General features: G+C 38.1%; 48 protein-coding genes, 1 riboswitch and 1 other annotated feature (2 of these 50 only partly in view). Of the genes, 33 read left to right on the top strand and 15 right to left on the bottom strand.

Annotation, left to right across the window (positions count from 1 at the left end; genetic code table 11):
• From Q0376_RS02060 to dnaA, 10 genes are all read right to left on the bottom strand, one after another.
• Positions 1 to 435, bottom strand: the 5' portion of a protein-coding gene (locus tag Q0376_RS02060) for a hypothetical protein (RefSeq protein WP_298703533.1). It extends 858 nt beyond the left edge of the window; the window shows 435 of its 1,293 coding nt (coding positions 1-435); its start codon is at positions 433 to 435; its stop codon lies off the left edge, out of view.
• Positions 436 to 467: 32 nt separating this feature from the next.
• Positions 468 to 2,219, bottom strand: coding sequence for a 1-deoxy-D-xylulose-5-phosphate synthase (locus Q0376_RS02055; protein WP_298703531.1), 1,752 nt, complete (start codon positions 2,217 to 2,219; stop codon positions 468 to 470).
• A gap of 214 nt (positions 2,220 to 2,433) precedes the next feature.
• Positions 2,434 to 3,834, bottom strand: a complete 1,401-nt coding sequence (locus Q0376_RS02050) for an amino acid permease (protein WP_298703566.1) — start codon at positions 3,832 to 3,834, stop codon at positions 2,434 to 2,436.
• A gap of 77 nt (positions 3,835 to 3,911) precedes the next feature.
• The gene (gene gyrB, locus Q0376_RS02045) at positions 3,912 to 5,813 is read right to left on the bottom strand and encodes a DNA topoisomerase (ATP-hydrolyzing) subunit B (RefSeq protein ID WP_298703529.1); all 1,902 of its coding nucleotides are present in this window, start codon (positions 5,811 to 5,813) and stop codon (positions 3,912 to 3,914) included.
• Between the two features lie 143 nt (positions 5,814 to 5,956).
• Positions 5,957 to 6,226 (bottom strand): hypothetical protein, encoded by a 270-nt coding sequence (locus tag Q0376_RS02040; protein ID WP_298703527.1) that lies wholly within the window; start codon positions 6,224 to 6,226, stop codon positions 5,957 to 5,959.
• A gap of 170 nt (positions 6,227 to 6,396) precedes the next feature.
• Complete coding sequence (locus tag Q0376_RS02035; RefSeq protein WP_298703525.1) at positions 6,397 to 7,329, bottom strand: DciA family protein; 933 nt, start codon at positions 7,327 to 7,329, stop codon at positions 6,397 to 6,399.
• On the bottom strand, positions 7,319 to 8,410 hold the full coding sequence (gene recF, locus Q0376_RS02030; RefSeq protein WP_298703523.1) for a DNA replication/repair protein RecF: 1,092 nt from the start codon (positions 8,408 to 8,410) through the stop codon (positions 7,319 to 7,321). Before recF ends, Q0376_RS02035 begins: the two co-directional genes overlap by 11 nt.
• Entirely contained in the window at positions 8,407 to 8,643 is a 237-nt protein-coding gene (locus Q0376_RS02025; protein ID WP_298703521.1) for an RNA-binding S4 domain-containing protein, read from the bottom strand. The genes recF and Q0376_RS02025 overlap by 4 nt, the downstream gene beginning before the upstream one ends.
• Positions 8,644 to 8,802: 159 nt before the next feature.
• Entirely contained in the window at positions 8,803 to 9,909 is a 1,107-nt protein-coding gene (dnaN, locus tag Q0376_RS02020) for a DNA polymerase III subunit beta (protein WP_298703519.1), read from the bottom strand.
• 395 nt (positions 9,910 to 10,304) lie between these two features.
• Positions 10,305 to 12,344 carry a chromosomal replication initiator protein DnaA gene (gene dnaA / locus Q0376_RS02015; RefSeq protein WP_298703517.1) on the bottom strand — a complete coding sequence of 680 codons (2,040 nt, stop codon included), beginning with the start codon at positions 12,342 to 12,344 and terminating at the stop codon, positions 10,305 to 10,307.
• Between the two features lie 592 nt (positions 12,345 to 12,936).
• Between dnaA and rpmH the strand changes: the two genes are divergently transcribed.
• From rpmH to Q0376_RS01910, 21 genes are all read left to right on the top strand, one after another.
• Positions 12,937 to 13,071 carry a 50S ribosomal protein L34 gene (gene rpmH / locus Q0376_RS02010; RefSeq protein WP_006555255.1) on the top strand — a complete coding sequence of 45 codons (135 nt, stop codon included), beginning with the start codon at positions 12,937 to 12,939 and terminating at the stop codon, positions 13,069 to 13,071.
• A gap of 90 nt (positions 13,072 to 13,161) precedes the next feature.
• The gene (gene rnpA / locus Q0376_RS02005; RefSeq protein WP_298703515.1) at positions 13,162 to 13,530 is read left to right on the top strand and encodes a ribonuclease P protein component; all 369 of its coding nucleotides are present in this window, start codon (positions 13,162 to 13,164) and stop codon (positions 13,528 to 13,530) included.
• 17 nt (positions 13,531 to 13,547) lie between these two features.
• A complete protein-coding gene (yidD, locus tag Q0376_RS02000; RefSeq protein ID WP_298703513.1) occupies positions 13,548 to 13,790 on the top strand; it encodes a membrane protein insertion efficiency factor YidD in 243 nt (80 codons plus the stop codon).
• Between the two features lie 261 nt (positions 13,791 to 14,051).
• Complete coding sequence (locus Q0376_RS01995) at positions 14,052 to 14,681, top strand: YidC/Oxa1 family membrane protein insertase (RefSeq protein ID WP_298703564.1); 630 nt, start codon at positions 14,052 to 14,054, stop codon at positions 14,679 to 14,681.
• 2 nt (positions 14,682 to 14,683) lie between these two features.
• On the top strand, positions 14,684 to 15,481 hold the full coding sequence (gene jag / locus Q0376_RS01990) for an RNA-binding cell elongation regulator Jag/EloR (protein ID WP_298703511.1): 798 nt from the start codon (positions 14,684 to 14,686) through the stop codon (positions 15,479 to 15,481).
• 106 nt (positions 15,482 to 15,587) lie between these two features.
• Positions 15,588 to 16,973, top strand: coding sequence for a tRNA uridine-5-carboxymethylaminomethyl(34) synthesis GTPase MnmE (gene mnmE / locus Q0376_RS01985; RefSeq protein WP_298703509.1), 1,386 nt, complete (start codon positions 15,588 to 15,590; stop codon positions 16,971 to 16,973).
• A 76-nt stretch (positions 16,974 to 17,049) separates the two neighbouring features.
• Positions 17,050 to 18,924 carry a tRNA uridine-5-carboxymethylaminomethyl(34) synthesis enzyme MnmG gene (gene mnmG, locus Q0376_RS01980; RefSeq protein ID WP_298703507.1) on the top strand — a complete coding sequence of 625 codons (1,875 nt, stop codon included), beginning with the start codon at positions 17,050 to 17,052 and terminating at the stop codon, positions 18,922 to 18,924.
• A gap of 5 nt (positions 18,925 to 18,929) precedes the next feature.
• Positions 18,930 to 19,793 (top strand): 16S rRNA (guanine(527)-N(7))-methyltransferase RsmG, encoded by an 864-nt coding sequence (gene rsmG / locus Q0376_RS01975; protein ID WP_298703505.1) that lies wholly within the window; start codon positions 18,930 to 18,932, stop codon positions 19,791 to 19,793.
• Positions 19,794 to 19,948: 155 nt separating this feature from the next.
• Positions 19,949 to 20,077, top strand: a riboswitch (SAM riboswitch).
• Positions 20,078 to 20,207: 130 nt separating this feature from the next.
• Positions 20,208 to 20,873 (top strand): methionine synthase, encoded by a 666-nt coding sequence (locus Q0376_RS01970; RefSeq protein WP_298703503.1) that lies wholly within the window; start codon positions 20,208 to 20,210, stop codon positions 20,871 to 20,873.
• A 58-nt stretch (positions 20,874 to 20,931) separates the two neighbouring features.
• Entirely contained in the window at positions 20,932 to 23,355 is a 2,424-nt protein-coding gene (locus tag Q0376_RS01965) for a homocysteine S-methyltransferase family protein (protein WP_298703501.1), read from the top strand.
• Between the two features lie 564 nt (positions 23,356 to 23,919).
• Positions 23,920 to 24,780, top strand: coding sequence for a methylenetetrahydrofolate reductase (locus tag Q0376_RS01960; protein WP_298703500.1), 861 nt, complete (start codon positions 23,920 to 23,922; stop codon positions 24,778 to 24,780).
• A gap of 896 nt (positions 24,781 to 25,676) precedes the next feature.
• Positions 25,677 to 26,447, top strand: coding sequence for a ParA family protein (locus tag Q0376_RS01955; protein WP_298703498.1), 771 nt, complete (start codon positions 25,677 to 25,679; stop codon positions 26,445 to 26,447).
• Positions 26,431 to 27,699, top strand: coding sequence for a ParB/RepB/Spo0J family partition protein (locus Q0376_RS01950; RefSeq protein WP_298703496.1), 1,269 nt, complete (start codon positions 26,431 to 26,433; stop codon positions 27,697 to 27,699). Before Q0376_RS01955 ends, Q0376_RS01950 begins: the two co-directional genes overlap by 17 nt.
• A 112-nt stretch (positions 27,700 to 27,811) precedes the next feature.
• Positions 27,812 to 29,032, top strand: a complete 1,221-nt coding sequence (gene hydF, locus Q0376_RS01945; RefSeq protein WP_298703562.1) for a [FeFe] hydrogenase H-cluster maturation GTPase HydF — start codon at positions 27,812 to 27,814, stop codon at positions 29,030 to 29,032.
• Between the two features lie 198 nt (positions 29,033 to 29,230).
• Entirely contained in the window at positions 29,231 to 29,752 is a 522-nt protein-coding gene (locus tag Q0376_RS01940) for a DUF4446 family protein (protein ID WP_298703494.1), read from the top strand.
• 141 nt (positions 29,753 to 29,893) lie between these two features.
• Positions 29,894 to 30,901: a M23 family metallopeptidase gene (locus Q0376_RS01935; RefSeq protein ID WP_298703492.1), complete on the top strand. Its 1,008-nt coding sequence runs from the start codon at positions 29,894 to 29,896 to the stop codon at positions 30,899 to 30,901.
• Between the two features lie 623 nt (positions 30,902 to 31,524).
• The gene (locus tag Q0376_RS01930; protein ID WP_298703490.1) at positions 31,525 to 32,535 is read left to right on the top strand and encodes a hypothetical protein; all 1,011 of its coding nucleotides are present in this window, start codon (positions 31,525 to 31,527) and stop codon (positions 32,533 to 32,535) included.
• 134 nt (positions 32,536 to 32,669) lie between these two features.
• Positions 32,670 to 33,044, top strand: a complete 375-nt coding sequence (locus Q0376_RS01925) for a GerW family sporulation protein (protein ID WP_298703488.1) — start codon at positions 32,670 to 32,672, stop codon at positions 33,042 to 33,044.
• 353 nt (positions 33,045 to 33,397) lie between these two features.
• Positions 33,398 to 33,859 carry an OmpH family outer membrane protein gene (locus tag Q0376_RS01920; RefSeq protein ID WP_298703486.1) on the top strand — a complete coding sequence of 154 codons (462 nt, stop codon included), beginning with the start codon at positions 33,398 to 33,400 and terminating at the stop codon, positions 33,857 to 33,859.
• A 226-nt stretch (positions 33,860 to 34,085) separates the two neighbouring features.
• Positions 34,086 to 35,219 carry a M20 family metallopeptidase gene (locus tag Q0376_RS01915; RefSeq protein ID WP_298703484.1) on the top strand — a complete coding sequence of 378 codons (1,134 nt, stop codon included), beginning with the start codon at positions 34,086 to 34,088 and terminating at the stop codon, positions 35,217 to 35,219.
• A gap of 372 nt (positions 35,220 to 35,591) precedes the next feature.
• On the top strand, positions 35,592 to 36,716 hold the full coding sequence (locus Q0376_RS01910) for an OmpA family protein (protein ID WP_298703482.1): 1,125 nt from the start codon (positions 35,592 to 35,594) through the stop codon (positions 36,714 to 36,716).
• 214 nt (positions 36,717 to 36,930) lie between these two features.
• Here the strand turns inward: Q0376_RS01910 and Q0376_RS01905 are convergent, their stop codons facing one another.
• The 3 genes from Q0376_RS01905 to Q0376_RS01895 all read right to left on the bottom strand — a co-directional run bounded on the left by Q0376_RS01905 (position 36,931) and on the right by Q0376_RS01895 (position 39,187).
• Positions 36,931 to 37,221 (bottom strand): cupin domain-containing protein, encoded by a 291-nt coding sequence (locus Q0376_RS01905; RefSeq protein WP_298703480.1) that lies wholly within the window; start codon positions 37,219 to 37,221, stop codon positions 36,931 to 36,933.
• A 206-nt stretch (positions 37,222 to 37,427) separates the two neighbouring features.
• Positions 37,428 to 38,084: a hypothetical protein gene (locus Q0376_RS01900; protein WP_298703478.1), complete on the bottom strand. Its 657-nt coding sequence runs from the start codon at positions 38,082 to 38,084 to the stop codon at positions 37,428 to 37,430.
• Between the two features lie 113 nt (positions 38,085 to 38,197).
• Positions 38,198 to 39,187, bottom strand: a complete 990-nt coding sequence (locus Q0376_RS01895; protein WP_298703476.1) for a DUF1858 domain-containing protein — start codon at positions 39,185 to 39,187, stop codon at positions 38,198 to 38,200.
• 391 nt (positions 39,188 to 39,578) lie between these two features.
• Here Q0376_RS01895 and sfsA point away from each other — a divergent pair, with 391 nt between their 5' ends.
• From sfsA to gyrA, 3 genes are all read left to right on the top strand, one after another.
• Positions 39,579 to 40,826: a DNA/RNA nuclease SfsA gene (gene sfsA, locus Q0376_RS01890; RefSeq protein ID WP_298703475.1), complete on the top strand. Its 1,248-nt coding sequence runs from the start codon at positions 39,579 to 39,581 to the stop codon at positions 40,824 to 40,826.
• 160 nt (positions 40,827 to 40,986) lie between these two features.
• The gene (locus tag Q0376_RS09305) at positions 40,987 to 41,055 is read left to right on the top strand and encodes a hypothetical protein (protein ID WP_363302976.1); all 69 of its coding nucleotides are present in this window, start codon (positions 40,987 to 40,989) and stop codon (positions 41,053 to 41,055) included.
• A 214-nt stretch (positions 41,056 to 41,269) separates the two neighbouring features.
• Positions 41,270 to 43,741 carry a DNA gyrase subunit A gene (gyrA, locus tag Q0376_RS01885; RefSeq protein WP_298703473.1) on the top strand — a complete coding sequence of 824 codons (2,472 nt, stop codon included), beginning with the start codon at positions 41,270 to 41,272 and terminating at the stop codon, positions 43,739 to 43,741.
• Between the two features lie 242 nt (positions 43,742 to 43,983).
• Here the strand turns inward: gyrA and Q0376_RS01880 are convergent, their stop codons facing one another.
• Together Q0376_RS01880 and Q0376_RS01875 are read right to left on the bottom strand one after the other, a co-directional pair.
• On the bottom strand, positions 43,984 to 44,565 hold the full coding sequence (locus Q0376_RS01880) for a LysE family transporter (RefSeq protein ID WP_298703469.1): 582 nt from the start codon (positions 44,563 to 44,565) through the stop codon (positions 43,984 to 43,986).
• Between the two features lie 352 nt (positions 44,566 to 44,917).
• Positions 44,918 to 45,829, bottom strand: coding sequence for a LysR family transcriptional regulator (locus tag Q0376_RS01875; protein ID WP_298703468.1), 912 nt, complete (start codon positions 45,827 to 45,829; stop codon positions 44,918 to 44,920).
• Between the two features lie 338 nt (positions 45,830 to 46,167).
• On the opposite strand from Q0376_RS01875, the gene Q0376_RS01870 reads away from it, so the two are divergent.
• The 9 genes from Q0376_RS01870 to Q0376_RS01830 form a co-directional block, all read left to right on the top strand.
• Positions 46,168 to 47,076, top strand: a complete 909-nt coding sequence (locus Q0376_RS01870; RefSeq protein ID WP_298703560.1) for a DUF2156 domain-containing protein — start codon at positions 46,168 to 46,170, stop codon at positions 47,074 to 47,076.
• Between the two features lie 214 nt (positions 47,077 to 47,290).
• Positions 47,291 to 48,661, top strand: coding sequence for an enhanced intracellular survival protein Eis (locus Q0376_RS01865; RefSeq protein ID WP_298703466.1), 1,371 nt, complete (start codon positions 47,291 to 47,293; stop codon positions 48,659 to 48,661).
• A gap of 118 nt (positions 48,662 to 48,779) precedes the next feature.
• Positions 48,780 to 50,021, top strand: a complete 1,242-nt coding sequence (locus Q0376_RS01860; protein WP_298703465.1) for a serine dehydratase subunit alpha family protein — start codon at positions 48,780 to 48,782, stop codon at positions 50,019 to 50,021.
• A 183-nt stretch (positions 50,022 to 50,204) separates the two neighbouring features.
• A complete protein-coding gene (locus Q0376_RS01855; protein WP_298703462.1) occupies positions 50,205 to 50,969 on the top strand; it encodes an SDR family NAD(P)-dependent oxidoreductase in 765 nt (254 codons plus the stop codon).
• 121 nt (positions 50,970 to 51,090) lie between these two features.
• Positions 51,091 to 51,289, top strand: a binding site (T-box leader).
• 446 nt (positions 51,290 to 51,735) lie between these two features.
• The gene (locus tag Q0376_RS01850; protein ID WP_298703459.1) at positions 51,736 to 53,376 is read left to right on the top strand and encodes a 2-isopropylmalate synthase; all 1,641 of its coding nucleotides are present in this window, start codon (positions 51,736 to 51,738) and stop codon (positions 53,374 to 53,376) included.
• Positions 53,377 to 53,583: 207 nt separating this feature from the next.
• Positions 53,584 to 54,852: a 3-isopropylmalate dehydratase large subunit gene (leuC, locus tag Q0376_RS01845; RefSeq protein WP_298703456.1), complete on the top strand. Its 1,269-nt coding sequence runs from the start codon at positions 53,584 to 53,586 to the stop codon at positions 54,850 to 54,852.
• Between the two features lie 200 nt (positions 54,853 to 55,052).
• Entirely contained in the window at positions 55,053 to 55,541 is a 489-nt protein-coding gene (locus Q0376_RS01840) for a 3-isopropylmalate dehydratase small subunit (RefSeq protein WP_298703454.1), read from the top strand.
• Between the two features lie 104 nt (positions 55,542 to 55,645).
• Positions 55,646 to 56,722 carry a 3-isopropylmalate dehydrogenase gene (gene leuB, locus Q0376_RS01835; RefSeq protein ID WP_298703451.1) on the top strand — a complete coding sequence of 359 codons (1,077 nt, stop codon included), beginning with the start codon at positions 55,646 to 55,648 and terminating at the stop codon, positions 56,720 to 56,722.
• 480 nt (positions 56,723 to 57,202) lie between these two features.
• On the top strand, positions 57,203 to 57,671 hold the 5' portion of the coding sequence (locus tag Q0376_RS01830) for a hypothetical protein (protein WP_298703449.1). 104 nt of this gene lie beyond the right edge of the window; only the first 469 of its 573 coding nucleotides appear in the window; its start codon is at positions 57,203 to 57,205; its stop codon lies off the right edge, out of view.

Genomic DNA, 57,671 nt, shown 5'->3' with positions numbered 1-57,671 from the left:
TATCCAATATGCTATGGGACGCTGTAAATAATCATGATGATCTTCGCCAATCTTTTGTTCTTTGTGATATTTAAAAATAAGTTCATCACTGCATATCTTGCCTAAATAATATTGGCTTCTATAAGTAATCCATACATAATCACCTATTTTTATTTTATTTACAAAAGCATTAACACTCGTTTTTCGCCCTTTTTGCCCTTCATATAAGGCATAATTTTGCACGATTTCTTCATAGGCCTCATACGTATTAATTTCAATAAATTGCTGTTCTAATTGCGCTCTACATATTGAGCCAAATCCATTAAGACTATTGGGATGATTAGAAACAATAGTATCGGGCACATAAGGAGGCCAACCGATGGCAATCATATGATTGTCCAAACAAAGCTTACTATTCGCGTCTTCAGTTGTTTTGATACGCCATATATTTGCCATTCGGTCCCCCTATTCCATAACTAACTTCAAACTCAATGCTCTAATAAAGCCTTAATATCTTCAACCATGGCTGCTGGTTCTAAACCATAGCGGGCATATAATTCCTCTTTAGGCACGCGATCATTTACTTCTTTTTCCATGCCATAATTAAGTACTTTCATTGGAGTAGCCCCATAAAATTGCGCCACTTTTTGACCATAACCGCCAGCTAATACACCATCTTCTAAGGTAACTACGATGCTATGATCTTTCTGTAAGGATGCCAAAGTGTCTTTATCTACATCAGAGGCTAAACGAGGATTAATCAATGTCGCTTCAATGCCTAATGTCTCTTGTAAGGCCTGACGCAACGCGTCTCCTAAACAATAAAATGGTCCAAGCCCTAAAATGGCCACTGTACGTCCTTCATGTGTTATTTCATTTTTTAATTCACCAGTGAACATACCACCACTTGGCTCATTGCGAACGGCACCAGTAACGCGAATTACTACAGGATGGTCCCTTTGCTCCATGGACCAATCAAGCATAGCTAATACTTCATCTTTAGAAGCAGGACATAAAATCACAAGATTAGGAATACTCCCCATCATGGCTAAGTCAAACGCCCCTGTATGAGTCGCATCAGTTCCTGCAATTCCACCACTTAATCCATAGGACATAATGGTAGCAGGATTACTATTTAAACAAAGGTCTTGACTTAATTGATCATAGGTGCGAGATAGAAACGTACTATTTTCTAATACAACTGGTTTCGCGCCATTTTTAGCAAGCCCCGCAGCCATAGCAATCATATGCTCTTCTGCAATGCCTACATCAAAAAATTGTTTGCCTGCCTTAGCCCGGCGCTCTGGATTAAATCCCGATGTTCCAGGAATAGCTGCTGTCATAGCAATAACAGTAGCATCAGTTTTCATTTTCTCTAGCAAATGATCTGCTACCACGCCAGCATATGTAAGGGTGGTGCCTTTTTTAGGCTTATGGGCTGCATTAATATAATGAAAGGATTCTTTATCCGCCTCAGCTTCAGCCCAGCCTTTGCCCTTAGTGGTTACAACATGAATTAAGCTTGGTCGTGGCACATCTTTAACAGTGTTGAAGGCCTTTACTAATTCCTCTATATTATGACCATCTTCAACAAAATAATAATCAAAGCCCATAATTTTAAAATAATTAGTTTCGCATTGCCCCTTAGTATCACGCAATTCTTTAAAATGCGAATACATACTGCCCACATTAGGCGAAATGCTCATATCATTATCATTGAAAACAACGATTAAATTACTCCCTAAGGTAGAACCAATATTGAGTCCTTCCATAGCTTCGCCGCCAGAAAGGGCCCCATCACCTAATACGGCAATAATATTTTCATTACTCCCTTTTAAATCCCTAGCTTTAGCTAATCCCGTAGCTAAACTAACTGATGTGGAAGTATGACCGACGGAGAACATATCATGTTCACTTTCTGATGGATTTGTATAACCAGAGTATATGCCATATTGTTCAGGATCAACAAAACCCGCTTTTCGACCTGTTAGTATTTTATGAGTATAGGATTGATGTGATACATCAAAAACAATCTTGTCCTTTGGCGAGTCAAATACATAATGTAAAGCTACAGTCGCTTCTAAAAAACCTAGATTAGGTCCTAAATGTCCGCCCACAGCCTTCATATTAGCGATTAAGGCCTCTCGAATTTCCTCACATAATAGCGGTAATTCTAAGAGAGATAATTGTTTTACATCACTTGGTGTATGAATCCTATTGAGTAAATTCAAAAAACTCATCCTTTCAATGGACTGGGTCCAATTTCGTCTCACATATTATATATACTTTCTATTATATATAATTTTACTTAAAAGCGCGAATGAAAACACCATTCAAAAATACTAAAAAGCCGTAACAGTCAAAGGCACCTAGGCTTAGGTGTTTCATAGACCATTACGGCTTTTATATTTGTATTTCATCCTAATATTGATTTAATAACTAGCAGTGATTTTATTATTTATCATAATCACGAGCTAAATCAACTTCTTCAAGAGGAATTACATGGGTTTTATTTTTTGTTTTATAACCAAAGTATACGAGTAAGAATACTGGAATACCAATATAAGCTACACTGACGCCATACCAATCAATGGTATCACCCATAAATGCTGTATAGTTCTGACCAGCCATAATAATAAGGCAAAGAACAATAGCAAAAATAGGACCAAATGGGAATAATAAAGCGCGATATGGAATGGATTTTATATCCTTTCCTTGTGCTTTAAAAGCACGGCGGAAACGATAATGTGCAATGGCAATCCCTAGCCAAGCAATAAAACCACTCATCCCACTAATATTGATGAGCCAAGTGTACGCGGCCCCTTCACCAATTAAGGATGTAGCAAAGGCAAAAATACCAAATGCAGCCGTTGCAAATAAGGCATTAGATGGTACGCCACGGGAATTTAATTTAGTAAAGATCTTTGGCGCTTCTCCATTTTTAGCCATAGCATAGAGCATGCGAGTTGACGCATATAGACCGGAGTTACCAGCAGATAGTACGGCCGTTAAAATAATGGCATTAATAAAGCTCGCTGCAAAGGCAAAGCCAAAGCGATCAAGTACTAAAGTAAACGGACTAATGGACACATTTTCTACACTAGATTTTAAAAGATTAGGATCATCATAAGGAATTAAGAAGCCAATGACGATAAACGCACCAATATAGAAAATCAAAATGCGCCAAAAAATTGAATGAATGGCTTTAGGAATATTCGTTTCTGGTTCTTCTGATTCCCCAGCGGCTACACCAATAAGCTCAGTGCCTTGGAAGGAGAAACCAGCTACCATGAAAATAGCTAAAATAGAACTAAATCCACCTACAAAAGGAGCTTCCCCACGTGTCCAGTTTTCAAATCCTGGTGAATTACCACCAACTCCAATAATGAGCATAGAGCCTACAAATAAGAAAACGAACACTGTAATAACCTTCATGCTGGAGAAAATATATTCACTTTCCCCGAAGGAACGCGTGGATAGATAATTCATCAAAAAGAGAGCAATTAGAAATAAGGCCGACCACATAATAGCAGGAATATCTGGAAACCAATACTTCATAATCAAGGCACCAGCTACGAGTTCTGCTGCCAAAGTAATGGCCCAGTTAAACCAATAATTCCAACCAAGGGCAAAACCAAAGGCTGGATCTACATAACGAGATGCATAAGTGCCAAAGGAACCTGGCACTGGTAAATAGGTGGCCATTTCCCCCAAGCTAGTCATTAAAAAGTATACCATAATACCTATAAAACCATAGGCTACTAAAGCACCACCAGGACCAGCTGTACTGATTACTTCCCCGCCGGCTACAAAAAGGCCTGTGCCGATAGAACCGCCGAGGGCAATCATATTCATATGACGTGATTTTAAACTTCGACGTAATTTATTATCCGAAGATAGTCCATCCACGTAAACATCATCCCTTTCTCAATTTACAAATCAAGGTTTCTCACCAAGTTCGCATTGTCTTCTATAAATTTACGACGAGGCTCAACCTTGTCACCCATAAGTACACTAAATATTTTATCCGCTTCAATGGAATCTTCTAAACTTACCTGTAAAATCGTACGATTTTCAGGATTCATAGTAGTTTCCCAAAGTTGTTCCGGATTCATTTCCCCAAGACCTTTGTATCGTTGAATGGTAATATTATCACGACCAATTTCATCTAATTTAGATGCCATTTCTGCATCGCTATACACATACCAATGGCCCTTACCTTTTTTAATTTGGTATAAAGGTGGCTGTGCAATATATACACGACCTTCTTCGATTAAAGGTTTCATATAACGATAAAAGAATGTAAGCAATAAGGTACGAATATGCGCGCCATCTACATCAGCATCTGTCATAATGATAATTTTATGGTAACGGCTCTTATTAAGATCAAAATCTTCCCCAATGCCTGTACCAAATGCTGTAATCATGGAGCGAATTTCATTATTTGCTAAAATCTTATCTAACCGTGCTTTTTCTACATTTAAAATCTTACCGCGAAGAGGTAAAATCGCTTGGTAACGACGATCGCGACCTTGCTTAGCACTACCGCCCGCAGAATCCCCTTCGACAAGATAAATCTCTGTCATAAGTGGATCTTTTTCTGAACAATCAGCCAATTTACCTGGTAAAGAGCTAATTTCAAGGGCATTTTTACGGCGTGTTAATTCGCGCGCCTTACGCGCTGCTTCACGAGCACGATTAGCTGTAGTCGCCTTATCAATGATACGTTTAGCTTCAGTTGGATGTTCTTCTAAGAAGACCTTCAATCCTTCTGATACTACCGTATCAGTAATTCCCTTCACCTCACTATTGCCAAGCTTTGCTTTCGTTTGGCCTTCAAACTGAGGATTTAACACTTTAACGCTTATAACAGCAGTGAGACCTTCACGCACATCTTCACCGGACAAATTGGCTTCATTTTCTTTAATAAGTCCAGCTTTGCGACCATAGTCATTAAGTGTGCGCGTTAAAGCACTGCGGAAGCCACTTAAGTGGGTACCACCATCAATGGTATTAATATTATTTACAAAGGATAAAATATTTTCACTATACCCATCATTGTATTGAAGCGCCACATCAACGACTACATCATCGCGTGTATTTTCCATATCAATGATCGTAGGATTTACAATATCCTTGTTTTCATTTAAAAATTGTACAAAGGATACAATCCCCCCTTCATACATAAAGCTTTCCACTTTATCTTCTTCTTCGCGCTTATCCGTTAATGTAATGCGAAGACCTTTATTTAAGAAAGCTAATTCTTGAAGGCGTGTGCGAAGTACATTGAAATCAAAAATCGTAGTTTCAAAAATTTCAGCATCTGGTTTAAAAATAACCGTTGTACCTGTGTCTTTAGCCTCTCCAATAACAGTTAAGGATTGCTTCAAATGGCCTCGTTCAAAACTAATTTCATGTTCCTTACCATTTTGACGCACTTTAACTATAGTCCATTCACTAAGGGCATTAACAACGGAAATACCTACGCCATGAAGACCACCGGATACTTTGTAGCCGCCGCCACCAAATTTGCCGCCTGCATGAAGTTTAGTTAATACGAGTTCTACAGCGGGAATCCCTGTTTCATGCATCCCTGTAGGAATACCACGACCATTATCGACTACAGTAATGCTATTATCTTTATTAATACTTACTTCAATATGAGTACAATAGCCAGCTAATGCTTCGTCCACACTATTGTCAACAACTTCATATACAAGATGATGTAAACCTTTAGCTGAAGTACTACCAATATACATACCTGGACGACAACGAACTGCTTCAAGACCTTCTAAAACCTGTATATCCTGAGCACCATAATGTTGTTCTGCCATACTTTCTCCTCCCTAACACTATATATTAGTTTTGACTTCATATGAGCCAAAACTCTTATTTCATTGTTATAAGCCAGCTTAGCTTATATTCCATAACTAAGCTGGCTTTTATTCTGTAAAATACATTTAATTATACTATGTTTTTATTTTTTTGTGTATAAAGACACCGGAATTCCCTTGGATGCTTTAGCTAATCGTTTACCTACGCCCGTAATAGACATACTAAGAGCATAGATCGTGTCCACTGTAACTAAATAACTCTCCACAGGTTCATCAGGGAATACATAAACTACCCGTGCATTATTCCATTGTTTATTACGGCGACGTTTTCCCTTAATAAGCGGAATCGTCTGTACCACGGCGATAATATCATCCATGGCCACACTATACGTGTCAGATATATGAACAAACATAAACTTCTCTTTCTTTGAAATAATACAGATGATATACATGATAAAATACTTTAAATTTTTTATATTTTATACTATTTTATCAAACATTTCTATAATTTTGTACCTATTTCTTTATTTTTATTATATTTTTCGTTAACTTTATAATTTTTATCAAAATTTTTTCTAAATAATCACTTTTTATTTGAAAAATTGGAACCAGAATTTGTTTTAAACTCTGGTTTTCGATATTTATTAGTTAAATTGACTACAAATTTAGGTTCTAATTGATCCGCTGGCTTAGCTGTAATTAACATAGCCGCCATATAAAGATCATAATTATCTTTTGAGCCTGCTCTAATTTGATTTAAAAAATGGTAAATCATATTGCGCTTGGCTTCATTAAATTCCTCCATAGAACAATGAGGAAACATAGTTAATATATTATCGTATTTCCAATAGGGATACTGGAATAACACTTCCTGAATATCGCTAATACGCACGCGCTGTGCTTTATTAATACAAGATTTACAAATAGTTTCTTCAGGACTAATCCATAAGCCACAGGATGGACAAGGATGATAGCCTTTGGCCTCCATGACATGACGATTTTTATATTGCTTAATTTGAGCCTCTCGAAAGACCTGACGCAGCTTTTCATTAGTAATTTGTGCGCAAGTGGCATCAATAGTCGCTAATTCTTCATCGCTGAGATTAATTTTTGTAAAATCAATGCGTTCTCGCTGACGAAAATCTTCCCATACGCCAAGAGGCTGTACTTTAATTTCTCGGATGGAGCTTTTTTTATTCATAACCGCCTTAATCTCTGTAATGATGGGACGATTATAATAGTTTGAATAAAATGTATTAATGGCCTTTAATAATTGAGGTGTAGCCATTTTTATTTCTTGTAGCGAAGCTGATGTATTGGCGCCCAATGTAATGGTAGGCGGTTTTATACTAATAATTTGGCAAAATCGACTGACCCGCTTGCTCACCACCTGAGGCCAATAATAATAGAGCTTCATAATGGGTACTAAGGCAAAAAAATCAAAGCCCTCATAGGAGCGCGTATCTTGAATGAAGTCCATACAAGCTTCAAAGGACTCTAATTTATTATTTCTCACCTGACTCACGCTCCCCACAATGAATAATCATCACATCAGTTAAGCTTGCTACATCATCTAGATCAGTGGTTGTTATAAAGGTTTGTATCTTACGATGAATAAATTTAAGCAAATTCTGTCTTCGTTCTTTATCGAGCTCACTTAGTACATCATCTAAGAGGAGAATAGGATATTCACCTACTTCAGACTTTATAAATTCTAATTCACTCAATTTTAGAGACAATATGGCCGTACGCTGCTGACCTTGAGAGCCAAAACGCTTTAAATCCATAGAATCAGAAAAGAATTTTAAATCGTCCCGATGGGGTCCAATGGACGTAGTCATGCGCCGCCGGTCTATGGGTAGATTCTCTTGTAAGAGCTCATAAAATTCCTGCGGCTCTACAATGAGTTTTTGTTTTTTATAGGATTGCTCATATATAATGCGCAAATTTTCCTTGCCATTAGTCAAACGACGATTCATTAAATCTAATAAAAGATTAATTTTTCTCAAACTGTCCAAGCGTTTTTTCACAATGAACGAAGCCGTTTGAGCCAGTTGCTTATCCCATTCCTCAAGATGTAATTGCGCCTTACCATATGAATCTTTTAAGACTTTATTGCGCTGCTGCAAAATCTTATTGTACATATGTAATTGTTGATAATAGGTGGCACTAGTCTGAGAAATTTCAATATCAATAAAGCGCCGTCTAAGCGAAGGCGATCCCTTCATAAGCTGCAAATCTTCAGGACTAAAAATAACAGTATTTAACGTCCCCATCAATTCCTTTTGAGATATGCGATTGCTATTTAAGCGAATTTCCTTCTTTTCCTTGCCATTAAGACGCAAATTAATCTTATGATTTGTTTCTTTCTTTTCAAAAGTAAGCACTATACCGGCAGCTTCTTTACCAAATTGAATCAAATCATGACTCTCATTAGTACGATAGCTCTTTCCAATGGTACTGACATAAATGGACTCCAATAAATTACTTTTGCCCACGCCATTAGGACCATATAGAACCATAATAGCTGGCTTAAATTGCCATTCCTTATGTTCATAATTGCGAAAATTTATGAGTTCTAAAGAGTGAATGTTCACTCGTCAGCCTCCTCTAATTCAACCTGCCAAGAACCAACGCCTTCAATACTTACTACATCGCCAGGAAATACTTTTTTGCGTTTTTGAGTACATACTTCGCCATTGACCATGATGGAATTATCTTCTAATAAGAATTTAATTTGACCACCTGTTTCAATAATGCTTTCGAGTTTTAATAGTTGGTCTAATTTAATATAAGGCGTATGAATAAAAACTGGTGTATGTTCTTTCATAATATACCTCCTTGCATAAACTAAATTAATATACAAGGTAATTACATATACAAAACAGAATTTAGTCTGTATATCTATTTACTTTGTAGAGGGTAATACAAAATTATGTACTACCTCTCTATCTTAATTATATAGTAAATTTCTTACTATTGGGTGATTTTATTTACGAATTGGTGTTACTACATAGGTGTAGTTATTATTATTGTCTTGGCGAATTACAACAGGGCCATTTTGTTTTAAAAATAAATGAATGCGATCACCTGTGCTATGACGGAGAATATCACTAATATATTTACTGTTAAACGAAATAGTAAATGGCGTTCCTTTAAATTCACATAATACTTCTTCTTTAGCGGCCCCAATTTCAGCATTTTGAGTTGTTAACGTAACTTCGGTATCATTCCAATCGTAACGAATAACATTATATTCTGCATCTTTAGCTAATAAGGATACACGATCTACAGCGCCTGCAAAATCGCGGCGATTAAGTACTGCACTGGAATCAAATGAAGAAGGAATTACTTTATTGTAATCAGGGAAATTAGCTTCAATTAAACGAGAAATTAAATACACTGTATCAAAAATAAAGGCAACTTGAGAACGATTCCAAACAATGCGAACTACTGTTGGATTATCTGTAGGTAATAAACGAGATACTTCCGCTAATGTTTTAGTAGGAATGATCATGCGCATTGTATTATCAATAGGTGTATCTAAAGTTACTTTTTTAATAGCCATACGATATGTATTAGTAGCCACCATGGTGAGTTCATTATGGGAACTTTCTAATAATGCACCTGTATACATAAAGGCATTTTCATCAGTAGAAGCTGCATAATTAGTTAAATCAATCATTTCTTTTAATTGTTCACCATCAATATCAATATAATATTCGTCGTGAATTTGATCTACTAAGGTGAAATCATTAATATCCATAGTAACAAGTTTGAATTGAGATGAATCTGTACTGATTAATAATTGCTTAGTATCTTCTGTTGTTTCTAATGTAATAATATCGCTTGGTGTTTTGCGGATCCAATCTTGGAAATAACGCATAGCTAGTACAATAGTACCTTCTTCAATAATTGTAGCATCAATGATGATTTTAATGCCGATTTGATAGTCATTGGCTTGCATTTCTACTTTACCATTTTTTGTCGTAATATAAATGGAACCTGGTAGATTAGAACTTGTTTTGTTTTGACTAACTTTTGATAATGCATTAATTGCTTTTTGTAAATTTTCTTTTGAAAATTGAATTTTCATATATGCCTATGCTCCTTTATAAATAATAAATTGTTTAATTGGTTCAATTAAATAATCATCGTAGTAATAAGGCTTGTGTATAAGTGTAAAAGTCTCAGAAAGTGGCTTGGACATTGACTATACACATGTTCATAATCGTGTGACTGCAGAAAATCGTTTATCCACATAATCACATTTTGCAACTTGCTTTGTGCATATGTACCATTTTGAACACAGTGTAGACACAGGCTGTACACAGTATATCCACAGAGTTATACACAGGTGATTTTACATTGATTCTATAGAATTTAGTGCTTATGTACTCTATTAAAGATGATATTATAACTGTTTTATAATTAGATTTTACTTAATCATATAAGCTCTTAAAAAGCTATATTATCTAATTTATAGCTATATTACGTATTTTCTTGAATTTTTTTCTTAATATCCTCAATTGTATGCTGTAAATCACTGTCTTTAGCTAATTCTGCTTCTATTTTATTAAAAGCATGCAATACTGTAGTATGGTCTTTTTTACCAAAGGCGAGAGCAATTTGAGGATAGCTTTCATTGATTAAATCACGACATAGGAACCTGGCAATTTGACGAGGATGTGCATATTGTTTGTTCCGTTTTTTACTTACTAATAAATCTTTTTTGATTTTAAAGTAATCGGCAATAAAATCTTGAATATAGTTGATGGATAAGACGCGTCGTTCATTATTAGGTAGAAGATCTGCTAATACTTCAAGCGCATACTCCACTGTAATATGATTGCTGCGTCCTTCAATAGAAGCGACGGTGATTAATTTAGTAAAAGCACCTTCTAATTTACGGATACTGCCCATGCTATATGCTTGTGCTAAGAAGCGAATCACACTAGTGTCCATACGCAATTCTGGATTCGTAGTGCGTTCATTGTCTAGCTTAGATAATAGAATAGCTTCTAATACTTCTGGTGATGGTGGTTCAATAGTCGTTACCATGCCGGCAGCAAAGCGGTTTTTTAAACGCTCTTCCACATCGCCTAAATCTTCTGGCAATACATCACAGGTTAAAACAATTTGCTTATTTTTTAAGATTAAATCATTAAAAAGATGGAAGAAGTCAGCACGAGTACCTACTTTATTTTGGAAGGCTTGTACATCATCGAGCAATAACACATCAATATCATGAAAAATATCCTTTGGCACATCCTTATTATTAGTTAAGGATGATGTAAAATACTCTACATATTTTTGCGCTGGAATACACATGATGCGTGCAGCAGGATTATGCTTTAGTATTTCGTGACCAATGGCATGCATTAAATGCGTTTTGCCCATTCCACTTTGTCCATAAATATAATATGGATTAATCTTACCTGGCGTCTTAGCTACACTTTGGGCGATGGCCTTATTTAATAAGGTGGAGCCAGCTACAATAAAATTATCAAATGTATATTTTGGATTTAACATGGAGGCCGATAGAATATTTTCTTCCTGTTTGGTGAAAGATTTCTTAGGCCAGGAGTTCATTGTTGATTCAATAGGAGCACCTTCTTGGGTGTGGCTCATGGATGCAGTGTCCGCATTGGACTTACTATAAGTAGCCGTTGGTGTCATATCCTCTTCAGGGAAGAGACTTTCTTGTGGGATATGAGGCATTGAATGCTTCCGTGGTGGCTCAATATATACTGGCTCTTCATAGACTGGTTTAGTTGCTAGGGAATTGGTTTTAGTTGTTTTTTTAGGCTCAAATCCCAATTTATGGGCCATTTCTTCATAGCTACCAATATATTCCTCTGATGAATTGCTAGATGAATGAGTATTTCTTGAAAGGGATAACTCATAGGAGTCATCTTCGTAGGATGGCAGAGGTTCACTAGGTACTACATTGATAGGATCATGATTTGTATAGGAACTTATATCCATCGGACTTTGATGAGCTGGTGCGGTAGTAGCCGTATCAGCTAAGGTTGCATGCGGAATATGGGCCGGTGTTACATCTACTGTTGATGCTTTAGGCATTACTGGTTCTACAGTTTCATGAAAGTCATTAGCTTCTACCGCTTCTGTATAATCAGTAGTGGTACCAGAATTGCTTACATTAGTATCTGTGTCCGTCGTATGAGTTGCATAGGTATCAGTTATGTTAGTTTCATCACTTGGTTCATCATCTGAAATACCATATTCAACGCTGGTAATGACAAAGTTAATAGATTGATTGGATGTAGGATTAACCTCTTTCCAAAGCTTATTGATAGAATCTTTTAATTGACGACTAATCCGTGCGTCTTTTTCAATTATTTCTTGAATGTAGTTTTGCATCGTAGTTAATACGAGTTTATTATTTTGTTCGTCTAGCTCTACAGGTAAGAGCCAATAAATGGTGGTCTTCCAAATTTGATCAGGCAATCGCTTGCGCGTGTCTTCTCGTACTTGGCTCCAAAAATCATTGAGATCAATGAGGGGCATGTTGAGTCCTTTCCCAGAGTGAATACATGTGAATATCTTTTTGATAATATTACTAATTGATGTGGATAACTTCTTGAAAATGTGAAAAAGAGACAAATAAAAAGGTTATTACAAGCGTTAAACACGGGATTTTTACACTTATCAACAAAACTGTGGATAAAAAGTGTATAAGTTGTGTATATCTTGTTTATAACCTATAGAGTTAATCACATGTATTAAAATTCTGATTCTTATATTTTTTATTATTCTTATCCATTTCATTTTATCAGAAAAGCCCTACCTTGTCATGATGCATTATGGAGACAAAGGGCTTAAAACAAGGCTTGAAAACTTTTTTAAAGCCTATGTAGTATTTAGCCGTCTCAAATTTATAATTTTAATACCATATATAAGATGCAAAAAAAATATAAAATTTGTAAAAATTTTTTCCATTTTGAATTGTAACTATAATTAATTGTTTTAATTTAGGAAAAACAGCAGTATTTCTAGCTTTTTTAGCGATATCCTATTGACAGAAAGGCCCTTTATACATATACTTATACTGTTATGGTATAAGTAATTACTAGACCAATCTCAAGGAGGTGTTTTATACATGAAACGTACTTATCAACCAAATACGCTTTGGAGAAAACGTACTCATGGTTTCCGTGAACGTATGAAGACTATTGGTGGTCGTCTTGTTTTAAAAAGACGTCGCGCTAAAGGCAGAAAGAAATTATCTGCATAATATAATAGCTTTTAGGCAGGAGAAAAAACTTGGCGCTGCTGCCAAGTTTTTCTATTCATAGAGACATTCATAGGAACATAGGAAGTAATAATGAACGATGTATTATATGGCTTAGATAAAGAGCGGAGAATTCGTAAAAACAATGAATATCGTCTTGTCTATAAGCATGGCACTTATGAAGTGGGTCGGCTCTGTGTTGTATATCGCATGCCCGTAGCAAAGCAGTCTACACGGATTGGTTTTGTTACTGGTAAAAAAGTGGGCGGTGCGGTACAGCGTAATAGGGCACGTCGTTTGATGAAGGAAGTATATCGTCTAAATCAACACAAGATTAAGGAAGGCTATGCCATTGTAGTCGTTGGTCGTGCTAGATTAAGTGAAGCCACGTATAAAGAGGCTGAAAAAGAGATGCTCTATTTATTTAGAAAGTCTAAATTACTTAAAAGTACTAAAAACTAATGACGAAGGAGTAGGCTATGAGTCATATAGTTCATTATATAGTAAAGGCTATTAATATAGTGTTTATTGCACTTGTTCAGATATATCGCTATGGAATATCTCCATTAAAGCCTAAATCTTGTCGTTTTTATCCCACATGTTCGACGTATATGCTACAAGCCTTGCGCAAATATGGACCTTTTAAAGGTAGTTATTTAGGAATTAAAAGGATTTTAAAATGTCATCCTTGGCATAAAGGTGGCTATGATCCTTTGCCTTAAGTGAAATCTTAAGTAATTGAGAAACAGCTTAAGTAAAATAACACTTAGTAGAATATGTTTTATTATAAATAATCTTATTTTCTTAATAGGTGAGACGATTTCTATATAACACAAATTTGGAAATACCGGAGTGTCTGTATGGATGAAATATAGACCATACCATAACGATATATAGACACGTAAAGGGTTCACATTATATACGTCCATGTTACTCAAAATAGGAGAAGACTATTGGGAATCTTTGACGCATTAGTTGAATTTATGCAATCCCTTGTTATGTATAGCTTTGACTTTACAAAACTTATTGGGATTCCAAGCTATGGTATTGCCATCATTTTGTTGACGATTGTAATTAAAGCTATTTTAGCACCGTTAACTGTGAAGCAAATTAAATCCATGCGCGGCATGCAGGCATTGCAGCCAAAAATTAAAGAGCTTCAGAAAAAATATAAAAATGATCCTAAGAAATTACAAGAAGAAATGGGTCGTCTTTACAAAGAACTTGGTATTAATCCATTATCTGGCTGTTTACCATTACTTGTACAGATGCCATTCTTGATTGCGATTTTCTATGCTCTTCGTGATTTCCCATACGAAGCTGGTTATGAAGCCTTCTTATGGTTACCAAATCTTAGTGTGCCAGATCATTTATATATTTTACCAGTACTTAGTGCCTTGTCTACATATGTAATGAGTAAACAATCAGGCAGTGCAGCAGGCGCAGGTGGTGCTGCGGGGCAACAAAAGATTATGCAAATCTTCATGCCTTTATTCATTGGTTATATTAGCTTGAATTTCGCTAGTGGTTTGGTTATATACTGGGTCGTATCTAATATATTCCAAATGATTCAGCAATTCTTTATCTATCGCAATGATAATAAGGAGAGTTAAGTATGGACTTTATTGAGATTTCTGCTAAAACAATTGATGAAGCACTTGCTAAAGGACAGGCTCAACTTGCTAGTGAAGGTAAGACTATGGTGGATTCCAAAGTATTGGAAGAGCCTTCAAATGGCTTTTTAGGTATTGGTCGCCGTAACGCACTCGTGCGTATTTACTTCGAAGAAGCTGCTGTAAAAGAGGTTGAAGAATCTGCATCTGTTACAGAGAATACAACTGTTGTAGAAGCAGTTCAGGAGGCTCCAAAGGCTTCTGAAGACGTGGCATCTGAGAGTGATGCTATGGCATCTAAGGCGGCTCCTGAAAAACCAGCAAAACCAAGCCTTTCTAAAGAAGAGCAAATGGTCATCGCTGATAAAGGTAAACAATTCTTAACAGATATGTTTGCCAATATGGGCTTAGCTGTACAAATTGAAAAAATGGTGAATACTGAAAAAATTACCTATCAAATCCATGGTGAAGAATTGGGTATTTTAATCGGTAAACATGGTCAAACATTGGATGCTATCCAATATTTGACTAATTTAGTGGCTAACAAAGATAGTGTTGGTCGCGCTTACATCGTTGTAGATGTAGAGAACTATCGAGCCCGTCGGGAAGAGACGCTCGTAAACTTAGCAAAGCGATTGGCTTCCAAGGTAAAGCGTAATCGTCAAAAAATTGCCTTAGAGCCTATGAGTGCTTTTGAGCGCAAAGTGATTCACTTGACACTTCAAAATGATCCTCATATTGTGACAGATAGTGAAGCTGAAGAACCATATCGTCACATCGTTATTGCATATAAGCGATAATATAAATACTTGTGCGTGAGGCGCGCGGCATTTATAAAGCGAGTAAAACCCGGTCTCTGATCGGGTTTTATTTGTATTAATTTAGATCCTTTATAGGAGATATACTATGTATACAGAAGATACCATTGCGGCTATCGCAACACCACCCGGCATAGGTGGGGTGGGCATTATTCGCGTTAGTGGCGCAAAGAGCTTTAGTATAGTGAATTCTATATATAAAGATTCCAATACCGCTTCCTTAGAGGAGCGTCAAAATAGAACCATTCAATATGGTAAAATTTATAATCCTCAAGAACAAAAAGTACTGGATGAAGTGCTTTTACTGCTCATGAAAGGCCCGCACTCTTTCACGGCAGAGGATGTAGTTGAAATACAATGTCATGGTGGCATTGTAGTGGTGCGTGAAATTTTGAAATTATTGCTTAGCCAAGGCGTTCGATTAGCGGAACCGGGGGAATTTACAAAGCGTGCCTTTTTAAATGGTCGCATCGATTTAACGCAGGCGGAAGCTATTATAGATATTATAGAGGCAAAATCTGAAAAATCTTTAGAAGTGGCTGTGAATCAATTAGATGGTACCTTGGCTCAGATGATTCGAGACATTCGGGAGTCTTTATTGACCTTGGTAGCACAGCTTGAAGTAGCCATTGATTATCCTGAAGAGGATATTGAAGAGTTAACTATGGAGCAAACAGCGGAGGCTGTGCGTCCTATTTTAGAGCGAATGAAGCATTTATTGGCAACGGCGAATCGGGGGAGGCTTTTGCGCGATGGTATTATGACGGCCATTGTGGGGCGTCCTAATGCCGGTAAGTCAAGTCTTATGAATGCATTGCTCCGTGAAAATCGCGCCATCGTCACTGATATTCCAGGAACGACACGAGATAGTATTGAAGAAAATATTACTATTGAAGGCATTCCTGTACGCTTGGTAGATACGGCGGGCATTCGCGATACAGAGGATATAGTAGAAAAACTTGGCGTAGATCGAGCTAAGGAATATTTAGAAAAAGCACAGATTATTATTTGTGTAATCGATGCTTCTAAGCCATTAACTGAGGAAGAGCGTCAGATTTTAAGTGAAGCAGCTAGTGATCATACGATTGTCTTTTTAAATAAGGCCGATATGGGCGCTCAAATTACGGTAGCTGATGTGGCACCTTTAGGCGAATTCTCCATGATTGCACCTATCAGTGCAGCCCAAGGGGAAGGGATGGATATTCTAGCTGATGTGACTAAGGAATTAGTAGCAGGTGGCACCGTAAATCAAGATAATCAGGCGATGTTAAGTAATGTGCGCCATATAAATTTGATGGAAGAGTCCGTAGCACAACTAAGTGAAGCTTTGAGTAATATTGAAATGGGGATGGCTGTAGATTTTGTAGTCACTGATATTCGCAGCGCGTGGGAAAAATTAGGTGATATTACAGGTGACAGCGTCCGTGAATCCTTGGTGGATGAACTATTCTCTCGCTTCTGTTTAGGTAAATAAGTAGTTTATAAAATAAAAACATGCTATATAATACTATATAAGGATATAGCGTCTGTGAAAAAAGTTAGGAGAAATTATGTATACCGTCGATACTTATGATGTGATTGTCATCGGTGGTGGCCATGCCGGTTGTGAAGCAGCGCTTGCAACTGCACGCATGGGTCAACGCACATTAATGGCGACCCTTAATTTAGATAATATTGCACTTATGCCATGTAATCCTGCCATTGGTGGGCCTGGTAAGAGTCATTTAGTATATGAATTAGATGCCTTAGGTGGTCAAATGGCCATTAATGCTGATGCCACAGCGATTCAAATGCGTATGTTAAATACGGGGAAAGGGCCGGCCGTTCATTCCCTACGTGCGCAATCCGATAAAGTAGCGTATCAGCGCCTTATGAAGGAAACTTTGGAAAATACAGATAATCTCAATGTTAAGCAAATTATGGTCAATGAAATCCTTATTGAAGATGGTCAGGTAAAGGGGATTTTAGGTGAACTAGGCGAAGTGTATGAAGCTAAGGCGATTATTCTTTGTACAGGGACCTATTTAAAAGGTAAGATTATTACTGGTGAATTAACCTATACTGGTGGTCCTAATGGACAGCGTACAGCTGAGCTTTTATCCGATTCATTGCGCAAACATGGTATTGAATTAATGCGTTTTAAAACAGGTACACCAGCTCGTGTAGATAAGCGTACGTTAAGTTTAGACCATATGACGGAACAGCCAGGAGATTCGATGTATCGTGCCTTTTCCTTTATGAGTGATTGGACTGATCGGAATGAACAAATTTGTTGGCTCACTTATACAAGTGAAGAAACACATGATATCATTCGCGCTAATCTATTCCGTGCCCCTATGTATACGGGGATTATTGAAGGGACAGGCCCACGTTATTGCCCATCTATTGAAGATAAAGTAGTTCGTTTCAGCGATAAAAATCGCCATCAATTATTCGTAGAACCAGAAGGAAATCATACGAATGAAATGTATGTACAGGGCATGAGTACGAGTCTTCCTATTGATGTGCAGTATAAATTTTTACGCACCATTCCTGGTCTTGAAGATGTAGAAATTATGCGCCCTGCCTATGCTATCGAATATGACTGCTTAAATCCATTGCAATTAACACCAGCTTTACAAGTAAAGACTATTAAAGGTCTGTATTCAGCAGGCCAGGCTAATGGTACTTCTGGCTATGAAGAGGCTGCTGCACAGGGCTTAATAGCAGGTATTAATGCGGCACTTTATTTACAAGGTAAAGAGCCATTTATCTTATCACGTTCTGAAGCCTATATAGGTGTATTGATTGATGATTTAGTTACTAAAGGAACTAAGGAACCATATCGTATGATGACGAGTCGTAGTGAATACCGCTTATTGCTTCGCCAAGATAATGCAGATATGCGTTTAACTGAAAAGGGGTATGAAATTGGCTTAGTTACAAAGGAACGATATGATCGATTCTTAGCTAAGAAAGCACTCATTGAAGAAGGTCTAGAAGAGCTTAAGAATACGCCAATTAATCCATCATCAGAAGTACAAGCAAAGCTTGAGGCACTTGGTACAGCGCCAATTAAAACAGGGATTAAAGCCTTTGATTTAGTTAAGCGTAATGAATTATCCTATGGCGATGTGGCTGAGGCATTTAATTTAAAACGATATAGCCCAGAAGTAGAAGAAGAAATTGATATCATGATTACTTATGATGGATATATTAAAAAGCAAATGGATCAAGTGGCTAAAGTTAGAAAATTGGAAGAAAAGATTATTCCAGCAGACTGGGATTATGAATCTATGAAGGGGATTTCCTTGGAAGCTAAGCAAAAATTAGCCCAGATTAAGCCTCATTCTATTGGTCAAGCCAGTCGTATTTCTGGTGTATCCCCTGCGGATGTATCTGTTTTATTAATTCAGTTGGAACAATATCGTCGTGAACAGGAGTAAGTCTTATGAAGGAGATGCCAAAAGTTAAAAAGAAAGGTATTGAAAAGGCAGATTTGGCCAAGGGGATGGAGAAAAAATCAGGCAAAAAAAATGCTGTGCCACAAATAGATCTTATGAAGCTCAGTCAAGTTCTTACAAAAGAAGAAGAAATAGCATTCTCTCAGAATCTAGAGGTACAACTCAAAGCAGCTGGCTTTGGACCATCGACTAAACAACTCGACCAATTTACTACCTATTATAAATTGCTTATTGAAACGAATAAAACCTTGAATTTAACGGCGATTACTGATCCACATGAGGTGGCAGTAAAGCATATGGTAGACTCCTTAACAGCTCTAAGTTCTGTATTTAAGGAAGGTGCTAAGATTTTAGACCTTGGCACTGGGGCAGGCTTTCCAGGAATTCCACTTGCCATATGGCGGCCGGATTTACAGATTACATTATTTGATTCGTTGCAAAAGCGACTTAAATTTTTACAATCTGTAATTACTCATTTAGGCTTAAAATCTGTAACTACATTACATGGTAGGGCGGAAGATTTGGCCCATGAGCCAGAGCATCGCGAAGCCTATGATATAGTGACGAGCCGTGCTGTTGCTAGATTACCTATTTTATTAGAATGGGCCTTGCCTTATGTAAAATTAGGTGGGTCTGTGGTGGCATTAAAAGGTGCTATATATGAAGAGGAAATCAATTCAGCAGGTTTTGCCTTACAGACATTGGGTGGCACGATTGAAAAGGTTAATACTGTAACATTGCCTACATTGGAGGATAAAAGAGCTGTTATTTACATTAAAAAAGTAAAATATACACCAAAAAAATATCCTCGTAAACCAAAAGAAATAAAGACTAAGCCTTTGGAAAAATAATGTGAGCGTAGTTTAAAAATCGGCGTTCTAGATTTAATCTATACCTATATATATAATTTCTATATAGGTAAGTGATTATTTCTAGGGCGCCTTTTTATTGACTTTCAATGGTTTACAGAGTATCCTTAATTTATTATGATTTAATTTTATATTTGACCTTATCAAGAGTGACTGAGGGATTTGGCCCAATGAAGTCCGGCAACCGGTTTACACGGTGCTACATCCAACAGCTATGGCAACGCAATTCATGTACAGTTATGAAGAGGGCCACTGACAGATAAGGAGGAATCCTCTGTCTAAAACGATGGAGGTTTTTTATTTTATCTTAAGTAGTTGGACTGGGATAAACGCTGGACCAGGATAAGAGCTGGACATAAGTAGGTTTAGCAGTTTGAGAAAAGAAGGGAGTTTATTATGCCAATCTATAATGGACGATTGCCGCAGGTGGATGAAGTGGAAACCAGGCGCTATGCAGGCTTAAAACATGCAGAAGAATTCCCTCAAGCTTATATTAAAGAGGCGTGCCTAGAAGTGCAATTACAGGCGATGCCACAGGGGATATTTGAAGCTTACGAATATGATGCTACGAATGGTATTGTAAAAAGTGAGCCTCCATTACAAATTAAAGGGAGCACGATTTTAAAGCATTTAGAAAAATCTGAACGTGTATATGTTATGGCCGTAACTATTGGGGAAGGCGTGGAACTGCGCAGTGCAGAGCTATTTAAAGAGGGGAATTACACCTTAGGATTACTCGTTGATGCCGCTGCTACTACAGCAGTGGAACAAGTAGCTGATCAAGTGAATGCCATCATAGATAAGGAAGCAGCTCGCCTTGGCTATACAACTACATGGCGATTTAGTCCTGGCTATGGTAATTGGGATTTAACTATACAAAAGGAGTTAGCTCATAGTATTGGTACATCGCGTATAGGTTTAAGTGTGACAGATAGTTTTTTGTTATTTCCTAGAAAATCTGTTACCGCGATTATTGGCTGTATGCCTAAGGGGGAGACCGTTCAGACGAAACGTGGATGTAGCTCCTGTTCGCAAGCTCATTGTGCATCGCGACGTATGTAATAGCTGATGAATACATAACTAGTATTTTTACAACAATTTGGTATGAAAGAGGGATTTTATGTATATATTTGATGGAGCCATGGGTACTATGCTACAGCAGTCAGGGCTTAAAGAAGGGGAATGTCCTGAATTATTTAATGTGGAGCAGCCTTTAGTTGTTCAACACATACACGAAGCATATTTAAAAAGTGGTAGTGATATTATTACAACCAATACATTTGGTGCCTGTGGTTTAAAATTAGCCGACTATGGATTGGCTCATCGTGTAGAGGAAATTAATAGAGCGGCGGTTAAGGTGGCTAAAGCAGCCATTCAAGGTGTTAAGCCTAGTGCACGGGTGGCAGGCTCTATGGGACCTACGGGATTATTTATTGAACCTTTGGGGAATATATCTTTTGATGAAGTATATGCTACCTATCATGAACAAGCATATGCTTTAATTGGAACAGGGGTCGATTTCATTATCATTGAAACAATTATTGATATTCAAGAAATGAGGGCCGCCTTATTAGCTGCCTTAGATGCTCGTAAGGAATTAGGTAAAACTGTAGATGATGTTAAAATTATATGTCAATTTTCCTTTAGTGAAGATGGTCGTACTATAACTGGTACACCACCAGAAGCGGCCGCTATTTTAATGGAAGCTATGGGGGCTGATATAGTAGGTATCAATTGTTCTTTGGGGCCGGAGCAATTAATTCCGCTGGTGGCTCGTCTAGCATCAGTTACTAATTTGCCAATTAGCGCCCAACCTAATGCGGGCATGCCCATATTAGTAGGAACTGATACAGTATTTCCTTTGAGTCCTAAAGATATGGGACAGTATGTGGTGCAATTAGTTGATGCTGGTGCCTCTTATATTGGTGCCTGTTGTGGGAGCACGCCAGCTCATATAGGTGAAATTAAAAAAGCCCTGCACCAGCATGTACCTAAAGAGCGTCAAAATGTCCCAGCTTTTACAGCTTTTACGAGTCGAACTGGCGTAGTCAGAGTGGGGCATGGTGAAAAGCCTATTATAATTGGAGAACGCATCAATCCAACGGGTCGCAAAGTATTAGCCAAAGAGATTCAAGCTGGTAGTTTTGCTATGGTAAAACGAGATGCTTTAGCACAAGTACAGGCAGGCGCTGATGTGTTAGACGTAAATATGGGGGTGCCTGATACTGATGCAGTAGCTACGATGAAACGAGCTATTATGGAACTTACTATGTTGGTTGATGTGCCTTTGTCCATTGATACATTAGATCCTAAGGCTATGGAAGCTGGGCTTAAAGCATATCCAGGAAGAGCCCTCATAAACTCTGTAAATGCTGAGCCGGAGCAATTAGAAAAGGTACTACCTTTGGCGAAACGTTATGGTGCGGCCTTACTTTGTTTGCCCTTAGGTAAGGGTGATTTACCAGCTACCGCTGAAGAGCGCATCGCTTTAGCTAAGGAGATTGTTTTAGCTGCTTATGAGGTAGGTTTAAGAAGTGAAGATTTACTATTGGACCCACTTGTACTTACATTGGCTAGTGGACAGTATAGTGCGGTGGAAACATTGCGCACACTGGCCTTATATAAGGAAACTTTTGGTTTTCCTACCGTAATGGGTTTATCCAATGTTTCCTTTGGGATGCCACAGCGACCGTATTTAAATGGCCAGTTTTTAACTATGGCACTATCACATGGCTTAACAGCACCGATTTTAAATCCTTTAAATGATACAGTTAAAAAAGCATTTATTGCAGGGCGCACTTTATTAGGATTTGATCCAGCTGCTGCGGAATTTATTGCTACCTACGGCAATGAGGAAGAACTAGTAGTTACTAAAAAAAGTATAAATCCCTCAACTAGTGAATTCCATAATGAAGATCCATTAGAAAATATACAGCATGCTGTAGAGCAAGGTGAAAAAGAATTAGTTGTAGAGCTAGTAGAAAAAGCCTTAGCAGCAGGAATTGATCCTTTAAAAATTACTAAGCAAGCCTTATCAGAAGCCATGAATGTAGTAGGGGATAAATTTGGTAGTGGCAAAGTCTTTTTACCTCAAGTTATGTTGGCAGCGGAAGCCATGCAAGGAGCGTTTCAAACTATTAAAAAAGTATTACCTGAAAATGATGGACTCAGTAAAGAGACTGTTATAGTAGCTACTGTTAAGGGTGATATTCACGATTTAGGTAAAAATATTGTAGCTGCATTACTGGAAAATAATGGCTATCGAGTTATTGATTTAGGTAAAGATGTAGATCCTGAAGACATTGTACGTGCAGCAGAAGCTGAAAAGGCTTCCGTTATAGGCATATGTTCTTTAATGACGACTACCATGCCGATGATTGATGTAACAATTAAAGCCATTCGCGCAGCTGGATTATCATCAAAGGTAATCGTAGGTGGTGCCGTATTGACCCAAGAATATGCTGACAAAGCAGGGGCAGACTCATATGCTAAGGATGGCATTTCAGCAGTTAATATTGTTAAACATTTACTAGGCGATGATTAGTAGATTAAAAAGTATTAGAGAATTTAAGCAATTAGTTAAATTAGTTAAATAAGTTAAATCAGTTAACTTAGTAAAATTAGTTAAATTAGAAAAATAAGAAAATTAATAGAAATTAGAGAAACTAGAGAAACTAGAGAAATTAGAGTGGTTGAATATTGAAGAGTATTTAGGTGTATAAAGTCGATTGTACTTCGGGATATGAAGTTGGCTGTATTTAGATACATTAGGATGTTTATTAGTATTTATATAAAGTTAAATCCGCTTGTTTATATTAAGTGGGTTGTATTTGTTGATATTAAGTTAATTGCAATTATTTATATTAAGTGAATCATTCTTACTTATATTAAGTGAATCATTCTTACTTATATTAAGTGAATCATTCTTACTTATATTAAGTGAATTATACTTACTTATATTAAGTATATTATGCTTGTTTATATAGAGTTAATTCCGTTTGTATATAGTGTTGATTGCAATTGGCTATTAGATATCAGATACTTATGTGTGTTTAAATACAGTACTTTATGTTTTTAAGTATTAGAAATTTGGGGTGGAGGTTTTACTTTGGAACGATTACGTGATAAGCATAAGGCGGGCGCATTTACTATAACAGTGGAATTAGATCCACCAAAAAGTGCTTCAGCACAAAAAATATTTGAAGAAGCTAGTCAGTTACGGGGCAAGGTAGATGCCATTAATATTGCTGATTGTCCTATGGCAAAAATGCGCATGAGTCCCATTGCGTTGGCTCATCTAATTAAACTTCAAGAGTCCATAGACACTATTTTTCACTTAACTTGTCGCGATAGAAATAGCATGGGGCTACAGTCTGAACTATTAGGTGCCGCTGCACTAGGTGTGGATAATATCTTAACTTTGACTGGGGACCATCCATCTTCAGGAGATCATCCTAATGCAAAACCTGTTTTTGAAGTGGACTCTTTGGGATTATTAAAAATTGCTAGTACATTAAATCAGGGCTTCGATATAAGTGGTAATGCTTTAGATGTAGGCAGTGATTTTTATATCGGCACTACAGGAAACCCTGGGGCTGATGATTTAGCGCTAGAAAAAGAGAAAATCACTAAGAAAGTAGAGAATGGTGCTAATTTTATCCAAACACAACCTATTTATGACTTAGAAAAAGCCAAGCGATTTATAGAAATGGTAGAACCATTGAATATCCCAATTATGCTGGGATTAATTCCTTTAAAAAGTTATAAAATGGCAGAATACTTACATACAAAGGTTCCCGGTATCTCACTTACACCAGATATACTAGAACGGATGAAACAAGGTGGGGGAGAAGCTGGTTTAGAAATTGCTGTTGAAACCCTCTTGGAAATAAAAAAAATGGCCCATGGGGTTCATATTATGCCATTGAATAATATTCAAACAGTCCTTTATTTAATTGACCATATTTAGAAGAACATGAAGAAAAAAATATAAAGGCAAAAACAGAAAAGTAAACCATAAACAATAAAGGTAAATTCATAAATAAAAGTATATTACTTGTAATAAATTGCCTTAAGATGTGGTATATGGAAATTGCAGCAACAAGAGTAATAAGCGTAATGAGAGTAATAAGATCTAAAAGATAAAATGGTGTAAAAAGAGTAAATGGCTTAAATAGCGTAAAAAGGGACTTATGATTCTGATTTGTGTAAAAATATAATATTTAAATTATACCTCAGTAAATACTACTAGGATTTACATATAGTTGTGAACTAAAAATTACAACATGTTAACCTATGTTATAAAATTTACTGAGGTATTTTCATATATAATTAACTATAATGTTTCACGTGAAACATTTATAATTAAAGAAGGAGAAAAGTTAATATATAGTTAATATGATTAGGTTATCTTTTGGTTCAAGTTATTTATTGAGTAATTCGAATTTTATTTTGCTTATAGTTTGATAAGTTGGAAGATAGAACATTCTTGTTAGAGATGGTGTAAAAGTTGAGGGACTAGTTTGATACGGGACCTATGTATGTGCTTGAGAGTAGTGTAGAAATTAGAGTATCCGAAACTTGGACTTTTGTTAGACAACTTGTGTAAGTGTTTGAGAGTAGTGTATTAATTTGTTTCACGTGAAACAATATAAATAGCAATCCTTAATTATGTTTTTAGATAAAATAATATAAAGTTGATGCCAAGTTTTTGGTTAATGTTTCACGTGAAACATTTTATATTATAGTGTGATACATTGAGAGGAAAATCCACATTATTGGTGTTATTTTATGTAAAAGCAAGTTTTTATGTTATGAGTATGTTATAATATTTTGTGTATTTATTGTTTAGAATGAGGTGAGCTTGTGGGAAAAATAATAGCCATTACCAACCAAAAGGGTGGGGTAGGAAAAACGACAACATCAGTAAATCTTAGTGCTTGTATTGCAGCGTCTGGCAAAAAAGTGCTGCTAATTGATATGGATCCACAAGGCAATGCGACGAGCGGTCTTGGCATTGATAAGGATAATTTAGATGCTAGTATATATGATGTACTAATTAATCAGGTGGCTATTAACGATGTTCTTCAGCCCACAGCTATTAAAAAATTAAAAATAGCACCAGCTGCTATCGAATTAGCCGGTGCAGAGATTGAATTAGTTGGCTTAGATAAACGAGAACATATTTTGAAAAAGGCCCTAAAAAGTGCAAAAAAAGAATATGATTTTATTTTTATTGATTGCCCACCATCATTAGGATTGTTGACATTAAACTCTATGATTGCTGCTGATAGCGTACTAATTCCCATTCAAAGTGAATTCTATGCTTTGGAAGGGGTAAGTATGTTAGTGCATACCATTGATTTAGTGAGAGAATCGTTAAACAAAAATTTAGAAATTGAAGGCGTTTTATTGACTATGTTTGATGGCCGCACTAATTTGTCCATACAGGTAGCCGATGAAGTTAAAAAATATTTTACTACTAAAGTATATAAAACGATGATTCCTCGCAATGTGAGATTAAGTGAAGCACCAAGTTTTGGTGAACCAATTATTATATATGATCCAAAATCAAAAGGTGCTGAAGTGTATATGAAACTAGCGAAGGAGGTCATTAAGCATGCCGCGGTCAAATAAGAAGAGAACCGGCCTTGGTAAAGGCTTAGGTGCTTTAATTCATAAGGAACCAGTGATTGAAAACGAAATAGATTTAGATGTAGCAGAAGGGCGTAGTGAAAGCGAAGGAAGACATAGAAAAGTAAGTAAAGGGGTTCATATAGAAGTTAGTGAAGAAGCTAGCAAAAATACTGTTGCAGTAGGAACCTCGCGTCGCGCTAAGATGGCAAACTCTAAAACTAATAATAAGAAGGATGAGAGTAGTACTAAAGATAACTCACAGAAACAGTCTGATGATGAAGCTGAATATACTAGTCAAAAAAAATCAACTGATTCAGAGTTACATACATCGAGTAAAGGGACCGAAGGAAATACAGGGGTTAAAGTAGAGGGGGAAGCTAAACTAGAAGGTTCTGTACTCATCCCAGTAGATAAGGTTATTCCAAATCCTAATCAACCTCGTAAAAATTTTGCCGAAGATGATATGACAAGCCTTATGGACTCTATAAAACGGATTGGTGTTATTCAGCCCATTATTGTGTGCAAGGCAGGGGATGTATATAATTTAGTGGCAGGAGAACGCCGTTTACGTGCATCGAAGGCTATTGGGTTAGCAATGATTCCTGCTTTAATAAAAGACTATAGTAGTGAAGAAGTTACTGAAGTGGCTCTCGTTGAAAATTTACAAAGGCAAAATTTAGATCCTATTGAAGAAGCATTTGCTTATCAACGATTAATGGATACATTTAAGCAAACACAGGATACTATTGCCAATCGGTTAGGTCGAAGCCGTTCATATATTGCTAATATTGTGCGCTTATTAAATTTGCCTGACTTTGTGCGCAATGACTTATCTGCTGGTGAGTTAACTATAGGTCAAGCAAGACCTTTGCTAGCATTATCAGAGGAAGCACAGCAACGAGAGATTTGGAATATTATTAAAGAAAAAGACTTGAATGCGCGTCAAATTGAAGCATTAGTAAAGCGCGTAAAAGAAGGAAAGGAATTAGAACCTCGTAAACAACCAAGCGCATTGCATAATACTGCTGAATTACGAGATTTAGTGGAACGCATTAAATTGAGTGTTGGGGTTAAGGCGGCTATTAAGCTTAAACCAGGTAAAAAAGTACAAGGTCGCATTGAATTACCATTTAAAAGCGAGGAAGAATTAACACGCCTTATTGAATATATGGAATCACAAGAACACTCCATAGGAGCTAATAAAATACAAGATGAGGATTCCTTATCTGAAACAATAGAATTTAAAGTATAAAAAGCAATCATTAAAGAGTCGATTATCAATAATTGACTCTTTAATTTAAAGCATAATTTCAATTGATAATAGTCAGTACATGAAGGATAGAAACATAATGAGTATGACAAATATGGCACAAACTCCAGCAGCTAATCGTATACATATTGGATTTTTTGGTCGCTGCAATGCAGGTAAATCAACTTTAATTAATATGTTAACAGGGCAATCATTGGCTTTGGTTTCTAATGTGGCAGGCACGACTACGGATCCTGTAAGTAAAGCCATGGAAGTACTTCCTCTTGGACCTGTTATGCTCATTGATACAGCTGGCGTTGACGATACATCTGAACTTGGTCCTCTTCGCATCCAAAAAACTCAAGCATTACTACCAAAAATAAATTTAGCACTATATGTGTTAAAATCAAATATAAGTCCATCAAAAGAAGATATTAATTGGATTAAAAAATTAAAAGCTAACAATACACAAACATTACTAATAATTAATGAAGTAAATCAAATTAATTCTGGTTCATATATGGCGGAGCATGGAGCAGTATTTAAAGAGTTTAATTTCCCCTATATTGGTGCTAATTTGCTTGAATCAGATAAACAAGGTGAAATTTTAACTCAATTAGGAAAGATGAAACCTAAAGATGCTGAGTCAGAAAGAGGCTTATTAGAAGGCTTAATTGAATCTGAAGATATTATTGTTCTAGTTTGCCCTATTGATTCTGCAGCACCTAAAGGACGATTGATTTTACCTCAAGTTCAGATGATCAGAGAAGTTCTTGACGGACGTGGCATGAGCTTAGTTGTGCAAACAGAAGAAGTCAGTTCATTATTGAAGATATTAAATAAAAAGCCAAAATTAGTTATAACAGACTCGCAAGCTTTTGAAGAGGTGGCAGCACAAGTACCCAATGATATTCCATTAACATCATTTTCTATTTTGATGGCGCGCTTTAAAGGTGATTTGAAAATTTTATCTGAAGGGGTACAAGCCATTACAAATTTAAAGCCTGGTTCTAAAGTATTAATTAGTGAAGGTTGTACACATCATCGTCAATGCGATGATATTGGCAGTGTGAAAATACCTCGTTGGTTAAAAAAAGCTGGCTATGAGGGATTGGAATTGCAGTGGACCAGTGGTGGTGCATTCCCTGATGATGTGAGTACTTATGATTTAATTATTCATTGTGGCGCTTGTATGTTGACGCGCCGCGAAGTGTTGCGTCGTTTGGAAGTATCCTCGGAACAAGGTGTGCCCATTGTAAATTATGGTGTATTGATTGCAGCGTTACATGGTATTTTAGAGCGCGCTTTGACACCATTTAAACATGAGTTGAAGTAGATTTTATGGTAAAGACTCCATGAAGTTTAGTAAATTAAGTAGAATTAATTACATTCATGTAATATAATAAAAGGTACGGCAGTTAAATATAAAATTTTTGATTGATAGGTGCCGTAACTTAATTTAACTTAGAACATATTCGTTATTGTAGGGGATTTTTCTACTACAATTCATTATATAGATAGAGAAAGGTCAAACATGTTAGAGAACTTTCAAACCTGGATCGTACTAGGAGAAGGTTTAGTTATTATTGTCTTGTTTTTGTATTGTTTAGTTTTACAGAGCAAGATTGGCTCCCTTCATAAAAAGTATGATTATTTTATGCGCGGTGAAAATGGCAGCAGCTTAGAGCGAAAATTATCTGTTGAGGTAAAGGAGTTGCGCGAAGCCGCTGAATCCATTGAAACATTATTTCAACAACAGCAGGCAATTCAAAACACACAACAAAGCACATTTCAAAAGATTGGCTTTGTAAAATATAATGCATTTGAAAATATTGGCAATGATTTGTCGTTTTCAGTTACCTTACTTGATGGCAACAATAATGGTATTTGTATTTCTAGTGTGTATGGGCGTAGTGAATCAAGAATTTTCAGTAAGCCTATAGTTAAAGGGAAGAGCTTAGCAAGCTTATCTCAAGAAGAAATGGAAAGTCTTCAGGAAGCATTGGGGACTAAGTCCAATGAAGAGGCGCTTATTTCAGCGTCTGTTGTTAAATAGTTTGATAATTTAAATCCATTTATATTAAATAGATTAATACATTAATATGAAATATGTTAATAATATGAAATATGTTAATTTTAAATGTGTTAATAATTTAAATAATTTTAAGAGGAGACGAGTAAAGGAAGTGGGCATGGAATGAAGTTACCTGGCTTTTTAGGGAACTATGTAACAAAGCAAGATGGTTCCTATACGCTGCAATGTAGCCAGAAGCAGCTGCGTATACTAGTCGGTGTAATTATTGCTATATTTGTAATTGCCTTAAGCCTTGGTATTTGGGGGATTGCGCGACAAGCAGAACTCATGGAGCTAAGACAAAAGACTCAATTACAGACAGAGCAATTGAAATTATTGCAACAAAAGACGGAAATTTTAGATAAGAAAATTCAAACTTTGGATCAATTAGATCAAGAAATTCGACAAATGGTTAAGGGTTCTGAAACGGGCACGGTGCCGCAAGGTGGTGGGGAAGCACAAACACCTACTAAGGCTGAGAGTGAGGAACCTGGAGCTGCTGATACAGCAACAGGTGGCGAAACAGACTCTACGAGTGCCAATGAAGCGAATGCATCAGGTCCTGTGTCAGTAACAGAATTGTCTGCTAAATTATCGCATTTAGATCGTTTAGCACAGCAGCGCATGGCGTCTTTTTATATGCTTCGCAATGTGCTTAAAGATGGAGCCGGTCAAAACATTCGCGATCTTCAATCCATCGCCTTTAACACCAATAATCCAGCTGGGGCTAGTGTGACTATGCCTTCTATTTGGCCTGTTAAAGGGGTTATTACGTCTACTTTTGGTGGTCGTACCGATCCTGTGTATGGTGGTACTGCTTACCATGAAGGGCTTGACATTGCTAATGATTATGGTACCCCTATTGTGGCTACCGCAGCGGGGAATGTAACTTTTGCTGATGCGACTAGTGGTGGATATGGCAATTTAGTTGAAATAGACCATGGCAATGGCTTTGTCACACGATATGGACATACATCTGTTATTTTGGTTCATGCTGGTACTGTGGTAAAACAAGGTGATACCATAGCTCTTATGGGTAGCACTGGGAAAAGCACGGGCAGTCATTTACATTATGAAGTAAATATCAATGGTAGCGCTGTTGATCCTATGCTGTTCTTGCCGATTCAATAATTAGGGATTATCCATAGAGCGTTAAATAGGATAAAAATCAGTAAAGGCTAATAAAAGTTAATAAAGACTAATAAAAATTAATAAAAAGTCATAAAAGCTAATAAGAAGTCATATCCTAGGGGTAGTAGCGTTATTTTACTATCCTTTGGGGTATGACTTTTTGCATATGTGAAGTACTTGATTAAGGGCTTAAGAGCCTTATACAATCTTAAAAGAATGCTTGAATTATATGTTTTTTATATGTTGTAGATAGTATAAATGTGGTAAAATAATAATATACGCTATAAGTTACGGTTGTATCATCCGCTCAGTAGCTGGGCAGTGTTTTAGCTTTTGAGCCTTTGAGCCCTTGAGCTCTTTAGCCTTTGTTCTTTCGGACCTTTGCGTGTTTTGGCATTTAAAGGTTTAGGCCATGGAGGCTTTGAAGGTTTGAACACGTGAGCGTTTGAGCCCTTGAGGCTTAGAATGGTTGAGTGTTTGAGCTCTTAATCGTTTGAGGGGATGATAGGAAGCTTGTTTTATTTTAAACAAGCAAAAAGAGGAATTTTAAGTAGTTATGGCGAATAAGTAGAAAGACTGCGGATATATATAAAACCGTGTAAAAATCATATGGAGGGTAGGTGTTGCCTGTGACCGTATTAGCCATAGTGCTACTGGTTATTATTATTCTAATAGGGATTATTCTGTTTAGGCCTATTGTATATTCATTTGAAGTCGTTGCTCGTAAGCCGTATAAGGCTGAGATATACGTCGAATGGTGGGGCAAAATGTTCTTAGTTCATTTTAAATATGAACAAGGAACGCCTTTTTTCCAAGAAGTATATATTTTAAGAAAGGCTAAATTAGGGGCTGTTCGTGACTATGAGGATTGGTTGGCACGTCGTGTAGAAGAGGCGACTGCTGATGAAACCGATGAGGAATCGTATGAGACTTTGAATGACCGATTGCCTAATGCGGGTGTAGATACGACGCCGTTAGAGCCACCACGTCCTTTAACAGAGGAAGAGTTGGCAAAGGCTAGTGAATCTACTGAGCAAAGAGAGGATACGATTGATACGCTTCGTTTTGATGCAGATGGTAAACTTTGCGAAGAGGATGCTAAGCGCGTAGCTGAACTTAAGGCAAAAGAAGAAGCGGAAGAGGCTGAAAAAGCCACAGCTAATGGGGCTAAAGATCAAGAGTCGACAGATAGTGATGAAGCGACTAAGGCGCAGGCTGATCCACATAAACGCTGGTGGTTAAAGCATGTAACTAATGGTGCTTTATATGAAAAGCTTTTGTTGTTGGTTAAGCGTAGTTACAATCATTCCAAACCTCGCGAACTTCGCATTGAAGGACTTTTTGGCAATGGCGACCCTTATAGTATGGGCATTATAGCTGCTGCATTATACTCTATTTGGCCAAGTAAAATGAGTGAAGTCCAGCTAGATTATACGGAGCGCTCATTTGTAGGTAGCTTTTTGATGAAAGGTCGTATTTATCCTGGCGTTATGGCTTGGTATGGCTTCTTATTTGCTATATCTAAACCAGTTCGTGATCTTGGAATTGATGTTGTTAAAGCGGGATTACGACATAGAAAAGCTAAGAAGGCAGCAGAAAAAGCAGCTTCATTGGGAGCAGAAAAAACAGCGTAATTACAATTTCGTAGTATAATACGTGCCACATGGATTGCGTAGTATACAGGATACGATAAAGAATAATAAAACAGTAACGAATCATACAATTAAGAGTAGTGTGTGAAGTACACAACACGATGAGGAGGATATAAATGGAAAACAAATGCACTTTCATTAAGGATAACTTAGAACCGATTTTTGAAAAATTTAAAGATATGATTAAAGTGGAAACTGTAGTTGGTGAAGCGATTCAAATCGGTGATGCTACCCTCGTTCCTTTCGTAGATGTGACCATTGGCTTCGGTAGCGGCGGTGCTGCAAAAGCTGAATGTGGTGGCACTGGTGGTGGCGCTAAAATGCAACCTACTGCTATTTTAGTTATTAAAGGTGAACGCGTAGAACTATTTAATATTAAAGGTTCTGCTAAATACAGCGGTTTTGATCGTTTAATTGGCATGGTTCCAGAAGTAATTTCTAAATTAAAAAAAGATAAATATATTTATATCAACGAAAATGAAACAAAATAATAGACTAGGAATTTTATAAATCTAGTATAAGTAATGTTACATAGTAATAAGGGAGTCTTTCTTGTATTCATGTGATATTCATTATCAATCTGTAAGATGAATATATAGCCACTGAAGATTACTTTTTATGATATATGTTTATAATGGCATAGTATAGACATAGGAAGGACGTCGTGATTGGCAATAGCTTGATAGTATATAGTATCATTTGAATTATAACTATCAAGATATGTAAGAAGAATATAAACTATTTATAAAAAACTTAGTTTTGTATTGTAGTTTAACAGAATATCTGTTACTATAAAGCAATAGAGCGTATGTTGCGCTTTTATTTGTAAGGAGGTCTTTAGGACATGAATTTTAAAAAGAAGATTGCAACTTTAGCAGTATTAGGGACTATTGGAATGAGCGCCATTGCTAGTGCAGCAACTATTGGCGTTGTTAATATGAATCAAGTAATGCAGGCATATCCTGGTTACGGTGCACTTCAAATGCAGGCTCAAAAAGTTGACGCTGAATACGGCCCTAAACTTCAAAAAACTGCTACTGAAATCAATGGTTTAAAAGATGATGCAGCTAAACAAGATGCATATACTAAAAAATACGAACCAGTATTGAAAAAATACAACGAAGAAATGAACAAAATCTTCGCTCCTGTAGAAAAAGTAGTTCAAGAAAACCTTGAAAATGTACGCGCACAACGCAATGTACAAATCATCGTTGCTGATCCTCGTGTAGTTGTAGCAGCTGAACCTAACACAACTATCGAAGATATTACTCCAGATTTAGTTAATGCTGTAAAAGCTGCTAAATAATTAAGGAGCGACTGCTTCTTCTAAGAATATCTTAGATAATAAAAAGTAAGAGACGACTTCGGTCGTCTCTTTTTTATAATTATAAGAGGAAATTGTCATGTAATGTAGAATTCTTATATTATATGGCTTTTTTTTTATTGGCCCATTTTAATTAATTATAGGTCAGCTGCCTAGATGTTATAGCGACAGCACGTGGCTGACTATGATTTTGTTAGGGGAGGCTCATATGATAAAAGGTACACAAAGGGAATTTTTAAAAGAGTTGGAAGAATTAGTCAACATTGATAGTTATAGCAAAGATCCTGTTGGTACTGCTAAAGTGGCAGCTGTTATGCGCGCTAAGTTTGAAGCCTTAGGGTGGCATATTGAGGAGCATCATCCATCTCCAGAGGTGGGGCCCATTTTATTTATTACGAATCAGCCTGAAGCGGCATCGTATGATGTGTTACTTTTGGGGCATATGAACACGGTATTTAAGACTGGAACTGTGGAGAAACGTCCTTTTTCTATGGATGAAACCTATGCCTATGGCCCTGGTGTGGCAGATATGAAAGATGGCGTATTGGCGGCCTATTATGTATGTAAAAGTCTTGTAGAGAATGATGAATTAGGCTCTATGAGTATTTGTGTATGCTTTAATCCTGATGAGGAAATTAGTTCCCGTTTTTCCAGGCCCTATATAGAAGCGCTTGGTAAAAAATCTAAGCATTGTATTGTTCTTGAGTCGGCCCGAATTAATGGTAATTTTGTTAATGAACGAAAGGGCATTGGCAAATATACGATTGAGTTTTTAGGCAAGGCTGCTCATGCCGCGGTAAATCCAGATAAAGGGGCCAATGCAATTAATCAATTTTTAGTAACGGGGCAAGACATATTAGCTTGGGCTAAGCCAGAATTAGGAACAACGATTAATATTGGTACTGTTGAAGGGGGCACAACGCCTAATACAGTGCCTGATTATGTAAAAATTCAAGTTGATGTGAGGTTAAGAGAGTTAGCTGAAGGGGAGCGAATTCATCAGTTGATGATGGATTTACCTAATCATATGACGGTGGCCGGTGTGCGTGCTAATGTGACGGGGGCGATTGTGCGACCACCTATGCCGAAAACAGAGAAGACCTTGGCATTTTGTGCTGCCGTAGATGATATTTGCAAAAATTTGCAGATTGAAGCACAGTGGGAGTCTACAGGAGGTGGGTCCGATGGAAACTTTGTTGCAGCTCTAGGCGTGCCAACGATTGATGGCTTTGGCCCTGTTGGTGGCAATGGTCATAGTGTGGATGAATGTTTAGAGTTAAAACTATTGATGGAACGATTGGAATTAATCTATGAAACTGTAAAATGGTGCGGGAAAGCCTGAGTCTGCAGTTTATGTTACAGCAGCGAACGAGTTTGCAGTTTATGCTGCAGTAGCAGCCGAGTTTGCAGTTTATATTACAGTAGAGCCTGAGTATAAAACTCATGTTGTAGTAAGGCTTTGTGGGGGCTTGGAGGCTTATGCTGTAAGCAGGACATGAGTGATTGGCTGTATTAGCGCGTCATAGACTGGTTTATTTTGAAATGAAGGGGCTTACGGATATAGACGTTTAGTAGAAAAGATATTTGTCCAGTATTAATACATTTTTTACTTGATTTTATATATCAATAAAACTATAATGAAATTAATCGATATAGAGTGTCGTTTTATATTTATTATTGTGTCATTATTATTTATAGAAAGAAGCGATTTTATATGAAAAAGAAAGCTTTATTACTTGCAGCAGTAGCTGCTTGCGTAACATCCGCAGCATTTGCAACTCCACAAACTCAATGGCAAGAAGGTCAATGGCAAATCGATTTAGGCGCTTGGAATACAGAAGCTAGCGTTGACTCTGATAAGCTTTTAGGCGATTTTGGCAGCGGCGATGTAACCACTGATGATGATTGGAATCTTCAAGGTGGCGTAACATATGGTTTAACTGATCGCTGGGCATTACAATACAATTACTATGGCCTTGAAACAAAGGGCAATAACGAAACAGCAGGCGTTAAAACTGATGGTAATAGCCAAGAAGTAAATGCTATTTACTCTTTAAATAAAAACTTTGCTGTATATGGTGGTTGGAACCGCATTGATAATAAATTAAAATCTGAATGGGGCGACGTATCTGAAAAGAATAATATCGCTCAAATTGGTATTATCGGTAAAGCACCATTAACTGATAAACTTGATGTATATGGTAAAGCTGCTATTGGTACAAAAAATACTACTATTTGGGAAGCTGGTTTAGGCTACAGCATTACACCAGACTTTGATATTACAGCAGGTTACCGTTATGTAAATACTAAGTTGGCAGATAAAGGCGATTATGATGTAGTAGCTGATGATGCTAATATTAGCTACAAAGGCTTTATTGCTGGTCTTTCTTACCGCTTTGGTGGTGGTCATGAAGAAGCAGCTGAACCAGTGGCAGCAACTCCAGTATACCGCCCTGAACCACAACCAGTACCAGTTGTTCAACAAGGCCCTGTAGAAAAACAAGATTACTATCTTGAAAGTGTTCACTTCGGCTTTGATGAAGATCAACCATTAGGCACTGAACAAAGTAAATTGGATCATTTTGTACAAGTAGCTAAAGCTAATCCAACTCATACCTATAAATTAGTGGGTAACACAGATGCTAAAGGTACTGATGGCTACAATGCTAACTTATCTAAACGCCGTGTAGATAATGTAGCAGCTTATGCGCAACGTCAAGGTGTACCAGCTGCACAATTAGAATTAAACTACAAAGGTGAATCCGATCCTGTAGCAACTAATAATACAGACCAAGGTCGTGCTGATAACCGCCGCGTAGATATTTGGGAAAATAAATAAGATTAGGTCCTAGGCCTATACATATAAAGAAAAGCCCCCTGTTTTAGCAGGGGGCCTTTCTTTTGGATATTTTGGATATTATGAATAGGAATTAATTTGGTTCTATAACTCTTAATTTGGAACCTATAATCTTATATAGGATACATCCATATAAGGATACACTTATATAAAGATAACCAATATAAAATGAACCATTATAGATAAAGCAGGGCAACTATGCTTCTGGTTTCGTAATTAAGGTTACAATAAACTCACTATCTTCTAGTAAGGTTGCTTGAATATAATTATCACCATTAAATTGAAGTACTGTGCCAGGTTCTAATACATGAGGCTCTTCTTGATTGAGCTCTACACGTACTTTACCTTTTACGACAGTAAAGACTACCTGTGCTTCTGGATGATTATGATTTTCTACTGTGTCACCAGCTTTGCCGGCTTTTTTTACAACTTTAAAATTAGGACCGTCAAATAATAAACCTAATTCTTGTTTTTCTATACCAACCATAGGAATCCTCCTTTTATAATAGATTGCCGACAGGGAAGTGATTTAGCCAAAAGGGAAAGGTAAAATAGCTAAAGTCGAGCCTCTCTCTGCCGGCAAGGTAAATATCGTTACCATTGAGCGAAGTATTAATTTTGACAATTTTATACTTTGGTAATTTTTATGCTTTAGTAATTTTAAACTTTGATAATTTGATGCTTTAGTAATTTTTATACTTTTGCAATTTTATAAATTGGGGCTGTTGCTGCTGGTTCTACGACGAAGGTATAAGCGGGATCAACAGCCTTTACAAAGGCCTTAAACCAAGCTTGATAGGCTAGGCGCATGAAGTCTTGATTGACACCAGATTTTGCCCAATTTGTTACTTGATTTTTATGACTTCCTTCCCAAGAAAAGGCCTCATCAGTATCATGTAACACATCGTCGCCACCATCGCAAGGCATACCATTGAGGTAATAGTCTTGCATGATTTGATAGATTTCTTGAGGACGGTGGATTTCATTGACTTGCTCTTTGGCTACGGTGCCACAAGCTGTGCCTTGTGTAGTGAAGGCTGCTAAAATAGCCTCTTCAGCATCAGTGCCACCACAGTCTAAAAGGTCTTTTATGAATGTGCCTTCTCGTACGCTTGCAGTTTCAATTTGACCTTGTAACCAACCATGAATATTGCCATGGTCAATAATATCTTCTAATTTTTCATCTGCTGAAATGGGAGCACCATAGAGATCAGTCGCTGTATTATGAAGTTCAGTGGCTAAATCATCTAAGCGTTTTTCCCCTTCTTGTAAGATTAACTGCTCCCGTTCAATAAGAAGGCGAATTTTTTTATATAACCAAAAATGAATATGACCCAAGAATGCTGACATGATAGTCTCCTTTTGTGAAATTTAAAATCCTAGAACTCTCATTGTGTAATCTACTAGATTAGCTAATAGCTAATCTAGTAACACATTAATTACGTGCTTTACATTAGTAGGGTTTACGCACCTTTACGAATTGTTTCCAAACGACCTACTAATTCATCTACATCAAAGCCATGGATGGATGCAGCTTGCCAAAGAGGTTCTTGTGTGGCCGATGGACAACCTAAACAGCCCATGCCAATAGATTGAAGAACAGGAATTGTATTTGGATATACTTCAATAATTTCACGAATAATAGAGTCTGCTGTAATAGGGGCCCCTACAGATAAGCCAAGAGCTTGATTACCGGCACCTGGTAAAGCTACCTTTGGCTCTGTTGCTGTGGCCGTAGCTGTACTAATGGAGGCAGGTGTAGCAATCGGTTCTGCTGTAGTAGCATCTGTATTTGCCAATTCGCCAAGAACGGCTTCTTTAAAGGTATCAAGGCCGATACGGTCAATGAATGCGCCTATGCGTTCAATATGAGCATTCTCTTTATAGTATGTAACCATGCGTTCTACTAAGGCTAATACTTGGGCTTCTGTTTCTACCTCAGCAATTAAGTCTGCAAAGCGAGGATGAGCACCAGCGCTACCGCCGGCATATACTTGCCAACCTGTAGCTGTGCCAATAACACCAATATCTTTGGTGATGGCTTCAGAACAGGAGTTAGGACAGCCAGATACGCCCATTTTCATTTTAGAAGGCATTTCTTGGGATACATATAATTTATCTAATTTCATACCTAAGCTGACACTGTCTTGTTTAGCGCGTTTACAGAAGGTGGTGCCAGGGCAGAATTTTACGCTGCGTACGCGATTTGATGTAGTGTATGCTGGTGTCATACCGAGCATGTCCCAAGCTTTATCTACATCTTCCGCTTTTAGATTAGTAATCATGATGCGTTGTGCACCAGTGATTTTTAAGGTAGCTTTAAATGTTTTAGCTACGTCTGCAATTTTTTGAAGTAAAGCGGGTTGTACAAAGCCGCCTGGAATACGAGGGGTAATTGCATAACGGCGTTCACCGTTGCGAATTCGTTGTAAGTTACCTGCTACTTGAGCCATAATAATCGTCCTTTCCCTTTTGACGCTCTCGCCTTTACGAGAGTTTACAATCTACGTATAATGAGGTATGTAATCAATATTACATACAATTAAATTAGAATATATGATGCCCGTGCAATGATGTATCACTGAGGGCATTACATGGTATGTCAATACTTTAGTCATGAAACGATTGAGTAATACAAGGGCTGTTTTCTCTTAAAATAGCATGTATTATGTAATTTCATTGGGTCTATGTGATTGACTATGTTTACATTATAGACAAAATATCTTCTATTGTATGTAGTCTGTGCTACATTTTCAAAAATTTAGATATAGTTGTATACAAATTTTACAAAAAGTAATTATAAATGGCAAATGTTTTCAAAATTAATATAAAGAAAGAGCTTCTATGGAACGATTATATAAGGAAATTATAAAAGCTAAATTTGTAGAGCGTCCCAATCGCTTTGTGGTAAAGGTGGCATTATGTAGTGATGGGGAGCAGAAATCATTAATAGATAATCATGATGCCACAGAGGTGGCCATGCAACAGCGGGACCCGTCGGTAGCGCTTGGCATGCCTGTAGAGCAGGGGCAGGTGGTGGCAGCCCATTTGCCGAATCCGGGACGCATGTGGGAGCTATTATTTCCTGGTGTTGTTATGTATATTGTGCCACATGCAAAAGCAGGCTCCAAAACTAAGTTTCGCGTCATTGGTATTGAACGTGATGGCGTGCCCATTATGTTAGATACAAATTATAGCAATGATGTGGCAGCCTATTTAATCGATGAAAAGCAGATTCCCGGTTGGGAAGAGTGGCATGTGGTGCGAAGAGAATATACAGTAGGTCATAGTCGCTTTGATTTATTGTTAACTAATGAGGCCGGAGAGGATTTCTTATTAGAAGTTAAATCCTGCACCTTGTTTAGTACTGAAGGGGCCATGTTTCCTGATGCTATTACAGAGCGAGGGCGCAAGCATTTATTACATTTAGCTAGCCTTCGCGAAGACGGGTATAGAACGGGGATTTTGTTTTTGGTACAATGGTCGAGAGCTCATTGGTTTTTACCTGATTATCATACGGATTTGGCCTTTGCAACGACTTTTAAAGAGGTGGCACCTGTACTGGATTGGAAGGCTGTGGCCGTGGCATGGACGGAAGAGTTTACTATGCCTAAGGTGGTGCGACAATGTGTGTATAAACATGAGGTGGTGGCACAGGAAGGACAAGATCGAGGGGACTATTTTGTAGTATTAGAATTGCCAGAAGATATAGAGCTTGAAATCGGAAGTAAAGGGCTTATGCATTTTCAAAAAGGGTATTACACCTATGTAGGATCGGCTAAGGCTAATTTAACTAAGCGATTAGAGCGACACAAACGGAAGCGCAAGAACTTGCATTGGCATTTAGACTATTTTAGATCCCATTGTGATGTAGTGGCGGCTTTGCCAGTTCGCAGTAGCGCTGATTTAGAATGTGAAATGAGTGCCGCTATGAAAGGCATTGCGCAGTGGGAGATTAAAGGTTTTGGTTGTAGTGATTGTGATTGCTCGAGCCATTTATATGGCACCACATTTAATCCCATTCACAATGAAGACTTTATGCAAGTCGTAGAAGATTTTCGTATGAATCGCCTAGATTCCACGATGAAATAGCTCGAGGCGATAGAAATAAATTGAGACGAACGAAATAGATTGTGGTGATAGGCTTAGTAGAAAAGGAGTTGACCATGGACCTAGTAAAATCGTTAGCAGGTTTTCTTATGGCTGGTCTGTTTGAGATTGGTGGCGGCAGGTAGATAAAGTAATACCTGATATGGCCGATTTAATAGGCGGTCTTATTGCCTTAATGGGAGTCCTAGTTATTATGTGTTGGCCACGTTAGTTTGGGGGACTAATGTAAGTAGTTTTGCTAGAAATATGGACTTAAGTCGTTCTGCCTAAGGCGAATTAGAGTTTATTTTTATTTTATGATTTAGGCCTGTAGAGGAAAAGTATAAATCCCTGAAAAGTAGCAATATATAGGTAAAAATGATATAATATAAGTTGGTAAAATTCCAAAAAATCGTACATGTTGTATTGTTAAATGAGGTGAGACTGTGGAGGAAACGACCTGGAGTCACGGGAAAATTGAGCCCGTCCAGATTGATAAAGAAATGAAGAGCTCCTATATCGATTATGCTATGAGTGTAATTGTTATGCGTGCCTTACCAGATGTTAGGGATGGTCTAAAACCAGTGCATCGTCGTATTTTATATGCTATGCACGAAACAGGCATGACGCCTAACAAACCATATAAAAAGTCAGCGCGTATTGTCGGCGATGTACTTGGTAAATATCATCCACATGGTGATAGTTCCGTATATGATGCGACGGTTCGCTTAGCGCAAGATTTTAATACGCGCTATCTATTGGTTGATGGTCATGGTAACTTTGGTTCCATTGACGGTGATTCGGCTGCGGCAATGCGTTACACAGAAGTGCGCATGGCTAAGATCACTACGGAAATGTTAGCTGATATTGACAAAAATACAGTTGATTTTATGGCTAACTATGATGAGTCCTTGCAAGAGCCTACGGTGCTTCCTGCTAAGATTCCAAATCTACTTATTAACGGTTCGTCCGGTATTGCCGTAGGGATGGCGACCAATATTCCACCGCATAATCTTAATGAAGTAGCTGATGGTCTTATCATGCTCATTGATAATCCTGAGGTTACTACAGAAGAATTGATGACGGCTATTAAGGGCCCAGACTTCCCAACCGGGGCTATGATTTTAGGTCGCGAAGGCATTAAAAAAGCCTATAGCACTGGTCGTGGCAGCATAAAAATGCGTGCTCGCGCTACTATTGAAGAAATGAACAAGGGGAAACATCGCATTGTAGTGACTGAAATCCCTTATCAAGTCAATAAGGCGCGCGTTATCGAATCCATTGCTGAGCTTAGTCGCGATAAAGTCATTGATGGCATTACCGCTCTTCGCGATGAATCGGACCGCCGTGGTATGCGCATTGTAGTAGAATTGCGTGCCGATGTGCAGCCTGATATTGTTCTTAATAAATTATATAAGCACACGCAATTACAAGAGTCTTTCGGCGTGATTATGCTGGCCCTTGTAGATGGTCATCCTAAAGTGTTGACTTTAAAAGAAGTGCTATCTCACTATTTAAACCATCGTTTAGGCGTTATCGTGCGTCGTACGCAGTTTGAATTGGCTAAGGCGGAAGCACGTGCTCATATTTTAGAAGGCTTATTAATTGCGCTTGATCATATTGATGAAGTTATTGCCACCATTCGTGCATCTGAAACTGATGAAATTGCGAAGAATGCATTGATTAGCAAATTTGGCCTTACTGAAAAACAAGCCGTAGCGATTCTCGATATGCGTTTACGCCGTCTAACCGGTTTAGAACGAGAAAAAATCGAAGAAGAATACAAACAGTTAGAACTTCTTATTGCTGATTTGAAAGCCATTCTTGCTAGTGAAGAACGTCAACGCGGCATTATTAAAGAAGAATTGACTGATATGAAACATAAATATGGTGATGAGCGTCGCAGTGAAATTACCATTGATACATCAGATCTTGATGTGGAAGATTTAATTGCCGATGAAGAAATGGTAATTACATTGACTCGTCAAGGCTATATTAAACGCATGAATGCCAATGTATATCGCAATCAACATAAAGGTGGCGTTGGTGTTGTAGGTATGAAGACTAAAGAGGACGATTATGTAGTTCAAATTTTACATGTTCGCACTCATAATACCTTATTGTTCTTTACTACAGCAGGCCGTGCGTATCGCTTAAAAGGCTATGAAGTACCAGAAGCATCCAGTCGCAATTCACGAGGAACGGCGATAATTAATGTATTGCCGCTTAATGTAGGTGAAGCTGTGACCACCATGATTGATATGGAAACAGTAAATCATGATTTGAATCTCTTCATGGTAACTAAACATGGCGTAGTAAAACGTACATCTATTGAAGAATATCGCAATATTCGTCGTAGTGGTCTTAATGCAATTTCTCTTGGCGATGAAGATAGACTTATTTCTGTATGTATTACAGAAGGTGGTCAAGAAGTTCTCATCGGTACTCGTAAGGGGATGGCGATTCGCTTTAGCGAAGAAGATGCGCGTCTCATGAAGCGCTCCGCACAAGGCGTTCGTGGCATTAAGTTAAATAGCGGTGACGAAGTTGTTGGTGCGGGCATTATTAATGGTACTGGCGAAGTATGCCAAGTCTTCACTATTAGTGAAGAAGGCTTTGGTAAACGCAATAGTGAAGATGCCTATACACTTCAAAAACGTGGCGGTAAAGGGACAAAAAACTTCCGCATTACTGATAAAACTGGTGATGTAGTAGCCGTTGAAATCGTAACTGACGATGATGAAGTGATGTTAATTTCAGAACAAGGCAAGATTATTCGCTTTGATATGAAAGATATTGCTGTTAAGAAGGGCAAGGCTATATCGGGCGTTAAACTTCAAAGTCTTGATGGTGATGACAAAGTAGCTTCTGTAGCTATTATTGCTAAATCAGAATTAGAAAACGAAGACGAAGCGTAAGCGATTTAAGTTTTACATTCGTTAATTAAAAAAACCTCAGTTAGCATATATAAGATTGTTTGTCTTATGTATATGTCTGGTCTGAGGTTTTTTATATTTAGAGACTCTTTTATTTGGGAGTTTTTTATTTAGGGGTTTTTATATTTAGATATGGAGGATTTTATAATTATATATAAAGGGTTTTATATTTATATGTAGGGCGTTAACTTTACATTCCTATGAGTTCTAAGTGCGCGCTTGATTTACCACATGCTGTAGACACATTCTAATAATGTTAGGGCTAAGATACTATTAATAAGGCGAAAGTGACGATTATAGACGCGCTGCAAGGCGAGTCCCGCGGCAATCCAAGAGCTAGTGGCGATACAACCAATGGTAGCAATACATAAGTTGGCTGCTAAAATCCAGGTCATATGATTTGTATATGGCGTGATGTAGCCTGTTAAGGCCGTGATACCAAAGATGTAGATTTTTACATTTACGAATTGTAACAAAAAGCCTTTAAGAAATGAGGCTTTATGCGTTTCAGTGGTAGTAGCCGGTGTACTGGTAGCAATAGTATAAGCGAGCCAAAGAATATAGGCGATGCCCATATATTTGATGATAGTAAGAAGCTCAGGGGAGGTAGTGCCTAAAAAGAAAACGAACAGTCCACTTATGATTTGTACAGCAAAATAACCGGCAAAAATGCCAAAGAATAAAGGTTTCCCTTTTGACCAACCATATATATTGGTCGTGTTTAGGGCTAGAATATTGTCAGGACCTGGCGTAAAGGCATTAATAATACAGTACAGTAGATAATTGCTTAGTATATAAAGTGACATAGGACCTCCTTAGGAGATGAAGTAAATAGATAGTAGTTGTATATTTGATAAGAAAATTTGTGTTGCGCTTATCATACAATAAAATATCCTAAGATAGGTAATACATATAAAATTAAGCCATCCATAGTTTTAAACTATGGATGGCTTTTATATACTCATTTAGAGTTTAAGATATAAAGATAGTGTTTAAGATGTTAAAGGTTGTAAGTGTATTATAATAGTATGATTTTATAAATTTTAGTACAATTACTAGCTTACTAATTTTGATAGTTTTGTTAATTTCACTAGTTTCACTAATTTCAGTAATTTCACTAGTTTTACTAATATTGTTAGCTTTACTAAAGATATGACCTTATGATGTAATTTCTTTTTCGTAGGATTTTAATGCTTCAATATAAATGGAGGCTAATTCCGATAAACTCTGATTTTTTAATTGTACATAGCCAATCGTAATGGTCTCATCATAATCAAGGGGGATGGCAATGAGTACATCACCTTGCAAATAGCTCGGCATAATACCGCTAGATATGGTGTAACCGTCAAGGCCGATTAATAAATTAACTACGGAAGCACGATCACTGATGCGGATGAGTTTATCTGCCGGGAGGGTGCTCAAAAGTTCCTCAGAAAAATAATTGGATTCATAGGGCCCTTGTAAAAAGTTGAGCCGTGGGTAAGGGGCTAATTCTTCTAAAGTAACTAAGGATTTAGTAGACAGTGGGTGATTACGGCGAAGAAATACATGAGGCTTCGTTGTAAACAAAGGTGTAAATTGAAGTTCACGCTGTTCTATTTCCTTGCGTAAAATAGATTCATTGGATTGGCTCAGGTATATGACGCCTAAATCACTAAAGCGATTTTTTACATCTTCTAAAATCTGATAGGTCTGTGTTTCATTGAGAATAAACTCAAAACGATCCTCGCCAAATTGTTTTACCATATGAACAAAGGCATTGGCCGTAAATGTGTAGTGCTGAGTGGATACGGAGAAGCGAATTTTGGGAGGCCGACTATTGATAAAACGGTCTTCTAATAAGTCCATTTGTTGGTGTACAGCGCGGGCATAACCAATAAATTGTTGGCCAAATTGTGTTAAAATGACGCCATTGCGGCGGCGCATAAAGAGTGGCTGATGGAGCTCCTTTTCAATATCCTGTAAGGCATTGGACAGGCTGGGCTGTGAAATAAACAGTCGCCGAGCTGCTTCACTAATAGAGCCCGTTTCAGCAATAGTTAAAATGTATTTTAATTGTTGTAAGGTCATGAGTTGGCTCCTATGTAAACTGAGGCTGTATACTTTGGTCTATTATGATAACTGAATTGCATTTATTATATCATGATAGGGAAGCTAAATGTTCATAATTCTCTTTTACTTGATTCTATGATACAATACATATAGAAAGAATGAGATATATAGATATAGATGATTTTGTAAAATTAAATTATGTAGTATAATAGATTTGCTGTGTTTTTTACCATGTGTAAATGAAGCAGTATTTTGTGTGCTTTGCCTTTGTGGTAGGGCCACGAAACTGATTGTACATACAAGTATTCGTAGTTATGGATACTGAGATTTAATATAGTTTTCAGGGGGCGATTCCGATTTTAGATTTTCGACGTTTTGAATTAAAAGATAAACCTTTAATTGATGCTTATTTTGCAGAGCATCATTATGAAGCATCTGACTGTTGTTTTACAACTTTATTTATGTGGCAAGATTCCTATGGTATTGAATGGGCTGAAGAAGATGGCATCCTCTTTATTAAAGGGGGCGGCAAGCGCGATCCATTTATGTTACCACCTTTTGCCGGCAAAGATGCAAAATTTGTAGATGGTCTTGAAATGGCTAAAGAATGGTTTAAGGAAAACAACTTGCCTTTTAGCTTAAAAGGGATTAATCCAATCATGGTAGAGCGCATGAAGACACTTTGTCCAGATTGCTATGAGTTTACAGCTGACCGTGATAATTTTGAATATATTTATAGAACGCAGGATATGATTACCTTGGCAGGTAAAAAATTGCGTCAGAAGAAAAATCATTTGAACCAATTCCGCATGCAGTACACTAATTACGAATACATGCCACTAACAGATGATATTTTTGCTGATTGCATTGCTACCGCTGAATCCTGGGTAGAAACGCATCATGAAGAGGGCATTGAAGATGAGCTTGAAGCGATTAAATTACTCTTCACTCATTGGGACGAATTAGGTTTGGTAGGTGGTGCGATTAAATTATTTGGCCGTATTGAAGCCTTCACTATTGGGCAAATGCTAAATGATCGCATGGCACTAATTCATATTGAAAAAGCAAATCCAACTATTCGTGGCTTATACCAAGCTATTAACAATGAATTTTTACGTCATGAATTTGCTGATGTAGAATTTGTAAATCGAGAAGAAGATATGGGCTTACCTGGCTTACGTAAGGCAAAAGAGTCATATCATCCTGATCATTTTGCAGAAAAATATGATGCTGTTTGCGTTAAAGAAAAAGCAGCGCAGGCATAGTATGTATAAATTAGGGGGTCCATTTGGGCTCCCTTATTTTTACATAAGGCCTAGGGCTGTATTGCATGCTCTTAAAGGGCTAGGGCTGTATTGCATGATCTTAAAAGGCTAGGGCTGTATGGGATGCCCTTAACAGTTAAGTTTTTTAGTTGAGTCTATGTTAGTTGATTGTATTTTTAGAGGAACATATTCTTTATATGAAAGGGTGAGATAGATGGAATTTAGAATTGCTAATGATGGTGATACTAAGGCGGTAAAGCGTTTGTGGGACTATTGCTTTGAAACGGAAGATACGCCATTTTTTAAATATTATTTTGAGAAGGCCTATGAGCCAGAACATACCTTAGTGGGCTATGAAAATGAGACTTTGGCTAGCATGGTTCATTTGCGTCAATATAATTTGGATGTACGCGGTGCGATTTTGCCTATTAGTTACATGGTGGGCGTGGCCACAGATCCCATAGCACGGCGCGGTGGTATTGGTGGGCGTTTGCTTAAGCACTCGTTAGAGGAACTGCGCTCGCGTAAACAAGGGCTTACGATCCTCATGCCATCAAAGGCTGCCTTTTATCAGCAGTATGGTTGGGATTTGTATGCCCATCAATGGGTACAAACCTTACCTTTAGATGAGTTGCGACCATTAACCGATAAAACCATGGAGTTTGGCCTACTAGAAGATGTTAGTGAATGGACTTTATTAGCCCCTGTGTATGAAGCGTATACTAAGAATACAAGTGGTCATGCTGTACGAGGTGAAGCAGAATGGACAAGATTGTTAGAAAGTCTTTTTGCTGAAGGCGTGCGCGTAGCCTATGTACGTGGCCCAGCGCCTATGGGTGAAGCTACTCAAGTAGGAAGCCATTCTAAAAAGGGTCAATGGGGTGGTACTCGTGAAGCGTCTCAGCAAGCAGGTGCCACTACAGGTGCTGGGCAGTGGGCACCTATTGAAGGCTATGCTATGTACCGCTTGGGAGATAGTGAAATTCCCGTTACGGAATTTATTTATACTACAAGACGGGCACAGCGAGGTTTGTTGAATTATTTTTACAATCATCGTTCCCAAGGTCATACTCTTCGTTGGAATGAAGGGCTTAAAGATGAATCCTATATTTTCCATCCTGATGGTAAAGCAGGGCATACAACCATGCCTTTTATGATGAGCCGCATTGTAGATGTGCCTTTGGCAGTCAGTCAAGTACCAGTGAATGAAGGGGCTGCTAAGGATTTACTAGAGTCTGGTCAGTCCTCTTGGCAAATGCGTGTCATAGATCCTTTGGCCGAATGGAATGACCAAGTATTTTCTTTCCAATTAGTAAAAACCAGTGAAGAGGCTGCTATGGATATGACACATGGAGAGGGCGCCATTCGCCTTACCGCGGAAGCCATTGTTGATAGTGATGCTGTAGGAAAACCGATTCTTACGATTACCGTGGGGGCCTTGAGTCTCTTGCTCATGGGGCGAATGACAGCGTCTGAACTTCTATTTGAAGGCAAATTAGAAGTTTCCTCAGAAGGGGCGCCGTTAGTAAAGGCGTTAGATGCACTGTATCCAAAGGTACATACATTTATTAATGAATGGTGGTAAGATTTATATATGGAGGATTATTATATAAGAATAAGCCTTGTATGAGCGTATATATGGCATGATGATGGTATAAGAATAATTTATTGCATGAACATACACCAGTGAGTAGGAGGATGAGATGAAAGATTTATATGCAGTATTGGAGCGGGAAGTCCTACCTGCTTTTGGATGTACGGAACCTATTGCCCTAGCATTGACCGCAGCGAAAGCAGTAGAAGTATTAGGGGAGTTTCCTACTAAATTGCACGCTAATTGTAGTGGTAATATTATTAAAAACGCAAAAAGTGTGACCATTCCCAATGCAGATGGCCGGACGGGCATTTATTATAGTTTGATTTTAGGCGCCATCGTAGGTGATGCGTCAAAAGAATTAGAAGTATTAGAAGATTTGACATCAGCTGATGTAGCGCGCGCTGATGAACTCAATGACAGCGAGTTTTGCACGCTCCGCCTTGCTGAAGGGGTGGCCAATTTATATATTGAGGTCATTGCGAGTACAAATGATCATGAAGTCAAAGTCGTATTGCAGCAAAAACATACGAATATTACTCGTATTGAAAAAGATGGAAACATCTTGTTGGATATTCCTCTAGAAGTGGCCGTAGCTGAGGAGATTGAAGTGGATTTTAATGACTGTTATGAATTTGCCGAACAGGCTGATTTGGAACGGTTAAAGTCATTATTGAGTCGTCAGTTTGAATATAATATGGCTATTGCTGAAGAGGGTATGAAGGGAACTTATGGCTCTAATATTGGTAAATTAATTATTGAAGAGGCTCATACGATTGCAGATAAGGCGCGTGCCTATGCAGCAGCAGGTTCCGATGCACGTATGAATGGCTGCAGTATGCCGGTTATGATCAATTGTGGCAGTGGGAATCAAGGGATTACATTATCAGTGCCTATTTTGATATATGCACAGGAGTATAATATTCCGGAAGAACGACGCTATCGTGCGCTCGCCTTAGCAAATACATTGGCGTTATATATTAAACAGGACATAGGTCGTCTAAGTGCCTACTGTGGCGTTGTTAGTGCCGCATCAGCGACGGCGGCGGGGATTGCGTATTTATTGAATGAGCCGCGTGAAGTAGTTTGGGAAACCTTATCCAACGCCTTAGTAGGGACTTCAGGCGTTGTTTGCGATGGCGCCAAAGCATCCTGTGCTATGAAAATTGGCATGTCCTTAGGCAATGCATTGCTTTCCTATCGGCAGGCAAAATCACAGAATAGCTTTAAAGTCGGCGATGGCATGGTGAAGGGCTCTATAGATAAAACCGTAAAGGCCATTGGCACCTTAGCTCGTGAAGGTATGAAAGAGACAGATATTGTCATTTTAGAATCCATGTTAGAAAAATAGCTATACTTATATGTAATGGCTTACATCATAAGGGGCGAATGGCATGCATAGTATATGGTCAAAATAGTGCTAGAGCCTATATACAAAGGGGCTTCAGTTGTTTTATCATGAATTCAGTGTATAATAAATAATATAGATTATTTTATACTTGCATTGGTCTTGATGAGTAAAGGAGACAGTATTATGAGTCGAAATGTATTAATTACAGGTGCAACTTCAGGAATCGGACGTGCTACAGCAGAGGCATTTGCTAAACATGGGGATAATCTAATTCTCTGTGCCCGTCGTCAAGCTGTTTTAGATGAATTAAAAAATCATTTTGAAACGGAATATGGCGTAAAGGTGACTGTATTTACTCTTGATGTATCAGACCGTGAAGCTGTGACTCAGACGTTACCTGATGTAGTAAAAGCTGCAGGCTCTATTGATGTGCTTGTAAATAATGCTGGTTTGGCACAGGGCTTAGATTCTTTTGAAGAGAGCTCTATCGATGATATGGAAACGATGATTGATACTAATGTGAAAGGCCTTCTATATGTAACCCGTACCATTTTGCCATACATGAAAGAACGCAATGAAGGTCATATTATTAATTTAGGCTCTACTGCAGGGATTTATGCCTATGCAAAAGGCGCTGTATATTGTGCCACTAAAGCAGCCGTTAAGACCTTGAGTGATGGGATTCGCATTGATACAATTGAAACGAATATTAAAGTAACAAATATTCAACCAGGTATTGTAGAAACACCATTTAGTGAAGTGCGTTTCCATGGTGATAAGGACAAAGCAGCGAATGTATACGCTGGCGTAGAAGCCTTACAAGCAGAAGATATTGCGGAGGTTATTTTATTTACTGCCAATCAGCCACGGCGTGTACAAATCTCCGATGTTACTATTATGGCAAACCAACAAGCAACAGGCTTTATGGTAGCTAAACATGTGAAATAGGAATAGAAAATACAGCTATATTATATGACTAAAATTACACGAATCGCATATTTTATGTGATGGAACTCTCTTTTTAATTGACAATTGTCTTTTCCTGTGAGAAAATAACACACATCAAATGAAAGATGCAATGAGCAGGTTTAAAGATATACTAAGTTGCTTTCAGAGAGTTGCCGGTTGGTGTGAGGCAATAGAGCTTGTATAATCGAAACTCCCCTGTGAGCATTGTGGCTGAAACTAAGTAAGCCATGACGGTAGTTCCGTTATAACTATAGAGCACCAACTAGGGTGGTACCGTGTTATGTCATAACGCCCCTGGATTCACGATGTGAATTCAGGGGCTTTTGTTATATACGAATAAAAAGATAATAGATTTTGTAGTGAGCATTAGCTTAATTTAGGCAAGATTTGTTAGTTTTTAAGTATGTAAATATACAACATAACGCCCCTGGACGCAGATACAGTCTGTTTGTCCAGGGGCTTTTTTAGTACCCTTAACCTACATTTGAGAAAGAAGAGAGTGAGCCCTTAGCGTGGAAAGCAACTTAGGGCGACTTGAGAAAGAAGAGAGAGCTTAAAGGGGTGAGAGCCTTTGAGTAGAATTGAGAAAGAACAGAGGACATTTGAAGAGATGGGAAACTTCAAAGGATTTGAGAAAGAAGAGAGAGCTTAAAGGGGTGAGAGCCTTTGAGTGGAATTGAGAAAGAACAGAGGATCTTTGAAGAGGTGAGAGACTTCAAAGATAGTTGAGAAAGAGGAGAATCATATGAGAGAGAATATAGGGGCAACCCAAGGCAAAGAAAATCAAAGTCATGTAACTCAAGATAAGATATATCAAGGGGCAGTCAATGAAAAACACAGTAGCCAGGATACTATGGATCGCGTGTATTTCTTCGATACCACCTTGCGTGATGGTGAACAAAGTCCAGGCGTGAGCCTTCAAACACCGGAAAAGATTGAAATTGCTCAAAACTTAGTGCGCCTTGGAGTGGATGTTATAGAAGCAGGATTTCCAGCTGCCTCACCAGGCGACTTTGAAGCTGTAGCAGCTATAGCAGAACAGGTAAAAGGGGCGACCATTTGTGGCTTAGCGAGAGCCAATAAAAAAGATATTGAAAAGACGGCGGAAGCATTGGCTAAGGCTGAGCGAAATCGTCTTCATGTATTTATTGCTACAAGTGATATTCACCTAGAATATAAGTTGAAAAAAACACGCCGTGAAGTGATTGAAAGTATTAAAGATTGTTTAGCCTTTGCAAAAGGGAAATTTCACGAAATAGAGTTTTCTGCAGAAGATGCGTCGCGCACCGATATGGACTATCTTTGCGAAGTGTTCTCTGTAGCCATTGAAGGGGGCGCTACGATTTTAAATGTGCCTGACACAGTAGGCTATATGACGCCTGAAGAATTTGGGGCTAAGATTAAGTATATTAAAGATCATGTAAAAGGTATTGAAAAGGCCATAATTAGTGTTCATTGTCATGATGATTTAGGCCTTGCTAATGCGAATACTTTGGCAGCGATTCAAAACGGTGCACGCCAAGTAGAATGCACCGTCAATGGCTTAGGTGAACGGGCTGGCAATGTAGGGATTGAAGAAGTGGTTATGACTCTTCACACAAGGCGCGATATATATGGTGTTTATACGCAAATTGATACCAAACAGTTTACAAGAGTAAGTAAAATGATTAGTAAATTGACGGGCATGGTAGTGCCACCGAATAAGGCGATTGTGGGTGCCAATGCATTTGCTCATGAATCGGGGATTCATCAACATGGCATGTTAAACAATCCAACTACATATGAAATTATGACCCCCGATAGTGTGGGCGCTGATAAGACACATATAGTGCTTGGTAAACATTCTGGTCGTCACGCCTTTGAAAGCCATTTAGACGCCATGGGTTTTACCTTTGGGGCTGAGAAGATCAATGATTTATTTGTTAAATTTAAAGCTTTGGCAGATCGTAAAAAAGAAATTTTTGATGAAGATTTGTTAGCCCTGGTTATTGACACTATTGACCATACCAAGGCGATAGAACTAGTACATCATCATTATCATTCAAATGAGCGTGGATATGCTTACGCCGATGTGCGGTTACAGACGCCTACGGGGATTCGTGAAGACGCGGCCGTTGGTGATGGCGCCGTAGATGCTTCGCTTAAAGCTTGCGAACGGGTGATTGGTTTGCCAATCATTTTAAAAAATTATCAAGTGCGAGCTGTTACAGAGGGCCAGGATGCACTAGGGGAAGTGCAGGTTACGGTGGAATATAAAGGGCGAAAATATAATGGCCGGGGCATGAGTACGGATGTTATTTTATCTAGCGTATTGGCCTATATTAATGCAGTGAATTACATTTATTTAAAAGAAGAAATAGAGAATGAGATGAGCCTTATATCGTAAACTGATACGATGCGTGTTACATTTTAAGCTGATGAGATACTTGTTTACACTTTTAGATACTAAGATAGGTGTTACATCTTAAGACTGATGAGGTACTTGTTTACACTTCTAGATATTAAAATAGGTGTTATTTCGTAAGCTAATGAGATGAATAGGCAATTTTTAAATAAAAAGAGGGAAAAGAGAAAGTTCGAGGAGGCTATTGTTATGGGAATGACGATAACAGAGAAGAATATGGCCCGTCATGCAGGCGTGGCAGAAGTAAAAGCGGGACAGATTGTAGAGTGTCAATTAGATGCTATTTTGATGAATGATATTACATTCCCACCAGCACTTAAGGAGTTTAGAAAAATTGGTAAGCCTGTATTTGATACAGAACGGATTTATTTAGTACCAGATCATTTTACACCTAATAAGGATATTAAATCAGCGGAGCAAGCTAAAATAATGCGTGATTTTGTAAGAGAAACAGGCATTACTCATTATTTTGAAGTAGGTCGCATGGGAATCGAACATGTATTATTGCCTGAACAGGGCCTAGTAGCTCCTGGGGATATGATTATCGGGGCGGATTCTCATACTTGCACATATGGTGCGCTCGGTGCTTTTGCTACTGGTGTAGGTTCTACTGATGCAGGAGTGGCTATGGCTATGGGGAAGACTTGGTTCAAAGTACCTGAGACCATTAAAGTGGAACTTGTGGGGCAGCCCAATCGTTGGGTAACGGGCAAGGACATTGTTCTTGAGTTGATTGGTCGAATCGGCGTTGATGGGGCTCGCTATAAAGCCTTAGAGTTTACTGGCTCTGGCGTGGCCCATATGACCATGGCCGATCGTCTAACAATCTGCAATATGGCGATTGAAGCGGGTGGTAAATGTGGCGTCTTTCCTTATGATGCGGTGACAGAAGAGTATGTTACAGGCCGTGTAACAAGGCAGTTCACGCCTCTTGAAGCAGATCCTGATGCGGTATATTGCGAGCATATTATTATAGATCTTGGGGCCTTGCAGCCTGTAGTGGCGTTTCCACATTTGCCATCAAATACACATTATATTAATGAAATCGCTAAAGATATTACCATTGACCAGGTGGTTATAGGTTCCTGTACTAATGGGCGCTATGAAGATTTAGAGGCTGCAGCTTCTATTTTTAAAGGTAAAAAGGTGGCCGATTTTGTACGCTGTATCGTAGTGCCAGGAAGTCAAGCTGTGTATGATCAAGCGATTAAATCTGGCTTAGTCGATATTTTTGTAGCCGCTGGTTGTGCTGTGAGCACGCCTACTTGTGGCCCTTGCTTGGGGGGCTATATGGGGATTATGGCAGCGGGCGAACGAACTGTATCAACGACGAATCGTAATTTTAGAGGGCGCATGGGTCATGTGGATAGCGAAGTCTATTTAGCTAGCCCTTATGTGGCGGCGGCGAGCGCTATACTTGGACGCATTGCAGGACCTGAAGAGGTTGGGGCGCATTAACGAATATATATGGGAGTGTATTGAAGAACTTGATGCTATGGGGCATTTGATGGGGCTATATTTAGAGTGTAGAGATATGGATTGCTTTGGGGGCGAGAAGACTGGGTAGCGTTAGATAGTAAAAGATGTAGGGGCTAGATGTGAAAATAGGTTGTAATAGTAGGGGATTAGGTTGTAATAGCAGAGTATAAGGAGGACCTATGGATTTTGAAGGTAAAATTTGGCGCTATGGCGACAATGTAGATACAGATGTAATTATTCCAGCGCGTTATTTAGCTATTGCTGATATGACAGAATTAGCCACTCATGCAATGGAAGATATTGATACAAGCTTTGCTCAACAAGTTGAAGCTGGTGATATTATGGTGGCAGGTAAAAATTTTGGCTGTGGTTCATCACGGGAGCATGCACCAGCTGTTATTAAAGCGAATGGTGTGCCTTGCATTATTGCGCACAGCTTTGCGCGGATTTTTTTCCGTAATGCCATTAATATAGGTCTTCCGGTCATTGAAATTGGTGACGCTGTGAATCGGATAGCGCCTGATCATAGGATTGGTGTCGAATTAGGGGCAGGTAAAGTTCACAATATAAGTACTGGAGAGATATATGAGGGCACGGCCTTGCCGCCATTTATCCAAAACATTGCAAAAGCTGGGGGCTTAGTTAATTTTGCGAAGGAGCGAGCATAAGTACAGGATCATTAAAAGAATAATTAGGGCTTAGAATTAAAGCCTAGTGTTAAAGCGATAGAACTAAAGTGTTTGAGAAATTAGAGAGAATAGAGGAATGGCTTATGAGTATACATAAAGCGGTAGTGGCCATTGATGGTGATGGCATTGGCAGTGAAATTGTTTATGCCGCACGTCAAGTTATGGATGCCGCCTTGGCTAAGGAAGGAATTACAGTAAACTGGATTGAAAAAAAGGCTGGTGGTGCAGCCCTTGATGCCTATGGGGAACCCTTACCAAAGGATACTATTGAAGCTTGTAACAATGCAGATGCAGTGTTGCTCGGTGCTGTGGGCGGGCCTAAATGGGATACTGTGGCCCCTCACTTACGTCCGGAGCAAGCTATTTTAGGTCTTCGTAAAGCCTTAGGTTTATTTTGTAATTTACGACCAGTCAAAATTTTCCCCTCCCTTCGGGAATACTCTCCATTAAAGGCTGAGTTAGTGCAGGCTGTAGATTTCGTGATTGTTCGCGAATTGACTGGGGGCATTTATTTTGGCGAGCGCTCTGAAGCAAGTGGTGCGGGGCCGAATGAGGCAGCGTGGGATAAGGAGACCTATGCACGGTATGAAGTGGAACGCATTATGGACGTAGCCATAGAAACGGCTCGTAAGCGCAAGGGCCATGTTACTAGTGTAGATAAAGCCAATGTATTGGCCTCATCTAGATTATGGCGCACTATTGCGCAAGAAAAGGCTGAGGCTAATCAAGATATTACTATGGATTATTTATATGTAGATAATACGGCCATGCAATTAGTTGTAAATCCAGCACAATTTGATGTGATTGTGACGACAAATTTATTTGGTGATATTTTAAGTGATGAAGGCGCAGTAGTATCTGGCTCACTAGGCGTATTGCCATCTGCTTCTATGGGAACGGGCACAGCTTTATATGAACCAATTCATGGTTCTGCTCCAGATATTGCAGGACAGGGCATTGCCAATCCATTGGGCACCATTTTATCGGCAGCCATGCTTTGTCGCTACTCCTTAGGGGCTAGCACGGCCGCAGATACTATTGAAAGGGCTGTAGAAAAAGCTTTGGAAGCAGGCTATCGAACCGGAGATATATATAAGCCAGGGATGATTAAAGTAAATACAGAAGGTATGACACAGGCGGTCATACAATATATGGCTTAATTGTAGAGCCTAATTGTATGGCCTAAGTTTATAGTTTAGTTTAAGTGTAGAGCTTAATTGTATAGCCTAAGTATGTGGTCTAAGTATATAGCCTGAGTATGTGGTCTATGTATATAGTTTAAGTGTATGGTTTAAGTATATAGCTTAAGTGATGGAGCCATTTTTCTGCTCTTAAGTCCGTAAAAAAGAAAAATAAAAAATAAGAGAAACGCATGAAAAAAGCTGTAACAAAATGAAGGGCATAGGATTCATTCTGTTACAGCTTTTATATATTTTTTTGAAGATTTTTATCAACAATTTAGGTATAATAGAAAGTATAAAAATAAAATGAAATTTTAACATTTATTGAAGCTAAATTTGGCATTATTGTGACTAATTTTTGCTAATATAAGCAGATTAAGAGGAGTTTTACTACTCCATATGGTATTTATACAGTATAAGCTTTTTATAAAGATATAGGAATCGATGAGGGGGGAGATTATGGATTGTCCAAATTGTGGAAGTAAGGATGAAAGAGAGCGGTTTTGTAATCGCTGCGGGCAAGTACTGCATGGTGAACCAGAAATTAGTCCTACCAGCGAATCAGTACCCACTCATGATGAATGGATGGAAGCGGATGGGGCGGACGATTTACGTATAGAAAACTCCAATACTGAAAACTTCAATACTGAAAGCTCAAATATAGAGAGTTCTAATACAGAGAATTCAAATGCAGAGAACTCCAATACAGAGAACTTATATAGAGCGAATTCTAGTACAGAACATTCAAATATAGAAAATTCAACAGAAGACCCTGCAGTAGAGAATCAGAGGCATCACAACCCTTATTCTGCGCAGTCAGCAGAACAATCATCAAGAGTTCAACAAGGACAACAAGGGTTGCAACCAATGCAGCCATCAGGACAGCCATGGCAGCCTTGGCAAAATACCCAAGCGCCTGGGTCTAATT

Origin of the sequence: uncultured Veillonella sp. (assembly GCF_937981445.1) — a bacterium.
Lineage (GTDB): Bacteria > Bacillota > Negativicutes > Veillonellales > Veillonellaceae > Veillonella_A.
The sequence above is the reverse complement of the archived record's forward strand: the minus strand, read 5'-3'. Positions and strand labels throughout refer to the sequence as shown.

Bases quoted from the DNA above. Each gene is read 5' to 3' on its own strand.
- Q0376_RS02055 (WP_298703531.1), bottom strand. From the start codon at position 2,219: ATGAGTTTTTTGAATTTACTCAATAGGATTCATACACCAAGTGATGTA.
- Q0376_RS02050 (WP_298703566.1), bottom strand. From the start codon at position 3,834: ATGAATATGATTGCCCTCGGCGGTTCTATCGGCACAGGCCTTTTTGTA.
- gyrB (WP_298703529.1), bottom strand. From the start codon at position 5,813: ATGGCAGAACAACATTATGGTGCTCAGGATATACAGGTTTTAGAAGGT.
- Q0376_RS02040 (WP_298703527.1), bottom strand. From the start codon at position 6,226: ATGTTTGTTCATATATCTGACACGTATAGTGTGGCCATGGATGATATT.
- Q0376_RS02025 (WP_298703521.1), bottom strand. From the start codon at position 8,643: ATGAAAGAACATACACCAGTTTTTATTCATACGCCTTATATTAAATTA.
- dnaN (WP_298703519.1), bottom strand. From the start codon at position 9,909: ATGAAAATTCAATTTTCAAAAGAAAATTTACAAAAAGCAATTAATGCA.
- dnaA (WP_298703517.1), bottom strand. From the start codon at position 12,344: ATGCCCCTCATTGATCTCAATGATTTTTGGAGCCAAGTACGAGAAGAC.
- rpmH (WP_006555255.1), top strand. From the start codon at position 12,937: ATGAAACGTACTTATCAACCAAATACGCTTTGGAGAAAACGTACTCAT.
- rnpA (WP_298703515.1), top strand. From the start codon at position 13,162: ATGAACGATGTATTATATGGCTTAGATAAAGAGCGGAGAATTCGTAAA.
- yidD (WP_298703513.1), top strand. From the start codon at position 13,548: ATGAGTCATATAGTTCATTATATAGTAAAGGCTATTAATATAGTGTTT.
- Q0376_RS01995 (WP_298703564.1), top strand. From the start codon at position 14,052: ATGCAATCCCTTGTTATGTATAGCTTTGACTTTACAAAACTTATTGGG.
- jag (WP_298703511.1), top strand. From the start codon at position 14,684: ATGGACTTTATTGAGATTTCTGCTAAAACAATTGATGAAGCACTTGCT.
- mnmE (WP_298703509.1), top strand. From the start codon at position 15,588: ATGTATACAGAAGATACCATTGCGGCTATCGCAACACCACCCGGCATA.
- mnmG (WP_298703507.1), top strand. From the start codon at position 17,050: ATGTATACCGTCGATACTTATGATGTGATTGTCATCGGTGGTGGCCAT.
- rsmG (WP_298703505.1), top strand. From the start codon at position 18,930: ATGAAGGAGATGCCAAAAGTTAAAAAGAAAGGTATTGAAAAGGCAGAT.
- Q0376_RS01970 (WP_298703503.1), top strand. From the start codon at position 20,208: ATGCCAATCTATAATGGACGATTGCCGCAGGTGGATGAAGTGGAAACC.
- Q0376_RS01965 (WP_298703501.1), top strand. From the start codon at position 20,932: ATGTATATATTTGATGGAGCCATGGGTACTATGCTACAGCAGTCAGGG.
- Q0376_RS01950 (WP_298703496.1), top strand. From the start codon at position 26,431: ATGCCGCGGTCAAATAAGAAGAGAACCGGCCTTGGTAAAGGCTTAGGT.
- hydF (WP_298703562.1), top strand. From the start codon at position 27,812: ATGGCACAAACTCCAGCAGCTAATCGTATACATATTGGATTTTTTGGT.
- Q0376_RS01940 (WP_298703494.1), top strand. From the start codon at position 29,231: ATGTTAGAGAACTTTCAAACCTGGATCGTACTAGGAGAAGGTTTAGTT.
- Q0376_RS01935 (WP_298703492.1), top strand. From the start codon at position 29,894: ATGAAGTTACCTGGCTTTTTAGGGAACTATGTAACAAAGCAAGATGGT.
- Q0376_RS01925 (WP_298703488.1), top strand. From the start codon at position 32,670: ATGGAAAACAAATGCACTTTCATTAAGGATAACTTAGAACCGATTTTT.
- Q0376_RS01920 (WP_298703486.1), top strand. From the start codon at position 33,398: ATGAATTTTAAAAAGAAGATTGCAACTTTAGCAGTATTAGGGACTATT.
- Q0376_RS01915 (WP_298703484.1), top strand. From the start codon at position 34,086: ATGATAAAAGGTACACAAAGGGAATTTTTAAAAGAGTTGGAAGAATTA.
- Q0376_RS01910 (WP_298703482.1), top strand. From the start codon at position 35,592: ATGAAAAAGAAAGCTTTATTACTTGCAGCAGTAGCTGCTTGCGTAACA.
- Q0376_RS01905 (WP_298703480.1), bottom strand. From the start codon at position 37,221: ATGGTTGGTATAGAAAAACAAGAATTAGGTTTATTATTTGACGGTCCT.
- Q0376_RS01900 (WP_298703478.1), bottom strand. From the start codon at position 38,084: ATGTCAGCATTCTTGGGTCATATTCATTTTTGGTTATATAAAAAAATT.
- Q0376_RS01895 (WP_298703476.1), bottom strand. From the start codon at position 39,187: ATGGCTCAAGTAGCAGGTAACTTACAACGAATTCGCAACGGTGAACGC.
- sfsA (WP_298703475.1), top strand. From the start codon at position 39,579: ATGGAACGATTATATAAGGAAATTATAAAAGCTAAATTTGTAGAGCGT.
- Q0376_RS01880 (WP_298703469.1), bottom strand. From the start codon at position 44,565: ATGTCACTTTATATACTAAGCAATTATCTACTGTACTGTATTATTAAT.
- Q0376_RS01875 (WP_298703468.1), bottom strand. From the start codon at position 45,829: ATGACCTTACAACAATTAAAATACATTTTAACTATTGCTGAAACGGGC.
- Q0376_RS01865 (WP_298703466.1), top strand. From the start codon at position 47,291: ATGGAATTTAGAATTGCTAATGATGGTGATACTAAGGCGGTAAAGCGT.
- Q0376_RS01860 (WP_298703465.1), top strand. From the start codon at position 48,780: ATGAAAGATTTATATGCAGTATTGGAGCGGGAAGTCCTACCTGCTTTT.
- Q0376_RS01855 (WP_298703462.1), top strand. From the start codon at position 50,205: ATGAGTCGAAATGTATTAATTACAGGTGCAACTTCAGGAATCGGACGT.
- Q0376_RS01850 (WP_298703459.1), top strand. From the start codon at position 51,736: ATGAGAGAGAATATAGGGGCAACCCAAGGCAAAGAAAATCAAAGTCAT.
- leuC (WP_298703456.1), top strand. From the start codon at position 53,584: ATGGGAATGACGATAACAGAGAAGAATATGGCCCGTCATGCAGGCGTG.
- Q0376_RS01840 (WP_298703454.1), top strand. From the start codon at position 55,053: ATGGATTTTGAAGGTAAAATTTGGCGCTATGGCGACAATGTAGATACA.
- leuB (WP_298703451.1), top strand. From the start codon at position 55,646: ATGAGTATACATAAAGCGGTAGTGGCCATTGATGGTGATGGCATTGGC.